The sequence below is a fragment of the Mycobacterium helveticum genome, assembly GCF_007714205.1.
Classification (GTDB): Bacteria; Actinomycetota; Actinomycetes; order Mycobacteriales; family Mycobacteriaceae; genus Mycobacterium; species Mycobacterium helveticum.
Map to the genome: position 1 here is coordinate 1 of NZ_VMQU01000038.1, position 43,759 is coordinate 43,759.

Annotated in this window: 45 protein-coding genes and 1 riboswitch; of the genes, 23 read left to right on the forward strand and 22 right to left on the reverse strand. The window is 68.7% G+C overall.

Translation table 11 applies throughout. From position 1 onward, the window contains the following. The 4 genes from FPZ47_RS11040 to FPZ47_RS11055 form a co-directional block, all read right to left on the reverse strand. Positions 1-448: transglycosylase family protein (locus FPZ47_RS11040; protein ID WP_145039421.1), on the reverse strand; the 448-nt coding region annotated here is incomplete at its 3' end. A gap of 11 nt (positions 449-459) precedes the next feature. Then, a riboswitch (cyclic di-AMP (ydaO/yuaA leader) is annotated at positions 460-669 on the reverse strand. Positions 670-882: 213 nt separating this feature from the next. Further along, positions 883-1,161 carry a MoaD/ThiS family protein gene (locus FPZ47_RS11045; RefSeq protein WP_144948198.1) on the reverse strand — a complete coding sequence of 93 codons (279 nt, stop codon included), beginning with the start codon at positions 1,159-1,161 and terminating at the stop codon, positions 883-885. A gap of 4 nt (positions 1,162-1,165) precedes the next feature. After that, positions 1,166-2,248: a GTP 3',8-cyclase MoaA gene (gene moaA, locus FPZ47_RS11050; protein ID WP_144948199.1), complete on the reverse strand. Its 1,083-nt coding sequence runs from the start codon at positions 2,246-2,248 to the stop codon at positions 1,166-1,168. Continuing rightward, complete coding sequence (locus FPZ47_RS11055; RefSeq protein ID WP_144948202.1) at positions 2,245-2,649, reverse strand: YccF domain-containing protein; 405 nt, start codon at positions 2,647-2,649, stop codon at positions 2,245-2,247. The genes moaA and FPZ47_RS11055 overlap by 4 nt, the downstream gene beginning before the upstream one ends. Before the next feature lie 161 nt (positions 2,650-2,810). On the opposite strand from FPZ47_RS11055, the gene FPZ47_RS11060 reads away from it, so the two are divergent. Both FPZ47_RS11060 and FPZ47_RS11065 read left to right on the forward strand, forming a co-directional pair. Then, positions 2,811-3,218: a cold-shock protein gene (locus FPZ47_RS11060; protein WP_144948204.1), complete on the forward strand. Its 408-nt coding sequence runs from the start codon at positions 2,811-2,813 to the stop codon at positions 3,216-3,218. A gap of 236 nt (positions 3,219-3,454) precedes the next feature. Further along, positions 3,455-4,468, forward strand: coding sequence for a glutathione S-transferase family protein (locus tag FPZ47_RS11065; protein ID WP_144948206.1), 1,014 nt, complete (start codon positions 3,455-3,457; stop codon positions 4,466-4,468). On the opposite strand, the gene FPZ47_RS11070 is transcribed toward FPZ47_RS11065, so the two are convergent. The 3 genes from FPZ47_RS11070 to FPZ47_RS11080 all read right to left on the reverse strand — a co-directional run bounded on the left by FPZ47_RS11070 (position 4,465) and on the right by FPZ47_RS11080 (position 7,686). After that, the gene (locus FPZ47_RS11070) at positions 4,465-5,367 is read right to left on the reverse strand and encodes a universal stress protein (RefSeq protein WP_144948209.1); all 903 of its coding nucleotides are present in this window, start codon (positions 5,365-5,367) and stop codon (positions 4,465-4,467) included. The two genes, FPZ47_RS11065 and FPZ47_RS11070, sit on opposite strands and share 4 nt — an antisense overlap. Before the next feature lie 130 nt (positions 5,368-5,497). Further along, a complete protein-coding gene (locus FPZ47_RS11075) occupies positions 5,498-5,947 on the reverse strand; it encodes a DUF2771 domain-containing protein (protein ID WP_246133271.1) in 450 nt (149 codons plus the stop codon). 47 nt (positions 5,948-5,994) lie between these two features. Beyond that, positions 5,995-7,686, reverse strand: a complete 1,692-nt coding sequence (locus FPZ47_RS11080) for an MFS transporter (protein ID WP_168209423.1) — start codon at positions 7,684-7,686, stop codon at positions 5,995-5,997. A gap of 130 nt (positions 7,687-7,816) precedes the next feature. Between FPZ47_RS11080 and FPZ47_RS11085 the strand changes: the two genes are divergently transcribed. Then, positions 7,817-8,722: a DUF3027 domain-containing protein gene (locus FPZ47_RS11085; protein WP_144948218.1), complete on the forward strand. Its 906-nt coding sequence runs from the start codon at positions 7,817-7,819 to the stop codon at positions 8,720-8,722. A gap of 123 nt (positions 8,723-8,845) precedes the next feature. Here FPZ47_RS11085 and FPZ47_RS11090 read toward each other — a convergent pair whose 3' ends face one another. Together FPZ47_RS11090 and FPZ47_RS11095 are read right to left on the reverse strand one after the other, a co-directional pair. Continuing rightward, the gene (locus tag FPZ47_RS11090) at positions 8,846-9,301 is read right to left on the reverse strand and encodes an SRPBCC family protein (RefSeq protein WP_144948221.1); all 456 of its coding nucleotides are present in this window, start codon (positions 9,299-9,301) and stop codon (positions 8,846-8,848) included. Positions 9,302-9,335: 34 nt separating this feature from the next. Beyond that, a complete protein-coding gene (locus tag FPZ47_RS11095) occupies positions 9,336-9,611 on the reverse strand; it encodes a DUF2530 domain-containing protein (RefSeq protein ID WP_144948224.1) in 276 nt (91 codons plus the stop codon). Positions 9,612-9,784: 173 nt separating this feature from the next. Here FPZ47_RS11095 and FPZ47_RS11100 point away from each other — a divergent pair, with 173 nt between their 5' ends. The 3 genes from FPZ47_RS11100 to FPZ47_RS11110 are packed head-to-tail and all read left to right on the forward strand — an operon-like array spanning position 9,785 to position 11,318. Beyond that, positions 9,785-10,216, forward strand: coding sequence for an Rv0880 family HTH-type transcriptional regulator (locus tag FPZ47_RS11100; protein ID WP_144948227.1), 432 nt, complete (start codon positions 9,785-9,787; stop codon positions 10,214-10,216). Then, the gene (locus FPZ47_RS11105; protein ID WP_144948230.1) at positions 10,213-11,046 is read left to right on the forward strand and encodes a TrmH family RNA methyltransferase; all 834 of its coding nucleotides are present in this window, start codon (positions 10,213-10,215) and stop codon (positions 11,044-11,046) included. The genes FPZ47_RS11100 and FPZ47_RS11105 overlap by 4 nt, the downstream gene beginning before the upstream one ends. Next, positions 11,043-11,318 carry a DUF2537 domain-containing protein gene (locus FPZ47_RS11110; RefSeq protein ID WP_144948233.1) on the forward strand — a complete coding sequence of 92 codons (276 nt, stop codon included), beginning with the start codon at positions 11,043-11,045 and terminating at the stop codon, positions 11,316-11,318. The genes FPZ47_RS11105 and FPZ47_RS11110 overlap by 4 nt, the downstream gene beginning before the upstream one ends. Here FPZ47_RS11110 and sepH read toward each other — a convergent pair. Both sepH and serC read right to left on the reverse strand, forming a co-directional pair. Then, positions 11,315-12,097, reverse strand: coding sequence for a septation protein SepH (gene sepH, locus FPZ47_RS11115; protein ID WP_144948235.1), 783 nt, complete (start codon positions 12,095-12,097; stop codon positions 11,315-11,317). The two genes, FPZ47_RS11110 and sepH, sit on opposite strands and share 4 nt — an antisense overlap. A gap of 121 nt (positions 12,098-12,218) precedes the next feature. After that, positions 12,219-13,337, reverse strand: coding sequence for a phosphoserine transaminase (gene serC / locus FPZ47_RS11120; protein ID WP_144948238.1), 1,119 nt, complete (start codon positions 13,335-13,337; stop codon positions 12,219-12,221). Between the two features lie 198 nt (positions 13,338-13,535). Between serC and FPZ47_RS11125 the strand changes: the two genes are divergently transcribed. Beyond that, the gene (locus FPZ47_RS11125; protein ID WP_144948241.1) at positions 13,536-14,561 is read left to right on the forward strand and encodes an AurF N-oxygenase family protein; all 1,026 of its coding nucleotides are present in this window, start codon (positions 13,536-13,538) and stop codon (positions 14,559-14,561) included. A 17-nt stretch (positions 14,562-14,578) separates the two neighbouring features. Further along, complete coding sequence (locus FPZ47_RS11130) at positions 14,579-16,273, forward strand: FAD-dependent oxidoreductase (protein ID WP_144948244.1); 1,695 nt, start codon at positions 14,579-14,581, stop codon at positions 16,271-16,273. 104 nt (positions 16,274-16,377) lie between these two features. On the opposite strand, the gene FPZ47_RS11135 is transcribed toward FPZ47_RS11130, so the two are convergent. Further along, positions 16,378-17,499: a citrate synthase 2 gene (locus tag FPZ47_RS11135; protein ID WP_144948246.1), complete on the reverse strand. Its 1,122-nt coding sequence runs from the start codon at positions 17,497-17,499 to the stop codon at positions 16,378-16,380. A gap of 80 nt (positions 17,500-17,579) precedes the next feature. Between FPZ47_RS11135 and pdxH the strand changes: the two genes are divergently transcribed. Both pdxH and FPZ47_RS11145 read left to right on the forward strand, forming a co-directional pair. After that, on the forward strand, positions 17,580-18,239 hold the full coding sequence (pdxH, locus tag FPZ47_RS11140; RefSeq protein ID WP_168209419.1) for a pyridoxamine 5'-phosphate oxidase: 660 nt from the start codon (positions 17,580-17,582) through the stop codon (positions 18,237-18,239). A 195-nt stretch (positions 18,240-18,434) separates the two neighbouring features. Then, the gene (locus FPZ47_RS11145; protein WP_144948249.1) at positions 18,435-19,730 is read left to right on the forward strand and encodes a citrate synthase; all 1,296 of its coding nucleotides are present in this window, start codon (positions 18,435-18,437) and stop codon (positions 19,728-19,730) included. A gap of 19 nt (positions 19,731-19,749) precedes the next feature. Here the strand turns inward: FPZ47_RS11145 and FPZ47_RS11150 are convergent, their stop codons facing one another. Both FPZ47_RS11150 and FPZ47_RS11155 read right to left on the reverse strand, forming a co-directional pair. Further along, positions 19,750-21,339: a phytoene desaturase family protein gene (locus FPZ47_RS11150; RefSeq protein WP_144948252.1), complete on the reverse strand. Its 1,590-nt coding sequence runs from the start codon at positions 21,337-21,339 to the stop codon at positions 19,750-19,752. After that, the gene (locus FPZ47_RS11155; protein ID WP_144948255.1) at positions 21,336-21,599 is read right to left on the reverse strand and encodes a DUF2630 family protein; all 264 of its coding nucleotides are present in this window, start codon (positions 21,597-21,599) and stop codon (positions 21,336-21,338) included. The genes FPZ47_RS11150 and FPZ47_RS11155 overlap by 4 nt, the downstream gene beginning before the upstream one ends. 170 nt (positions 21,600-21,769) lie before the next feature. Between FPZ47_RS11155 and arfA the strand changes: the two genes are divergently transcribed. From arfA to arfC, 3 genes are read left to right on the forward strand one after another with little or no spacing between them, the layout of a single operon-like run. Then, positions 21,770-22,750 carry a channel-forming protein ArfA/OmpATb gene (gene arfA / locus FPZ47_RS11160; RefSeq protein WP_144948314.1) on the forward strand — a complete coding sequence of 327 codons (981 nt, stop codon included), beginning with the start codon at positions 21,770-21,772 and terminating at the stop codon, positions 22,748-22,750. An 11-nt stretch (positions 22,751-22,761) separates the two neighbouring features. Beyond that, complete coding sequence (gene arfB / locus FPZ47_RS28350) at positions 22,762-22,914, forward strand: channel accessory protein ArfB (protein WP_168209420.1); 153 nt, start codon at positions 22,762-22,764, stop codon at positions 22,912-22,914. Further along, a complete protein-coding gene (gene arfC, locus FPZ47_RS30615; RefSeq protein ID WP_425461738.1) occupies positions 22,911-23,768 on the forward strand; it encodes a channel accessory protein ArfC, sunset domain variant in 858 nt (285 codons plus the stop codon). Before arfB ends, arfC begins: the two co-directional genes overlap by 4 nt. A gap of 82 nt (positions 23,769-23,850) precedes the next feature. Here the strand turns inward: arfC and FPZ47_RS11170 are convergent, their stop codons facing one another. The 3 genes from FPZ47_RS11170 to FPZ47_RS11180 all read right to left on the reverse strand — a co-directional run bounded on the left by FPZ47_RS11170 (position 23,851) and on the right by FPZ47_RS11180 (position 27,525). Beyond that, positions 23,851-25,191 carry a HAMP domain-containing sensor histidine kinase gene (locus FPZ47_RS11170; RefSeq protein ID WP_144948257.1) on the reverse strand — a complete coding sequence of 447 codons (1,341 nt, stop codon included), beginning with the start codon at positions 25,189-25,191 and terminating at the stop codon, positions 23,851-23,853. Between the two features lie 17 nt (positions 25,192-25,208). Further along, complete coding sequence (gene prrA, locus FPZ47_RS11175) at positions 25,209-25,919, reverse strand: two-component system response regulator PrrA (protein WP_144948258.1); 711 nt, start codon at positions 25,917-25,919, stop codon at positions 25,209-25,211. 61 nt (positions 25,920-25,980) lie between these two features. Further along, complete coding sequence (locus FPZ47_RS11180; protein ID WP_144948261.1) at positions 25,981-27,525, reverse strand: acetyl-coenzyme A carboxylase carboxyl transferase subunits beta/alpha; 1,545 nt, start codon at positions 27,523-27,525, stop codon at positions 25,981-25,983. A 27-nt stretch (positions 27,526-27,552) separates the two neighbouring features. Between FPZ47_RS11180 and FPZ47_RS11185 the strand changes: the two genes are divergently transcribed. Next, positions 27,553-28,284 (forward strand): enoyl-CoA hydratase, encoded by a 732-nt coding sequence (locus FPZ47_RS11185; protein ID WP_144948264.1) that lies wholly within the window; start codon positions 27,553-27,555, stop codon positions 28,282-28,284. A 5-nt stretch (positions 28,285-28,289) separates the two neighbouring features. Further along, on the forward strand, positions 28,290-29,408 hold the full coding sequence (locus tag FPZ47_RS11190; protein WP_144948266.1) for an MBL fold metallo-hydrolase: 1,119 nt from the start codon (positions 28,290-28,292) through the stop codon (positions 29,406-29,408). Between the two features lie 9 nt (positions 29,409-29,417). Here FPZ47_RS11190 and FPZ47_RS11195 read toward each other — a convergent pair whose 3' ends face one another. Then, entirely contained in the window at positions 29,418-30,518 is a 1,101-nt protein-coding gene (locus tag FPZ47_RS11195) for a glycosyltransferase family 4 protein (protein ID WP_144948268.1), read from the reverse strand. Positions 30,519-30,625: 107 nt separating this feature from the next. Here FPZ47_RS11195 and FPZ47_RS11200 point away from each other — a divergent pair, with 107 nt between their 5' ends. The 5 genes from FPZ47_RS11200 (at position 30,626) to FPZ47_RS11220 (ending at position 35,875) form a co-directional block, all read left to right on the forward strand. After that, on the forward strand, positions 30,626-32,218 hold the full coding sequence (locus FPZ47_RS11200) for a serine hydrolase (RefSeq protein ID WP_144948271.1): 1,593 nt from the start codon (positions 30,626-30,628) through the stop codon (positions 32,216-32,218). Further along, positions 32,215-34,608: a cation-translocating P-type ATPase gene (locus FPZ47_RS11205; RefSeq protein WP_144948274.1), complete on the forward strand. Its 2,394-nt coding sequence runs from the start codon at positions 32,215-32,217 to the stop codon at positions 34,606-34,608. Before FPZ47_RS11200 ends, FPZ47_RS11205 begins: the two co-directional genes overlap by 4 nt. Before the next feature lie 54 nt (positions 34,609-34,662). Further along, positions 34,663-34,845 carry an antitoxin gene (locus tag FPZ47_RS11210; protein ID WP_144948315.1) on the forward strand — a complete coding sequence of 61 codons (183 nt, stop codon included), beginning with the start codon at positions 34,663-34,665 and terminating at the stop codon, positions 34,843-34,845. A 9-nt stretch (positions 34,846-34,854) separates the two neighbouring features. Continuing rightward, the gene (locus FPZ47_RS11215; protein WP_144948276.1) at positions 34,855-35,340 is read left to right on the forward strand and encodes a type II toxin-antitoxin system Rv0910 family toxin; all 486 of its coding nucleotides are present in this window, start codon (positions 34,855-34,857) and stop codon (positions 35,338-35,340) included. A 100-nt stretch (positions 35,341-35,440) separates the two neighbouring features. Continuing rightward, positions 35,441-35,875 carry a hypothetical protein gene (locus FPZ47_RS11220; RefSeq protein WP_210419881.1) on the forward strand — a complete coding sequence of 145 codons (435 nt, stop codon included), beginning with the start codon at positions 35,441-35,443 and terminating at the stop codon, positions 35,873-35,875. 3 nt (positions 35,876-35,878) lie between these two features. Here the strand turns inward: FPZ47_RS11220 and FPZ47_RS11225 are convergent, their stop codons facing one another. Then, positions 35,879-36,361: a VOC family protein gene (locus tag FPZ47_RS11225; protein WP_144948279.1), complete on the reverse strand. Its 483-nt coding sequence runs from the start codon at positions 36,359-36,361 to the stop codon at positions 35,879-35,881. Between the two features lie 657 nt (positions 36,362-37,018). Here FPZ47_RS11225 and FPZ47_RS11230 point away from each other — a divergent pair. Next, positions 37,019-38,491 carry a DUF4185 domain-containing protein gene (locus FPZ47_RS11230; protein ID WP_144948282.1) on the forward strand — a complete coding sequence of 491 codons (1,473 nt, stop codon included), beginning with the start codon at positions 37,019-37,021 and terminating at the stop codon, positions 38,489-38,491. A 78-nt stretch (positions 38,492-38,569) separates the two neighbouring features. Here FPZ47_RS11230 and FPZ47_RS11235 read toward each other — a convergent pair whose 3' ends face one another. Together FPZ47_RS11235 and FPZ47_RS11240 are read right to left on the reverse strand one after the other, a co-directional pair. Further along, positions 38,570-38,923 (reverse strand): VOC family protein, encoded by a 354-nt coding sequence (locus tag FPZ47_RS11235; RefSeq protein WP_144948284.1) that lies wholly within the window; start codon positions 38,921-38,923, stop codon positions 38,570-38,572. Between the two features lie 412 nt (positions 38,924-39,335). Next, the gene (locus FPZ47_RS11240) at positions 39,336-40,253 is read right to left on the reverse strand and encodes a winged helix-turn-helix domain-containing protein (RefSeq protein ID WP_168209421.1); all 918 of its coding nucleotides are present in this window, start codon (positions 40,251-40,253) and stop codon (positions 39,336-39,338) included. 246 nt (positions 40,254-40,499) lie between these two features. Between FPZ47_RS11240 and FPZ47_RS11245 the strand changes: the two genes are divergently transcribed. Continuing rightward, complete coding sequence (locus tag FPZ47_RS11245; RefSeq protein WP_144948290.1) at positions 40,500-41,246, forward strand: DUF5131 family protein; 747 nt, start codon at positions 40,500-40,502, stop codon at positions 41,244-41,246. Here FPZ47_RS11245 and tcmP read toward each other — a convergent pair. Then, a complete protein-coding gene (tcmP, locus tag FPZ47_RS11250) occupies positions 41,243-42,331 on the reverse strand; it encodes a three-Cys-motif partner protein TcmP (RefSeq protein WP_168209422.1) in 1,089 nt (362 codons plus the stop codon). The two genes, FPZ47_RS11245 and tcmP, sit on opposite strands and share 4 nt — an antisense overlap. Before the next feature lie 241 nt (positions 42,332-42,572). Here tcmP and FPZ47_RS11255 point away from each other — a divergent pair, with 241 nt between their 5' ends. Continuing rightward, entirely contained in the window at positions 42,573-43,436 is an 864-nt protein-coding gene (locus tag FPZ47_RS11255; RefSeq protein WP_144948296.1) for a DUF4236 domain-containing protein, read from the forward strand. Positions 43,437-43,759: the final 323 nt, after the last annotated feature.

Consider the following 43,759-nt stretch of genomic DNA (forward strand, 5'->3'; position numbering starts at 1 on the left):
CGTCGGGCGCGGGACCGTCCGCGGGCGGCGGAGCATCCTCCGGCGGCGCGTCCATCCCCGCCGGTGCGGTCATGTCGCGCGGCGTCGGGTTCGACAGCCCGTGCCCGCACGCCGGCCAGGCACCCCGGCCCTGGGTCGCCAGGACCCGCTCGGCGACGGCGATCTGCTGTTCCCGGCTGGCCATCTGGGCCGCCGGAGCGTAGTCGCTGCCCCCGTGGGCGGCCCAGGTGCCCTGGCTGAACTGCAGGCCCCCCTGGTAGCCGTTGCCGGTGTTGATCGCCCAGTTGCCGCCGGACTCGCAGCGGGCTACCTGATCCCATTCGCCGTCGGTGGCGGCCGCCGCTTGGCCGGCGAGGGCGATACTGCCGCCACCAAGCACCGCCCCGGTAAAGGCGATCTTGGCGACATTGATGTTTGACGTGGTGGGCTTGCGGTGACGTCCACTCATACGCGCCGGGTAGTTCCTCTCGTCTAGCGCCTGCGAGGTCAGCTGTCGGGTTCGGGTTGGAGAGGCCACCCGGCCGCGTCGTGCTCGGCAGCGAGACGACGCCGGCTTCACCCCAAGGAGCCGCGGAGCGGCTCCGGGTCGGTCACGGCGGACCCGTTGGGTCCCCCGCCTCCATCCAGGTACGGTCTGCCCCCGCCTACTGGATGGAGCTCGGCGCGATAGGGAGGGCAGGAACGCCGTTCGGCTTGCTTGGCGAACCTCCGGGAGACGCTAGCGGTTTCCGTCGGCGGCGTCACGTTTGGCGAAACCCGGCGTTTCCGCTGCGGACACCTTCGAAAAGTCCAGTAGCGCTATCGATTTGCGCAGGTCATGGCACCGAGACCGCACCGTGTCCCGGTCGTTATCTTTCCGTTACGTGAGATATGTCACACGCCTCAGCCGCCGGCAAACGGCGGGAGGACATCGACGGTGTCACCCGGGCGCAACGCCGTCGCACCGTCTCGCACGGCGATCCCGCCGCGCAGGTAGGAGCATCGGCTCAACACCGTGGCCAGGCGGGTTCCGCGCACGGCCAGTCTGTCGACGAGCCCGGCCACCGTGGTGCCCGCCGGCACCACCACGGTTTCCGATTCGGCTCCGGCGGCTGCGCACGCGGCGGCGAAGTAGCGGACCGTCACCTGCATCCCGGCCGGCTCGGCGGGGGCATCACTCATCGCGCTAGCCGCCGATCGCGCTCATCGGCCGGTCGGGCTGGATGAAGCCGGGGTCGTTGATGCCGTGGCCGGCGGGCTTGCCCCACATCGCGTCGCGCCAGGCCCCCTCGATCGCGTCGTCGTCCGCGCCGCCGCGCAGCAGGCCCCGAAGGTCGGTCTCCTCGGTGGAGAACAGGCAGCTGCGGACCTGTCCGTCGGCCGTGAGCCGGGTGCGATCGCAGGACGCGCAGAAAGCGTGCGAGACCGACGCGATCACGCCCACCTTCCCGGCCGGCGTGTCGGGGCCGGTGTCGACCAGCCACAGCTCGGCCGGAGCCGACCCTCGCGGCGTCGGGTCGGGCCGCAGCCGAAAGTGTGCGCGCAGGGCGTCCAGCACGTCGTCGGCGCTCAGGGCCGCCCCGCGCCGCCACTGATGCCCGGCGTCCAGCGGCATCTGCTCGATAACCCGCAACTGGTAGCCGTGCTCGAGGCAGAACCGCAACAGGTCGACGACGTCCTCGCGGCCGGAGACGGGATCGAGCACGGCGTTCACCTTCACCGGCGCCAGGCCCGCCTGCCCGGCGGCGGTCAGTCCGTCCAGCACGTCGGCGAGCCGGTCCCGGCGGGTGATCTCCGTGAAGCGGGTCCGGTCCACGGTGTCCAACGACACGTTGACCCGGTCCAAACCGGCCCCGGCCAGAGCGGCGGCGCGGCGCGCCAGTCCCACACCGTTTGTGGTCAACGAGATCTCCGGACGTGGCCGCAGGCCGGCGGCCGCTTCGACCATCTCCTCGAGGTGACGGGACAGCAGCGGCTCGCCGCCGGTGAACCGCACGCTGGTGACGCCCAGCCGGGTCACGGCGATATGCATCAGCCTGGACAGCTCGTCGGGGCGCAGGAGTTGTTCCCCGGGCAGCCAGTCCAGCCCGTCGGCCGGCATGCAGTAACGACATCGCAGGTTGCAACGGTCGGTCAGCGACACCCGCAGATCGGTGGCGATCCTGCCGTAGGCGTCGGTCAAGGGGCCGTCGGTCCGGGCGTGCCCCGGTGCGGAACGACGGCCCGGGCGGCCGGGCACCGCCGGCACGCCCAGTGCGGTCAGCGTCATGCGGGCACCCGCGCGCGCCGGTCGGGTGAGTCGACGGAAACGATCTGCTTGCCCAGTGGCATCAGCGAGACCGGGATGAGCTTGAGGTTCGCCAGCGCCAGCGGCAGGCCGACGACCGTGAGTGCCATCGCCACGGCGCTGACCAGATGACCGATCGCCAGCCACGCCCCGAACAGCAGCACCCAGATGACGTTCCCCAGTAGCGCCCCGGTGCCGGCCGTCGGCTTGTCGACGATCGTCCGGCCGAACGGCCATAACGCATAGGAGGCGATGCGCAGCGACGCGAACCCGAACGGAATCGTGACGATCAGCAGGAAGCAGGCGAGCGCCGCCACCAGGTAACCGGCGGCCATCCAGAGGCCGCCGAACATCAGCCAGATAACGTTCAGGATCGGGCGCATCTCACCTCCGCGTCAGTGCCAGCCTAGCGAGTAACGAGTCAGAGGGGGTGCTCGCCGGACGACGATCCGAGTAGGATCATTTCTCGATATCGCGTCCTGCGCAGGCGGGACGCTTCTTGTGTTGTTCAACCAGTGACCCGTCAGACAAGCAGGTGAGACCAGTGCCGACCGGCAAGGTTAAGTGGTACGACCCCGAGAAGGGGTTTGGCTTCTTGTCGCAGGAGGACGGCGAGGACGTCTACGTCCGCGCGTCGGCACTGCCCGAGGGTGTCGAGGAGCTCAAATCCGGGCAGCGGGTGGAATTCGGCATCGCTTCCGGCCGGCGCGGACCGCAGGCGTTGAGCCTCAAGCTGATTGAGCCGCCACCCAGCCTCATCAAGGCCCGCCGCGAGGTGCCCGCCGAGCACAAGCACAGTCCCGACGAGTTGCATGGCATGGTCGAGGACATGATCACGTTGTTGGAGGGCGCCGTGCAGCCCGAACTGCGCAAGGGTCGCTACCCGGACCGCAAGACGGCCCGGCGGGTTTCCGAGGTGGTCAAGGCCGTGGCCCGCGAACTCGACGTCTGACGACCCGCGCGGCGGCGGGCCCCACCGCCGCGGCGCGCACACGCCACCGAAGCGCAGACCACAACCGCTACCGGGGAATTCGGTGAAAGTGGTTGGTACACAACATTATTTCTGGTCCACCATGGTCGGTCAACGGCCCCGGTCCCGTTGGCCTGGCCCGGCGATTGCTGCGTACGCAATGTCGTGAGACGCGCACCGGGCATCGGCCCCCTTGTCTCCGGGGCAGAATTGCGGACATGGCTTCCTATGTGGCACCGGCGGGCGAATTCACCCGCGACACCAACTACATCACCACGCGGATCACCGCCGACGGACGCGACGGCTACCCGGTCGAGGCCGGCCGGTATCGGCTCATCGTCGCCCGGGCCTGCCCGTGGGCCAACCGCGCCATCATCGTACGGCGGTTGCTGGGCTTGGAAGACGCTCTCTCCATTGGCTTTTGCGGCCCCACCCACGACCAGCGCAGCTGGACGTTCGATCTCGACCCGGGCGGCGTCGACCCCGTGCTCAAGATCCCGCGACTGCGGGACGCCTACTTCAAGCGATTCCCCGACTACGCCAAAGGCATCACCGTTCCCGCGCTCGTCGACATCCCCACCGGGGCGGTGGTCACCAATGACTTCGCGCAGATGACGCTGGATTTCTCGACGCAGTGGACCGCACATCATCGCGACCGGGCGCCCGAGCTGTACCCGGAGCCGCTGCGGGCCGACATCGACGAGGTCGGCAGGAGGGTTTACACCGAGATCAACAACGGCGTGTACCGCTGTGGCTTCGCCGGCTCACAGCAGGCGTACGACGCGGCGTACGACCGGCTGCTGGCCGCCCTGGACTGGGTGAGCGATCGCCTGGCCGGCCGGCGGTATCTGGTGGGCGACACCATCACCGAGGCCGACGTGCGGCTGTTTACCACCCTGGTGCGCTTCGACCCGGTCTACCACGGGCACTTCAAGTGCAATCGCTGCAAGCTCAGCGAGATGCCCGTGCTGTGGGCCTACGCGCGCGACCTGTTCCAGACGCCGGGCTTCGGCGACACCGTGGACTTCGACCAGATCAAGCGGCACTATTACATCGTTCATGCCGACATCAACCCGACCGGTATCGTGCCCAAGGGGCCCGGGCTGGACAATTGGCTGACCCCGCACGGCCGGGAAGCGTTGGGCGGCAATCCGTTCGGGAAGGGAACGCCACCCGGACCGCCCCTCGAAGGCGAGCGCGTCGCCCGGCGCTCGGCGGCGCCGGGTAGCTAACCCTGCCGGGCGACGATCACCGGCGCGCGTACCGCCTGCACGACCGCCGTGCCGACCGATCCGAGCAGCATTCCCGCGAAGCCACCGCGTCCGTGGCTGCCGACGACCACCAGTTGCGCGGACGCCGAGCGCTCGACGAGATGCTGCGCGGGCCGGTTGGTGACGACCACGCGCTGGACGGTGACATCGGGGTAGCGTTCCCGCCAGCCGACCAGGCGTTCCGCCAGCGTCGCCTCTGCCGCCGACTGCAGCCTCGTCCAGGACGTCCTGGTGGTTCCGGCCCACTCCCGGCTCGGGAGGTCGGGCACCTCGGCGTCGGTCCATGCGTGCAGGGCCACCAAATCCGCACCGCGCCAAGAGGCCTCGTCGAAGGCGATCGCGGTGGCCAGTTCCGACGCCGGTGACCCGTCGATGCCGACCAGGACGCAGCCCTGCGCCGGCGGCGAATAGCCGCTGCGGATCACCGCCACCGGGCAGTGGGCGTGATGGACCATTCCGGTGCTGACAGATCCCAGCAGCGCGCGTTCCAGCGCGCCGTGGCCGCTTTTCCCCACGACCACCAGGTCCGCTTTCGTGGACAAGTCGACAAGTGCGGCGACGGGTCCCGCAGCGGACAGCTCGCTGTTGATCGTCAGGCGGTGATCCCGGCTCATGTCGTCGACGAGCTTGGCCGCGTCGGCGAGGACCTGTCGCGCGTTGGCGTCCAGCTGCCGGACGACCTCCGCCGGGAGCGGCTCGCCCGACCACTCGAGCACCGGCGAGCCGGCCGGCAACCGCGCCGCGGCGTGCACCAGGGTCAGCGGCACGTTGCGCATCGTCGCCTCGTGGACCGCCCACTGCATGGCCGCGGTCGCGTCGGGGGATCCGTCCACTCCGACGACGATTCCCGGATTCGCCATACTCTGCCCCTTCCCTGGAAAAATCGGTTCGGCGCTCTCGACCCTAAGTGCGCGCCATCGCGCAGTCAGGAGCCGTTCGTCCCAAGCATTGGTGACTTGAGGCCCCACCACCCGACGCTCCGGTGGTCGCTCAGAAGGTAAGCCGCACCGACCATTCCGCGTGCGGGACATCGCGCAACCCGCCGGAGGAGTCCAACGCCAGCGTCAGCAACTGCACGACTATCCCGGTGAGCCGACCGCGCCGGCGGTCGACGGAGGGGATGGTGACCGCCATGCGGGTGTGCGGCCGGAACAGGGTGGCGATGGTGTTGGCCGGGTCCTCGTACACCTGCAGGAGTCGCCACGGCGCCCGGGAGATGGCCTCGGGCACCGAGAGTTGCACCGGATAGCGTTCGCTGACCGGCAATTCGCCCTGGATCTGCGGGTTTTGACAGTCGTTGAGGTCGAGCACGTTGCAGTACATGTACGGCCCGACCCGGGTCAGGTGTCCGTGCGAGTACGCGCTGATCTCCGGGCGCTGCGGGGCGGGTTGACGCACCAACAGCCATGTTGCGACCCCGCCGCCGACGGACAGCAACATCGCCAGGGCCACGACCAGCAGCGTCACACCCCGCGTGCGCCGGGTCCTCACTCCGGCACCGCCGCCGGCCTGCCGGCGCCCCGCCGCCTGCCTTCCTGCTCGACCATGACCGGGCGGTTGCCCCCGAGTCCGGGAATCAGCGAGTCGCCGCGGAAGCTCACCAGTGTCTGCGCCAGCCCGAGGATGAGCACGGCGGTGACCGCGGTGAAGCCGATCCACCATTCGGTGTAGACCAAAACCCCGAGCGCCCCGCCCAGCACCCAGGCCAGCTGCAGCGTCGACTCCGAGCGCCCGAACCCCGACGCCCGCGATTCCTCCGGCAGATCGTTTTGCAGCGAGGCGTCCAGCGAGGCCTTCGCGATCGCGCTGGATCCGGACGTGACCAGCGTGGCGATCACCGCCACCAGCAGGTTGCCGGCCACCGCCGCGGCCAGCGCGACGGTGCACACCGCCACCGCGCAGCGCACCACCAGCACCGCGGGCCTGCCCAGTTGCAGGCGGGCGCTGGTGAAGTTGCCGGCGAAGTTGCCGATGCCCGCCGCGGCCCCGATCATGCCCAGCATGCCCAGCTGCGCCCAGCCGTTGGCTTGATGCGCCTTGGCTACGAACGCCGGGTACAAGAACAGAAAGCCCACCATCACCTTCACGGTGCAATTGCCCCACAGCGATGTAATAATGTTGCGGCCCAATGGTTGTCGCAGTGTTCCGCTGACCTTTTTGACCCCTTCGGGCCAGTCCCCCACACGTGGGAGGTGCCCCCAGCGGCGCGGCGGGCCGCTGTCTCGGCGATAGCTCAGCGTCGCCGGTACCTCACCGGCGGTCACCTCGACCCAGCGTGGAATTCGCATCGAGAGCATGGCGCCCACGATCGTGACGGCGACGACGACGAACAGCGCGCCCGGCAGCTTGAACAGGTGGGTGCAGACGAACTCCACGCCCGCCGCGATCGCGCCGCCCGCGATGGTGCCGCCCAGCAGGCCGAACACGGTCAGCCGGGAATTGACCCGCACGAGGTCGATCGTCGGTGGCATCACCCTGGGCGTCACGGCGCTGCGCAACACGCTGAACGACTTCGACAGCACCATCATGGCCAGCGCGCACGGATAGAGCACCCACGACGGGTAGCTGCCGGTCGGGCCGTCGTAGTTCATGATCAGCAGCGCGGCCAGCCCGGTGCGCAGCGCGAACGAGGTCGCCAGTGCCACGCGGCGGCCGTGCTGCAACCGGTCCAGCGCCGGACCGATCAGCGGCGCGATCACCGCGAACGGCGCGATGGTGATCAACAGATACAGTGCGACCCGGCCCTTGCTCTCACCGGTGGCCGCGGCGAAGAACAGCGTGTTGGCCAGGGCGACGGCCATCGCGGCGTCCACCGCGAAATTCGCCACCACCGGCCACGTCAGCGCCGTCAGCCCGGACTTGTCCGCGCCGTCGGCGGTGGCCGCGCGTTGCACCATCGAGTACATCCGGGAACCCATTTCACGGCTGCGCTGTGCCGCGGCCCGGGTGACGGTGATGCGTTCGTCCGAAGCGGGACCACGCGGTGGCGCACTGCTGTCGCGGTCCGATTCGGATCGCTCACCCAGGGGCGGCAGGTAGCGGTTGGCGCTCGGCATCGGCGGGGGCCGGCGCGCGCGCCGGTGACCGGAGCCGTCGGCCGGGTAATTGGCCATGCCCGGATGCTGGTTGGCCGACCCCCTGAGGTCCGAGCGGGTCCGGCGGCCCGGGTCGGAGGCCACGCGGCCCGGATCGTCACGCCGCCGTCCAGACACGACGCAATTCTCCCCCATAGCCGCTTCCTGCGTCCGTAGGTCACCGGGTGTGGCAAGCACCCCTAGTATTGGAGGCGCGATGCAAAGAGAGGTAAGCGTGACCGGACCCATCGAGGAGACCGCCGTAGCCACCGTGGCCGACTGGCACGAAGGGCTGGCGGAGGTGCTCACGGGTGCGGCCGACCAGGCGAGGGCGGCCGTGGAGGAGTTCAGTGGGCCGGACGCGGTCGGTGACTACCTGGGCGTGGACTACGAGGATCCCACCGCCGCGACCCACCGGTTCCTGGCGCACCTGCCGGGTTACCAGGGCTGGCAGTGGGCCGTCGTCGTCGCCGCCTACCCGGGGGCCGGGCACGCCACCATCAGTGAGCTCGTGCTGATCCCCGGTCCGACCGCGTTGCTGGCGCCCGAGTGGGTGCCGTGGGAACGGCGGGTGCGGCCCGGGGACCTGAGCCCCGGAGACCTGCTGGCACCGGCCGCCGACGACCCGCGGCTGGTTCCGGGCTACACCGCCAGCGGTGATCCCCAGGTCGACGAGACCGCCGCCGAGGTAGGGCTGGGACGGCGCTGGGTGCTGGGCGTCCTGGGCCGGTTCGAGGCCGCCGAGCGGTGGCACACCGGGGATTACGGCCCCGAAGCTCCGATGGCGCGGTCCACCAAACGCGTCTGTCGCGACTGCGGTTTTTTCCTGCCGTTGGCGGGTTCGTTGGGCGCGATGTTCGGGGTGTGCGGCAACGAACTGTCCGCCGACGGACACGTCGTGGACAAGCAATACGGCTGCGGGGCCCATTCGGACACGCCTACTCCGGCGGGCAGCGGCTCACCGAGGTACGAGGCGTACGACGACGGCTTGCTCGACGTCATGCAGGCGCCGCGGGCCGCGGAGCCCGAAACCGAAGCTTCTGAGCCCGAAACCGGGCCCGCGGAGCCCCACCCCGAGGTCGGGCCGGGGTTGCCCGATACCCCGGAGTCGGCTCCCGAGCCGCTGGAGCCGCCGGACTAGCGTGGCGAGTCGTTGTTTCACCGACACCAGAAGACGGCTGACTCGGCCGCCTTCACGCACCGAGGGTGTCGGCCGTGCACCGATTTCAAGGAATTTCGGTGCACACCACGCGCCGCCGCCGGGCTAAGCCCGCTCGGCGGCGGCTTTGATCTTCACCAGCGAGGCGTTGATGCCGTCGAGAAGGTCGCCCTCGAACTTGGCCGTCCCCCCGAAAAACGCGTTCGTCATGAGATTCGAGAAGGCGGCCACACCGTTTTCGGCGTGACGGCTCTCGACCAGCCGGGTGCCGCGGTCATGGGGCTCGAGTTCGTAGCTCCAGATGGTGCGGTTGGCGTCGACCTTGAACGCGAGCTTCTTCTCGGGGATGACCTCGACGACGGTGCACGTGGTGAACCAGAACAACCGGCCGCGACGGTTGAGGTTGAGGGTGCGAACGCCGGCCCGCAGCGGGCCCAACGACTTCATCCACCGACATTGCGGGCTCCACTCGCGCATGCGCCGCAAATCGGAGACCAACTCCCAGACTTTCGAAGCCGGCGCCTCGATCTCGATCTCGGCTTGCAGCAGCTCGGCTGTCATTGATACCCCCGCGTCTGAAGTGTCCTGGGCGACTTTATCTCCGGTGGAGATACGTCTCGAGCCCGGCCTGCGCGCCGCGGCTGCCGCGACGGGCCGCGGCAAGCTGCCAGACGAAGATGGCCGTTCCCAGCAACCCGACGGCCAGCCCGGCCAAGGACACCGGGCGCCAACCGTGCAGGGAGGGAACGAGAAAGGCGGCCGCCCCGGCGACCAGCCAGGCCAGGGCGCCGACCGCGATGACCGGCCATACCTCGAGCAGCGCGGGCGGCAACGGCGGTGGTTTGCGACCCTCGCCCGGCTCGACGGACATAGCCCCCAACATAGCTTTGCCGCGGCGCGGAATCCGCTCCGGCCCGAGACAGGCGACCTGCGCGGGGCCGCCGGCGAACGGCCGGGCCGGCCGCAGCCCGGGTGACAGTGGTTCGGGGCGGTCGGCAGCCGGTCGGCGGCTCGCGTTTCCGCGGTGGCGTGTAACCTCGCGCCATGCCTGACAGCGATGCGCGGCTGGCCAACGACTTGTCACTGGCCGTCATGCGGCTCGCCCGCCAGCTGCGGTTTCGCAACCTCTCGTCGCCGGTGTCGTTGTCCCAGCTGTCGGCGTTGGCGACGCTCGTCAACGAGGGCGCGATGACCCCGGGCACGCTGGCGCTGCGCGAGGGGGTGCGGCCACCGTCGATGACCCGGGTGATCGCCTCGCTGGCCGACATGGGTCTGGTCGACCGCGTCCCGCACCCCGTCGACGGCCGGCAGGTGCTGATCTCGGTGTCCGAGGCCGGCGCCGAGTTGGTCAAGGCGACTCGGCGTGCCCGCCAGGAGTGGCTGGTCACGCGGCTCACGACTCTCGACAGCCACCAACGCGAGACCCTGCGCAGCGCCACGGGTTTGATGCTGGCCCTCGTCGACGAAGGCCCGTGAGCCGCGGCACCGACGGCCCGGACGTTCACGACGTCGACGACCCCGACGACCCCCGCCTCGACGATTTCCGCGATCTGAACAGCGTCGATCGCCGTCCCGACCTGCCCGGCGGCAAAGGGCTGGTGATCGCCGAGGGCGTCCTGGTCGTCCAGCGCATGCTCGCATCCCGGTTCACCCCGCACGCCCTGCTGGGCACCGACCGGAGGCTGGCCGAACTCGAGGGCGACCTGGCCGGTGTGGCGGTGCCGTTTTACCGGACCTCCGCCGATGTCATGGCGCGGGTGGTGGGTTTCCATCTCAACCGGGGCGTGCTTGCGGCCGCGAGGAGGGCGCCGGAATACGGGGTGGCGCAGGTGGCCGAGGGCGCCCACACTCTTGCGGTGCTCGAGGGCGTCAACGACCACGAGAACGTGGGCTCGATGTTCCGCAACGCCGCGGGGCTGGGCGTGGACGCGGTGGTCTTCGGGAGCGGCTGCGCGGACCCGCTGTACCGTCGTGCGGTCCGGGTGTCCATGGGCCATGCCCTGCTGGTGCCCTACGCGCGGGCCGCCAACTGGCCCGGCGACCTGGTGACGTTGCGAGAACACGGTTTTCGGCTGCTGGCGATGACCCCGCGCAGCGATGCCCGTGCGCTGCCGGAGGCGATGGCGGCGGTGCGCGACGAACGGATCGGGGTCGTCATGGGCGCGGAGGGCCCGGGTCTGACGGTGGCCACGCTGCGGTTGAGCGACATGCGGGTGCGCATCCCCATGTCGCGGGGCACCGATTCGCTCAACGTGGCGACTGCGGCCGCCGTGGCCTTCTACGAACGATCTAGGCTGCGCTCGTGAACGAGTCGGTGCCGTGGGCCACGGGATTGGCGGTGGCGGGGTTCGTCGCCGCGGTGACCGGCGCCGCGATCGTGGTGCTCAGCCTCGGGTTGATCCGGGTGCATCCGCTGTTGGCCGTCGGCCTCAACGCGGTGGCGGCGGGCGGGCTCGCGCCCACGTTGTGGGGGTGGCGGCGGACGCCGGTGCTGCGCTGGCTGGTGCTGGGCGCAGGAACGGGTGTTCTCGGCGGGTGGCTCGTGCTGCTGGCCCTGACGGTGTCGGGGACCCGCTAGCGCTGCCCGCTCGAGCGCACCCCGAGCAGCACATCTTCCCAGGCCGGAATGGCCGGCTTGCCCGCCTTGCCCCGCCGGGCATGCGTGGGCGGTTCGGCGGCCGCGGGCGCAGCAGCCACCGGTGCGGCCTCCGGCTCTGGGCTGTCCTCGAAGTCGAGATGGGCCACCCGCGCGAGCGGCCGCAGCGGGCGCTCGAAGGTCGGGTCGATCAACTCGCTGGCCGCGTCGTCGGCCGCGGTGACCGTTCCGCCGTGGGCGCCGGGCATGAAGCAGAAGTGTGCGACGTTGTCGGAGCGGCCCACCTTCCATGCCAGCTGCACCGTCCAACGGTTGTCTTCGTTGCGCCAGGCGTCCCAGGCGACCTTGTCCGGGGCCAGGCCGCGCGTCACCAGGGCGGTGCTCACGGTTTCCAGCAGCGTCAGCACCGCCGGGCCGTCGGCGAGCACCGGATGTGCGGCCGTCGCCAGCTCCGCCGCGCGGGAACGTTCCAGCAGCACCGGGTGGGCGAACCGGCGGACCCGAGCGATGTCGGAGCCCGATGCCGCGGCCACCTGCTCGACGGACGCGCCGGCGCGGATTTTCGACTGAATTTCTCTGGGGCTCAGCATGTTCGTGATCTCGATGTCGAGCTGCGGTTGCTCCGAGGCTGCGGGGTCATCCCGCAGGGCGGCCCGCAACCGGTCGTCGACCGCCAGCTTGAACCGGTCTGCGGGGTCGCCGCCTTCGCAGATGAGGTATGTGCCGTCGGCATCGAGCCCAACCATCTTGAGTTCCCGCATGGCTTCTCCTCGCAGGGTCCAGGTGCGTCGGCAACGGACCCATCACGTGCGCACTCTAGTCCAGCTGATGCCCGGAACCGGGCCGGACACGCTGGCCGGTTGCGAGCTGATGACGCCGGGGTTAAAGCCGCTCGACGACCCAGTCCACGCACTGGGTGAGGGCGCTGACGTCATCGGGATCGACCGCAGGGAACATCGCGATGCGCAGCTGGTTGCGGCCGAGTTTGCGGTACGGCTCGGTGTCGACGATGCCGTTGGCCCGCAGAATCTTCGCGACGGCCGCGGCGTCGACGTCGTCGGCGAAGTCGATCGTGCCCACCACCTGCGAACGCAGGGCGGGGTCGGCGACGAACGGCGTGGTGTAGGGCCGTTCCTCGGCCCACGAGTACAGCCGCCGCGACGAGTCCGCCGTGCGCTTGACCGCCCAGTCCAGCCCGCCGTGGCCCAGCATCCAGTCGAGTTGCTCGGCCATCAGCACCAGCGTGCCGATCGCCGGCGTGTTGTAGGTCTGGTTCTTCAGGCTGTTGTCGATCGCCGTCGGCAACGACAAGAAGTCGGGCACCCAGCGACCCGAGCCCGCGATGGATTCGACGCGGGCCAGCGCGGCCGGACTCATGACGGCCAGCCACAGGCCTCCGTCACTGGCGAAGTTCTTCTGCGGGGAGAAGTAGTACGCGTCGGTGTCGGTGATGTCGACCGGCAGGCCCCCGGCCCCCGAGGTGGCGTCGATGACGACCAACGCCGCACCGGAACCGGCCGGGCGGCGGATCGGCACGGCGACGCCCGTCGACGTCTCGTTGTGGGCCCAGGCGATCACGTCGACGGACGGGTCGGACTGCGGCTCGGGGGCGCTGCCGGGATCCGCCTTGATGACGACGGGATCGCCGACGAACGGGTTCTTGGTGACGGCGGAGGCGAACTTCGCGCTGAACTCGCCGTAGGTCAGGTGCAGCGAACGCTTGTCGATCAACCCGAAGGCCGCGGCGTCCCAGAACGCCGTCGCGCCGCCGTTGCCCAGGATGACCTCGTAGCCGTCCGGCAGCGAGAACAGCTCGGCCACTCGCGACCGCACCCGGCCCACCAGGTTCTTCACGGGCGCCTGTCGGTGCGACGTGCCGAACAGGCCGGCCGCGGTGGTGCTCAGCGCGGTCAACTGTTCGGGTCGGACCTTGGACGGACCGCACCCGAAGCGGCCGTCGCGTGGTTTGAGGTCAGCGGGAATCTCGAGCTGGTCAGCCATGCCCATCAGCGTAGTGACGCGTTCCGGCGCCCGGCACCGGTGGTCCGGCCGCGGCCTCGACTGTGACCCGGGTCGCACCACTGGCGTGACCACTGGTCAGGCCACAGTGTTTCGGGAAGGCCTGGAACATATCCGGTACCTGCGGTACTGTCTAGACATTGCACGTCCAAATGTAAACCTCGTTTGGGGAGGCTCGGGATGGACAGGACGCGGGTGGTCCGGCGTTGGCGCCGCAACATGGAGGTGCGTGACGACGTCGAGTACGTCGACATGCTCGCCACCTTGTCCGAGGGGTCCGTGCGGCGAAACTTCAACCCCTACACCGACATCGACTGGGACTCGCCGGAGTTCGCGGTCGCCGACGACGATCCCCGGTGGATCCTGCCGGCAACCGACCCGCTGGGCCGCCACCCCTGGTATCAGGCGCAGTCCGACGAGCGCAAGATCAAGATCGGCATGTGGCGGCAGGCCAACGTGGCCAAGGTGGGACTGCACTTCGAGTCCATCCTGATCCGCGGCCTGATGAACTACACGTTCTGGCTGCCCAACGGATCCCCGGAATACCGGTACTGCCTGCACGAATCCGTCGAAGAGTGCAACCACACCATGATGTTCCAGGAGATGGTCAACCGGGTCGGTGCCGACGTCCCCGGGATGCCGCGGATGCTGCGCTGGCTCTCGCCGCTCGTGCCGTTGGCGGCCGGGCCGCTGCCCGCGGCGTTCTTCATCGGAGTGCTCGCCGGTGAGGAGCCCATCGACCACACACAGAAGAACGTGCTCCGCGAGGGCAAGTCGCTACATCCGATCATGGAACGGGTGATGGCCATCCACGTGGCCGAAGAGGCGCGGCACATCTCCTTCGCCCACGAGTTCCTGCGCAAGCGGTTGCCGGAGCTGACCCGCAGGCAGCGGTTCTGGATGTCGCTGTTCTACCCGCTGACGATGCGCGTGCTCTGCCAGGCCATCGTGGTGCCGCCCAAGGCGTTCTGGGAAGAGTTCGACATCCCCCGCGAGGTCAAAAAGGAGCTCTTCTTCAAGTCGCCGGAGTCGCGAAAGTGGTTGAGCGACATGTTCGCCGACGTGCGCATGCTGGCTTGTGACACCGGGCTGATGAAAACGCGTCTCGCGCGGCTGATGTGGCGGCTCTGCAAGATCGACGGCAAGCCGTCGCGCTACCGCAGTGAGCCGCAACGCCAGCACCTTGCCGTGGCCCCGGCCGCCTAGCACGTTCCGGTCGTTTCATGCCGCACGTGATCACCCAGTCGTGCTGCAACGACGGGTCCTGCGTTTACGCGTGTCCGGTGAACTGCATCCACCCGACACCGGACGAGCCGGGTTTTGCCACCTCGGAGATGTTGTACATCGACCCGGTGGCCTGCGTGGACTGCGGCGCCTGCGTGAATGCCTGCCCGGTTGGCGCCATCGCGCCCGACACCCGGCTGGAAGCCAGGCAGCTGCCGTTCGTCGAGGTCAACGCGTCGTTCTATCCGAAGCGGCCGGCGGGGGTCAAGCTGCCGCCCACCTCGAAGCTGGCCGCGGTGATCCCCGCGGCCGAGGTGCGCGCCCGTCGCCGGCCGCTGACCGTGGCGATCGTGGGGTCCGGTCCGGCGGCGATGTATGCCGCCGATGAACTGCTCACCCAGCGCGGTGTGCGGGTCAACGTGTTCGACAAGCTGCCCACGCCCTACGGGCTGGTGCGGGCCGGGGTGGCGCCCGATCACCAGAGCACCAAACGGGTCACCCGGTTCTTCGACCGCATCGCCGGTCACCGCGACTTCCGCTTCTACCTCAACGTCGAGGTCGGCAAGCACCTGAGCCACGCCGACCTGTTGGCGCATCATCACGCCGTGCTCTACGCCGTCGGTGCGCCCGACGACCGTCGGCTCGACATCGACGGCATGGGCCTTGCGGGCACCGGAACCGCCACCCAGGTGGTCGCGTGGATCAACGGACATCCCGACTTCGCCGAGCTGCCAGTCGATCTCAGCCACGAGCGCGTGGTGATCGTCGGCAACGGCAACGTCGCGCTCGATGTGGCCCGGGTGCTCACCGCGGACCCGGACGACCTCGCTCGCACCGACATCTCCGACCGCGCGCTCGATGCGTTCCGTGCCTCCGCGGTGCGCGAAGTGGTGATCGCCGCGCGGCGCGGTCCCGCCCACTCGGCGTTCACGTTGCCCGAGCTGATCGGGCTCACGGGCTCCTCCGAGGTCGTGCTGGATTGCGGTGACCACGACTTGGTCGCACGGGATCTCGCGACGGCGGCGGACACGTTGACCAGGACCAAGCTGGAGATCCTGAGCAAACTCGGCGACGCTTCGGCGCCGCCCCCGGGTGCCGGGTGCCCGCGAATCCGGTTGGCGTATCAGCTCACACCCGAACGCGTGCTCGGCGAGCACCGTGCCACCGGCGTGGAGTTCTCGGTCACCGGAACCCGGGAGCTGCGCCGGCTCGAGGCGGGCCTGGTGCTGACGTCGATTGGGTACCGCGGCAAGATGATTCGCGATCTGCCGTTTGACGACTCGGCCGGTGCGGTGCCGCACGGGAATGGCCGGGTGCTCGACCCCGGCTCCGGCCGGCCGATTCCCGGCGCGTATGTCGCCGGCTGGATCAAGCGCGGGCCCACGGGTTTCATCGGCACCAACAAGTCCTGCTCCTTCCAGACCGTGCAGGCCCTGGTCGCCGATTTCAACGCCGGCGCGTTGTCCGAGCCGGAGGCCCCGCCCGAGGCGTTCGACGAGCTGGTGCGGGCCCGTCAGCCCGACACGGTCGGCTCCGCCGGGTGGCGCGCGATCGACGCCGCGGAGATCGCCCGCGGCCGGCGCGGCGGGCGGCCGCGCAACAAGTTCACCGCGGTCGCCGAGATGCTCGCCGCCGCGGCAACTGCGCCGCCGCCGCGGCGGCGGCTGCTGGACCGCCTGCTCGACCGGGGTTAGCGGCCGCGCGGTCCGGCTTCCGATCCCCGCGAGCGTGCGTGTCGGTACGACGACACACCGCGGGAGCCGTCAGTTTGCGCACGTTCGCGCGGGGCCGGGCCTGCTCAGGCGCTGGTGCGCACCCGATCCCAGCCCTCGACCGCCTCCGGGCTGCGCGGGCCCGGTCCGACGTAGATGGCCGACGGACGGACCAGCTTGCCCAGGTGCTTCTGCTCGAGGATGTGGGCGCACCATCCCGCGGTGCGTCCGCAGGTGAACATCGCCGGCATCATGTTGGCCGGCACCTGCGCGAAGTCCAGAATCACCGCGGCCCAGAACTCCACGTTGGTTTCGATGGCGCGGTCCGGGCGGCGTTCGCGCAGCTCGGCCAGCGCGGCCTGCTCGAGGGCGACGGCGACCTCGTGGCGAGGGGCGCCCAGCCGCTCGGCGGCGGCACGCAGCACCCGCGCCCGCGGGTCCTCGGCCCGGTAGACCCGGTGCCCGAATCCCATCAGCTTCTCGCCGCGGTCCAGGATCCCCTTGACCAGGCCGCGGGCGTCACCGGTGCGCTCGACCTCCTCGATCATCGGCAGCACCCGGGCCGGGGCCCCGCCGTGCAGCGGCCCGCTCATCGCGCCGATGGCCCCGGACAACGCCGCGGCCACGTCGGCGCCCGTCGAGGCGATCACCCGCGCGGTGAAGGTCGAGGCGTTCATGCCGTGCTCGGCGGCCGACACCCAGTAGGCGTCGATGGCCTCGACGTGCCTGGGGTCCGGCTCGCCCTGCCAACGCGTCATGAAACGCGCTGTGACGGTGGGGCATTCGTCGATGACCCGCTGGGGCACCGCCGGCTGGTAGATGCCGCGCGCGGACTGCGCGACGTAGGACAGCGCCATCACCGACGCCCGGGCCAGTTGCTCGCGGGCGGTGGCGTCGTCGGTGTCGAGCAGCGGCTTGTACCCCCAGATGGGGGCCAGCATCGCCAGGCCGGCCTGCACGTCGACGCGCACGTCGCCGGTGTGGATCGGCAGCGGGAAGGGCTCGGCGGGCGGCAGCCCGTGGCCGAACCTGCCGTCGACCAGCAGCGCCCACGCGTCGCCGAACGTGACCTTCTGGCTCACCAGATCCTCGATGTCGACGCCGCGGTAGCGCAGCGCGCCGCCGTTTTTGTCCGGCTCGGCGATCTCGGTGGTGAAGGCCACCACGCCTTCGAGGCCGGGCACGAAGTCTTCCGGGACCACAGTCATGGGAAAAATTCTCGCACCCCGTTCCCGGGGCTCTGCTACCGGCCGGTAGCTGCCGCGTCACGACCGGTAGCGTGGGGTCGATGGCAGGGCCGGACGAACGGCATCTCGCGGAGATGCGGGTGGAATACGGGTCGGTGGAAAAGGACGGCAGTCCCGACCTGGATACCGACTGGTTGGCCGACGGCTGGCTTGCGTTGTTCCGCAGGTGGATTGACGACGCCGAGCGGGCCGGGCTGGCCGAGCCCAACGCCATGGTGCTGGCCACGGTCGCGGATGGCAGGCCGGTCAGCCGGACGGTGTTGTGCAAGAGCGCCGACGAGACCGGAATCACATTTTTCACCAACTACGACTCGGCCAAGGGCGGCGAGCTGGCCGCGACGCCGTTCGCGTCGGCCACGTTTCCCTGGTTTCGGCTGGGCCGCCAGGTCCATATCCGCGGGCCGGTCAGCCGGGTCGATTCGCAGGTCACCGAGGACTACTGGGCCAAGCGGCCGCGCGGCTCACAGCTGGGGGCTTGGGCGTCGCACCAGTCGCACCCGATCGTGTCGCGGGACGCGCTGCTCGGCCAGCTGGCGGAGGTGACCGCGCGGTTCGCGGATTCCGAACGCGTGCCGGTGCCGCCGAACTGGGGCGGGTACCTCATCGCGCCCGAGGTGGTGGAGTTCTGGCAGGGGCGGGAAAATCGGCTGCACAACCGGATTCGGGTCAGCGGCGGCCACGTCGAGCGCCTGCAACCCTGACGGTGCGCCTCGCCGACTGCGGCCGCCGCCGCGATCGCAGGGGTCTTGCCCGGCAGGGGGCGCACGATCAGCGAACCCGACCCCGGGCAGGCGCGCCGTCGCGATAACGACTACCTTCAGCAGTACGCACCTAGTGCGGGCCAGCCGTATCAGATCAGCACATAATCACATCAGCCAGAGTGCAAAGGGGTTCTCGTGGCCGACACCGACGACAGCGCGACCCTCCGGTATCCGGGGGGCGAGATCGACCTGGAGATCGTTCGCGCCACCGAGGGAAACGACGGTATTGCGCTCGGATCCCTCTTGGCCAAGACGGGGTACACCACCTTCGACAACGGCTTCGTCAACACCGCGTCCACCAAGAGCTCCATCACCTACATCGACGGCGACGCCGGCATCCTGCGCTACCGCGGCATCCCGATCGAGCAGCTGGCGGAGAAGTCGACGTTCATCGAGGTCAGCTACCTGCTCATCTACGGCGAGTTGCCGACAGCCGACCAGCTGGCAGCTTTCACCCGCCAGATCCAGTTGCACACCATGCTGCACGAAGACCTGAAGCGGTTCTTCGACGGCTTCCCGCGCAATGCCCACCCGATGCCGGTGCTGTCGAGCGCGGTCAACGCACTGTCGGCGTACTACCCGGATTCGCTGGAGCCGCACGCCCACGAGCAGGTCGAGCTGTCCACGATCCGGCTGCTGGCCAAGCTGCCCACCATCGCCGCGTATGCCTACAAGAAGTCGGTGGGTCAGCCGTTCCTCTACCCGGACAACAAGCTGACCTTGGTGGAGAACTTCCTGCGGATGACGTTCGGCCTGCCTGCCGAGCCCTACGACGTCGATCCCGAGATCGTCCGGGCGCTGGACATGCTGCTCATCCTGCACGCCGACCACGAGCAGAACTGTTCGACGTCGACGGTGCGACTCGTCGGGTCGTCCCAGGCAAACTTGTTCACCTCGATCTCCGGGGGCATCAACGCGCTGTGGGGTCCGCTGCACGGCGGCGCCAACCAGGCGGTGCTCGAGATGCTGGAGGGCATCCGCGAGAGCGACGACGACGTCAGCGCATTCGTCCGCAAGGTGAAGGATCGCGAAGAGGGCGTCAAGCTCATGGGCTTCGGCCACCGCGTCTACAAGAACTACGACCCGCGCGCCCGGATCGTCAAAGAGCAGGCCGACAAGATCCTGGCCAAACTCGGCGGCGACGACGACCTGCTGGGCATCGCGAAGGAACTCGAAGAAGCGGCGCTGACCGACGACTACTTCATCGAGCGCAAGCTCTACCCGAACGTCGACTTCTACACGGGCCTGATCTACCGGGCCCTGGGATTCCCGACCCGGATGTTCACCGTGCTGTTCGCGCTGGGCCGGCTGCCCGGCTGGATCGCGCACTGGCGTGAGATGCACGACGAGGGCGACAGCAAGATCGGCCGCCCGCGCCAGATCTACACCGGCTACACCGAACGCGACTACGTGAGCGTCGACGCGCGGTAGGCCCCGACCGCCACGCCGCCTACCGTCCCAGGGACGACAGGACCGCCATCGCGGCGTTGTGGCCCCCGATGCCGGACACCGCACCGCCGCGGCGGGCGCCCGAGCCGCACAGCATGATCCGGTCGTGGCACGTCGCCACTCCCCAGCGCCGCGCCGGGGTGTCCAGCGGGTCGTCGTCGGCGGCGAACGGCCACGACAACCCGCCGTGGAAAATGTTGCCGTCGGTCATCGCCAGGGTGCGCTGCAGATCCAGGGTGGTTGTGGTCTCGACGCACGGCCGGCCGTGCGCGTCGGGCATCAACACGTCCTGGATCGGCTCGGCCAGCACGGAATTCAGCGACGCCAGCACCGACTCGGTCAACCGGTCCCGCAGGATGTCCGGGTCGGCGCCGCCGCACAGGGCGTGCGGGGTGTGCAGCCCGAACACCGTCATCGTGTGGGCGCCCGACTCACGCAGTCCGGGCGACAGGATGCTCGCGTCGGTCAATGAGTGGCAGTAGGCCTCGCACGGCAACGGATCCGGCAGCCGGCCGGCCGCCGCGTTCGAGTACCCCGCGTCCAACTGGGTCCACGCCTCGTTGGCGTGGAACGTGCCCGCGAACGCCTGTTCGGGCGTGACGCGGTCGTCGCGCAACCGGGGCAGCCGCCGCAGCACCATGTTCACCTTGACCTGTGCGCCCTGACTCCGTGCCGTGGGTGTTTCGCCGAGCAGGCCATCCAGGACTGACGGGGTGACGCCGGCCAGCACGAACCGCCCCCGGACCAGATGGTCGTCGCCACCCGCGCGGTAGCGCGCCCGCCCGTCCGGATCGACGGCGTAAACGTCGGCGCCGGTGACGATCTCGGCGCCATGGCCGACGGCCGCCGCGGCCAGGGCGGTGCTCACCGCGCCCATGCCGCCGACCGGGACGTCCCAGTCGCCGGCGCCGCCGCCGAGCAGGTGATAGAGCAAACAGATGTTCTGGGCCAGCGACGGGTCGTCGAGGCGGGCGAAGGTTCCGATCAGCGCGTCGGTTGCGATGACGCCGCGGACCAGGTCGTTGCCCACCGCTGCGGCGATGGCGGGCCCGATCGGCTCGTCCGTCATCGCCCGCCACGCGGCCGCCGCATCCCGATCACCGGAGGCCAGCACGTGCCGGCGGGCTTCGGCGCGGGTGCGCAGCGGTTCGAGCAGGGTGGGCCAGAGCCGGTGTGTCACCGTCCGGCAGCTCCGGTAGAACGCGGCGAAACCTTCTTCGTCGGAGGCGGCGCCGATCGCGGCGAAGCCGGCGGGGGCGTGTCCGCCCCGCGGCCCGATCAGCAGGCCCGAACGCCCGGCCGTGACCGGGTCCGGGGTGTAGGACGAGAACCGCCGTCTCGACAGCCGCACCGCGACGCCCAGTTCGTCGACGATGCGAGGCGGCAGCAAGCTGACCAGGTAGGAGTAGCGCGACACACGGACGTCGACGCCGTCGAAGACCTGTGACGACACGGCGGCGCCGCCGACGTGTCGCAGCCGCTCCAACACCCGCACGCGCAGGCCCGCCCGGGCCAGGTAACCGGCGGCAACCAGCCCGTTGTGGCCGCCGCCGACCACGACGACATCGACATCCGCCGGGCGCTGCGTCAGCTCAGGTAGCCCTCTACCTCGTCAGGCGGACGCACCTGGGCCTCGCGCGGGTCGCCGCCGCTGTCGCGCAGCGCGCGGCGTTGGCGCAGCAGGTCCCAGCATTGGTCGAGCTCGACTTCCAGCCGGCGCAGGCGTTCGTGTTCCTCGGACGCGGTGACGTCGCCGCGCTGCACCTGCGCCCGCAGGGCCTTCTCCTCGGCCACCAGCTCGCGGATGTGCCCCAGGGTTTCGCTGTCGGTCGGTTTGCTGCCGTTGCCCATCGCTCCAGTGTGCCCGACGTAAAGTCGCAGCGCTGCGGACTAGGTAGGCTGCATATCGCCCGAAGAACTGGCGGGCACGGGGATGGAAATTGAGCTAGGGGGCGGAAGTGAGTTTAGGGACGGGTTTGAGCCGACCGCCCGAAACAAACGGCTCGCGGCGCAGTCCGGAAATGTTCCGGCGGTCGCTGGGTCGTCCCTGGCTGATCGCCCTCTTGGTCATTCCGTTGTCTTTTCGGCGATCGCTCGGACTGCCCTGGCTGATTGCCCTCGTCGTTATTCCTCTGCTGATAGCGGTGATCGGCTACGGGGCCCCGGACCGCCCCGCCGCCACCGGGGGGCCGACCGGGGTGGTCCCGACCTTGACACCGTCGAACAGGTCAAGCGCCCCGAAGTTGTCCTTGGCGCCGCTTTCTGTCGTCCGTAACGGCAACGACATCGCCCTGAGCGGCAATTTCCCCGATGATTCCGCCAAAACGGCGTTGATCGCCGCGATCGAGAACGCGCTGGGTCCGGGAATCAACATCATCGATCACACCATTGTCGACCCCAAAGTCGACTCACTCGACTTTGCAAACGCCGGAGTGTTTTTCAAAGACAGCGCGTCGATTCTCGATTTCAATCTCACGGTCAATGGCAACACCATCATCTTGGCGGGTACCGCCGGATCGCAGGACGAGAAGATGGCGGTGGAACGCGACGCGGCGACCACGTGGTCGGGTGTGAACGTGGTCGACAGCCTGGTGGTCACGGGACCGGCGTCGCCTGGCTCGCCTCCGCCGCCCCCCGCGGCGTGCCCAGATCTGCCCTCGGCCATCAACGCGGCGACGGGCGGGGAAATCCGATTCGGCGAAGACGGGTTCAGCTTGACCCCGGCCGACGAGCAAAGCCTCGGTGAGGTGGCGGACCAGCTCAGGGCATGTCCCACGGCGCGCGTGACGATCAACGGTTACAGCGATGACAACGGCACCGAGGCCATTAACATTGCGCTGAGCAGCCAGCGAGCCCAAAAAGTCGCTGACTTCCTGGCTGGCCGTGGCGTCCCGAGCGGCCAGTTGGTGGTCAAGGGCCTGGGTTCGGTCAACCCGGTGGCTCCCAACGACACGGCCGAGGACCGCGCCAGGAATCGCCGCGTCGAAATAGTGGTCAGCTGAGGAGAAGCAGCATGGATTTCATCGTCCAGTGGTTGTGGTATCTGCTGGCTTTCGTGGCGGGCTCGGCCGTCGCGTGGGTGATCACGACGAGAGTGATCAAACGCATCGCCGCCGGGAGGGTCCTCGCCGGTCTGAACGGCCAGGACACCGGGGTGCGGCCATGAGTCACGTGCACTGGTGGCTCGTCGGCCTGTCTTTCGTGATGGGCGTGGTGTTGACGTCCGCGCTGGTACTGCGCCCCGCCAAAGCCTCGTCGCCGTTGGAGGCGCCGGTGGGGGCCGCCATGGCGGGTGTTGCGGAGCCGCCGGGCCCACTGCCGACCACTCTCCAGTGGCCCACCGCGCAGGTAGCTGATGCTGTCGAGTTGTTCTCATCGACGGTTCAGGTTGCCGAGGAGTCGCCGTCGACGGAACCGGCGGTTGTTGCTGAGCCTATGCCCCGGAGAGTCTCCGGTATCGAGGACTTGTTGGTGGCGAAAGCCCCGGTTGCCGAAGAGCCGGAGGCCCCGGTCGTCGAGGCCCCGGTTGCCGAGGAGCCGGTCGTCGAGGAGCCGGTGACCGCGGAGTTCCCGGTGACCCGGGAGTCGCCATGGACGATGCGTCCGGTCACGCCGGTCCCGCCGAGAGAGGTTCCGCCCGCCGCGGCGGCGCCGGCGCCGGCGCCGTCGCCGTCGCGCAAGCCTCCGTCGGCGAAGAACGCTTCGCCCGTCAAGGCTCCGGCGAAGAAGGCTCCGCCCGCCAAAGCCCCGCCCGGGAAAAGGCCGCGGCCTGCCAAAGGCGCGCCGGCGAAGCGGCCGAAGCTGCCCTATGCGCCCTACGGTCCCGGCTCCGCGCGCGCCACTCCCGAGGGCGGCGGACCGTCGGGCTGGTTGGTGAAGGGCCGCTCGGATACCAGGCTCTTCTACACTCCCGACGACCCTGCCTACTACCTGACCGTCGCTCAGGTCTGGTTCAAGGACGAGCAGGCGGCCGTGCGGGCCGCGTTTACGCCGTGGCGCAACTCCTCCCGGAGGAAGTGACCCGCGAAGTCGGCGGACAACAGCCCCACCGCCGCCCGAACCCGTGACTGGCAGGATTCGCCGGCTCGGCGGCGGGCCTGCGTCAGCAGGGCCCGGGCAGGCGCAGTACCAGCCGGGCGCCGCCCAGCGGGCTGTCCTCCAGCGATGCCGTGCCGCGGTGCAGCTTGGCCTGCTGGGCCACCAACGCCAGCCCCAGTCCCGACCCGGAATGCGAGGCCGTCGACCCGCGGGAGAACCGCTCGAACACCACGCGGCGCTCGCCTTCGGGCACCCCGCTCCCGTTGTCATCGACGGTGATCTCCACCCCGGCCCGCGAGCTGACGGCCGACAACCGCACCCGGGTGGCGCCCCCGTGATTGACGGCGTTGGCGATCGCGTTGTCCACGGCAATGCGCAATCCCGCCGGCAGCCCCACGATGATGCAGGTGGGCGATGGCACCAGCGAGACATCGAGGTCGGGGTAGACGCGGGTGGCGTCATGCGCGGCCCGGTCGAGCAGCTCGGTGATGTCGACGGGCACGTGGTCATCGGAGGTCGACAGTTCGCCCTGGGCCAACCGCTCCAGCGCGCTCAGGGTGGCCTCGATCCGCGACTGGGTGCGTACGACGTCGCCCAGCACCTCCTTGCGTTGGTCCTCGGCCAGGTCCAGGGTCGACAACACCTCGAGATTGGTGCGCATCGCGGTCAGCGGAGTGCGCAGCTCGTGCGAGGACACGGCCGCGAAATCGCGGGCCGACGCGAGCGCCTCCTTGGTGCGGTTCTGCTCCCTCCAGATCCGCTGGAGCATGCCCCGCATCGCTTCGGCGATTTCCACCGCCTCGCTGGCGCCGTGCACCTCCACCCGGGGTGCCTCGTCGCCCGCGTCGATCGAGCGGGTCTGCTGGGCGAGCTGTTTGAACGGCCGCACCGCGAAGGCCGCCAGCAGCCAGGCGAACACCGCCGCCGCTCCGATGGCGAAACCGCAGATCAGCAGCACCCGGCGGTGCAGGTTGTTGGTCTCGGCGATGGTGGTGTCATACGTCGCGCCCACGGCCAGCGACGTGGGCTGCGGGCCCGGGATCTCCACCGTGCGCACCCGGTAGCGCACGCCGTGCACATAGGTGTCGGCGTAGTCGACGTGCAGTTTCGGCAATGTGACGCTCGAATTGGATTTGACCAGGCCGCCGCGCCGGACCGTGATGATGGCGTCCTGGTCGTTGGGCGTCCGCGGTATCTCGTCCAGGCCGCGCGGCACGAACGGGATCGCAAAACCCGCGGCCTCGTCGAGTCGGCGGTCCAGCCGCTCCTTGCGGTCGTTGGTGATCCCGACCCAGACGACGGTGCCGACGATGAGCACCGGAATCGCGGCGCCGATGACCGTCGCGACGACGACCCGCGTTCGCAGCGAGGGCGTACGGGCGAAGATCCGCGACAAAATACGCATGACCTGCTTCGATTCGGTCACTGCATGCGCAGCACGAACCCGACCCCGCGAACGGTGTGCAGCAGGCGGGGGCCGCCGTTGGCCTCCAGCTTGCGGCGCAGGTACCCGATGAACACGTCGACGACGTTGGTGTCGGCGGCGAAGTCGTAACCCCACACCAGCTCCAGCAGCTGAGCGCGGGACAGCACCGCGGTCTTGTGCTCGGCCAGCACCGCCAACAGGTCGAACTCCCGCTTGGTCAGGTCGACGTCGAGGCCGTTGACGCGGGCCCGTCGGCCCGGGATGTCGACTTCCAGCGGGCCCACGGTGATGGTTTCCGACGAGGACGTCGCGGTCGCGCCGCGACGGCGCAGCAGCGCCTTGACCCGCGCCACCAGCTCGGCCAGCACGAACGGCTTGACCAGGTAGTCGTCGGCGCCGGCTTCCAGCCCCGCCACCCGGTCGTCGACCGAGCTGCGGGCGGACAGCACGCAGACCGGCACGTCGTTGTCCATGGCGCGCAGTGCGGTGACCACGCTGACCCCGTCCAGGACGGGCATGTTGATGTCGAGCACGATCGCGTCCGGGCGCGTCTCGGTCGCGCTGCGCAAGGCCTCGGCGCCGTCGACCGCCGTCGAGACCTCGAAGCCGGACAGGCGCAGACCGCGTTCCAACGAGGCAAGCACGTCGGAGTCGTCGTCGACGACCAAAACCCGAGGTGAGGTCGCACCAGTGTCCATGCCGACCATCTTGCCGGATTTCCGTCGTCGACCGTGGGAGGCGGCGGGAAAGTCGCGCTGGCAGGTCCGATCAGGCCTCTGCCCGCGAGCCGTTACCCTGCAAGCCGATGCCCTGCAAGCCGACGCGCCGATAGCGTCGCAGCCGCGTGGCCAGCCGCTGGCCGTCCGGCACGCGCCGCAACGCGTGCAGCTCGGCGGCGATGGCGCGCGACATTCGCTCGCTGAACGCGGCCGGCTCGTCGGCGGCGTCGGGCTCCTCCGGCACCACGACGTCGACGATCCCGGCGGCCAGCAACTCGACCGAGCGGATCCCCTGCGTCGCGGCGAGCTCGGCGGCGTGCTCGGTGTCCCGGAAGACGATCGCGCTGGCACCCTCCGGTGGTAGCGGCGCCAGCCAGCCGTGCAGGGCGGCCAGCACCCGGTCGGCGGGCACCATCGCCAGCGCCGGCCCGCCGCTGCCCTGTCCCAGCAGCACCGACACGGTCGGGGTGTCCAGCGTCACGAGCTCGGCGAGGCACTGGGCGATCTGGGTGGCCAGCCCGCCCTGCTCGGCCTCGGCCGACAGCGCGGGCCCGGCCGTGTCGATCACCAGCACCAGGGGCAGGCGCAGCTCGGCGGCCAGCGCCATGCCGCGCCGGGCCTCCCGCAGCGCGGCCGGCCCGATCCCGCCCTTCTCCAACCCGCCGGCACCTCGCTGCTGGCCGAGGACCACCGCGGGCTGCCCGGCGAATCGCGCCAGCGCCAGCAGGGTGGTCGCCACGCCCCCGCGAGCGGGAGGTGCCCCCACGCCCTCGGTGCCGGACAACAGCACGAGGTCGCTCGCGCCGTGCTGCAACAGGTACCGCACACCCGGCCGGTCCGGCCGCCGGGACGCCACCACCGAATCCCACGCCGGCACATCGGCCATCGGTTCGGCCGGCGCCGGGTCCGGCAGCGGGTCCGCGGGGTCGGCGATGACCCGCAGCGCACGACCCAGCATCTGCCGCAGCTCGTCGAGGGCGACGACCCCGTCGAGCACTCCGTGCCGTTGCAGGTTTTCCGCGGTCTGCACACCTTCCGGGAAGGGTTCGCCGTAAAGCAGCTCGTACACGCGCGGGCCCAGGAAACCGATCAGGGCTCCCGGCTCGGCGACGGTGACATGACCCAGCGACCCCCACGACGCGAACACCCCGCCGGTCGTCGGGTGGCGCAGGTACACCAGGTAGGGCAGGTGCGCCTGTTTGTGCAGCCGGACCGCGGCCGCGATCTTGACCATCTGCAGGAACGCGACCGTGCCCTCCTGCATGCGGGTGCCGCCGGAACTCGGCGAGGCCAGCAGCGGCAGTCGCTCGGCGGTGGCCCGCTCGACCGCGGCGGTGATGCGTTCGGCCGCGGCCACCCCGATCGAGCCGCCCAGGAAGCCGAACTCGCAGACCACCACCGCCACCCGGCGCCCGAGGATGCGGCCCTCGCCGGTGAGCACCGATTCGTCCAGCCCGGTGGCGGCCCGGGCGTCGGCCAGTTCCCGCGCATAGGACTCGCCGAACGGCAGCGGCGGCGGCGCGCTGTCCCAGCTGAGAAAGGACCCCTCGTCGAGCACCGCGTCCCGGAGTTGACCGGCCGTGATACGACTCACGACACGAGGGTATATAGGGTGGCCACCATGATCGGTGTCACCCAGGTCGAAGCCGTTTTGACCATTGAGCTGCAACGACCCGAGCGCCGCAACGCCCTGAACTCCCAGCTCGTCGAGGACCTGCGGGAGGTCTTCCAGAAGGCGGGCGACGGGACGGTCCGGGCGATCGTGCTCACCGGGCAGGGCACCGCGTTCTGCGCCGGCGCCGACCTGAGCGGTGACGCGTTCGCGGCCGACTACCCCGACAGGCTCATCGAACTGCACAGGTTGATGGACGCCACCCTGATCCCGGTGATCGGCGCCGTCAACGGCCCCGCCGTCGGCGCGGGCCTGCAGCTGGCCATGCGCTGCGACCTGCGGGTCGTCGCACCCGAAGCGTTCTTCCAGTTCCCGACTTCGAAGTACGGTCTGGCCCTGGATAATTGGAGCATCCGCCGACTGGCCTCGCTGGTCGGTCACGGGCGGGCCAGCGCGATGCTGCTGACCGCGGAGAAGCTGACCGCCGAGACGGCGATGCAGACCGGGATGGCCAACCGCATCGGGACGCTCGCCGACGCCCAGGCGTGGGCCGCCGAGATCGCCGGCCTGGCCCCGCTGGCCATCCAGCACGCCAAGCGGGTGCTCAACGACGACGGTGCCATGGATGACCAGCTGCCGGTGCACAAGGAGCTCTTCGACAAGGCGTGGGCGAGCCAGGACGTCATCGAGGCCCAGGTCGCCCGTGTCGAGAAGCGGCCACCCAACTTCACGGGAGCCTGACGGTCATGGTGCGGGGGGCGCTGCGGCTGGCCGCGGGCACGGCCTCGCTGGCCGCCGGCGGCTGGGTCGTGCGCGCGCTGCACGGCGCACCGATCGCGCTGGGTGCCGACCCCGCCGCGATCCGGGCGGTGGCGGAGCGCTCGCCGCACTACCGCGACGGGGTCTTCGTCAACCTCGACCCGGTCTCGATGTTCACCATGGACCGCGAGCAGCTGAGGCTGGTCGCGTGGGAACTGGTGGCCGGACGCGCCAAAAGCCGTCCCCAGGCCGCGATCCCGTTGGGTGCGCCCGGAATCTTCGACAACGACTCCGGCCGGCTGGCCGTGAGCTGGTTCGGTCATTCCACGGCGCTGCTGGAGATCGACGGCTACCGGGTGCTGACCGATCCGGTGTGGAGCCGACGGTGCTCGCCGTCGGACGTGGTCGGCCCGGAGCGGCTGCATCCGCCACCGGTGCAGCTGGAGGCGCTGCCCGCCCTCGACGCGGTGGTCATCAGCCACGACCACTACGACCACCTCGACATCGACACCGTCACCAAGCTCGCGCGGACGCAGCGGGCCCCGTTCTTCGTGCCGCTTGGGGTGGGCGCACACCTGCGCGCGTGGGGCATACCCGAACACCGCGTCGTCGAGCTCGACTGGAACCAGAGCGCCCGGGTCGACGAACTCACCTTGACCTGCGCTCCGGCGCGGCACTTCTCGGGACGTTTCCTGGACCGCAACACCACACTGTGGGCGTCGTGGGCGATGGTCGGACCGCGTCATCGCGCCTATTTCGGCGGCGACACCGGCTACACGGAGAGCTTCGCCCGCATCGGCGCCGATCACGGGCCCTTCGACCTGACCCTGCTGCCCATCGGCGCCTACAACCCGGCCTGGCCGGACGTCCACATGAACCCCGAGGAGGCGGTGCGCGCCCACCTCGACCTGACGACCGCCGGGTCGGGCCTGCTGGTGCCCGTCCACTGGGGCACGTTCCGCCTCGCGCCGCATCCCTGGGCGGAGCCGGTCGAGCGCCTGCTCGAGGCCGCGGAAGCCGCGGGCGTCGAGGTGGCGGTCCCGGTGCCCGGGCAACGCATCGACCCGTCCGGGTGGACGAGCACCGACCCCTGGTGGCGGCTTTGAGCGCGGATTTCAGACCGGCATGGTGAGCCAGGTGTCCCACTGCTCGGCCCGCCGCGTCCAGTTGTTCTCGGCGACGGCGTAGTCGACCTGCGCCCGCAGGCGCGCCTCGGTGCCGGCAGGATCGGCCTCGCGCGCGGCCAGTGACCGGATGACGCGGTCGGCGAACGCCGCGGCATGCGCGTGGGGATCGGCCGGCGGCGGCATCAGCTCGACGAAACCGGCGCCCGTCTCGGGCAGCGCGCCAAGATCGCTGGTGACGACGGTGCAGCCCGCCGCCATCGCCTCCATCACGGCGATGCAGGACGTCTCGGCGAAGGTGTTGGGGTAGGCCAGCATGGTGGCCCCGCGCAGCGCCTGGGCCAGCGCAGGCTGGGCGACCGAACCGTGATAGGCGACGCCGGGCGCGGTGCGTGCGGCGTCGTAGAGCGGCCGGAACGGGTCCAGCAGGGCGTTGTAGACGGCCATGCTGCTGTAGACCGCGAGGCGGGCGTCCGGCACCGCGGCCCGGATGAGGGTGAACGCGGCCAGCAGCCGGTCCAGCCCCCGGTAGGGCGTGCTGGTGTAGCACAGGGTCGGCGGGCCCGATTTGGCCGGCAGGATCGGACCGTCGCCGAACAGGTCGGCGAAGGGCGGGCCGACGGCGTTGCGCAGGATGCCGATGCGGGCGGGGTCGAGCCCGAACGCCTGGTGGAAACAGTCGGCCTGCCACTCGCTGACCATCGCGAAACCGTGGAACAGCGCCCGGACCCCGGGCTGGGCCAGGGGCGCGACGAAGGGCTGGTCATGGGCCAGCCCGGTCCACAGGATGTGGCGGGCTCCGGGCCGGCACAGCGCCGTGAATTCCGCGAGCCTGGCATGCACGCCGCCCAGGTGCACGACGCAGTCGGCGTTGCGGAGCGCGTCGTCCTGCGTGCCCGGGATCGGTTGGCAGCGGACTCCGCGCACCACTTTGACCTCGGCGTCGCGGCTGACCAGCGTGACTCGGTGACCCCGCTTCACCAGTTCGGGCGTCAGGTAGCAGGCCGCTGACTGCGACCCGCCCAGCGGTCGCTGCAACGGCGTGTCCGGATCGTAGGCCGAGGCGGCGGCGTCGACGAACACGATGTCCATGCGCCCGCACTTTAGGGGGTTGCGCGGCCGGGTCGCCAACTGCCGTACCCGCCGGCCGGGGCGCGCGACGACGGCGGAGCCGCCCCACAGCGCGCTAAGGTTCCGCCATGACGAAACGCACGGCAACGGCCGCCGTCGTGATGGTGTCGCTCGCGTTCACCGGATGCGGCACCGCGCAACACCTGTCGGGCCCGCCGTCGGCGGTGTCGGAGGCCCCGCCCAACGAGGTGTCGGGAGTTGACATCCCGCCCGGCCGCATCGGCGACGCCGTAGCCAAGGTCGACGGCCTGGTCGCCGACCTGATGAAGACCAGCGGCATCCCGGGCCTGGCCGTCGCCATCGTCCATGGCGGGAAAACGCTGTACGCCAAAGGGTTCGGCGTCAGGGACGCAAGCAGGGGCGACCGCCAGGACAACAAGGTCGACGCGGACACCGTCTTCCAGCTGGCATCGCTGTCCAAGTCGGTGGGTGCCACGGTGGTGGCGCACGAGGTGACTGACAAGGTGATCACCTGGGACACGCCCGTGGTGTCCGTGCTGCCGTGGTTCTCGCTGTCCGACCCCTACGTCACCAGCCACGTGACCGTCGCCGACTTCTACTCGCACCGCTCCGGGCTGCCCGACCACGCCGGCGACAAACTCGAGGACCTGGGCTATGACCGCCGGCAGGCGCTGGAGCGGCTGAAGTACCTGCCGCTGGCGCCATTTCGAAACAGCTACGGCTACACCAACTTCGGGGTGACCGCTGCGGCCGAGACGGTGGCCGCGGCGGCGGGCACACCGTGGGAGGAGCTCTCCGGCGAGGTGCTCTACCGGCCGCTGGGCATGGCGTCGACGAGTTCGCGCCACGCCGACTTCCTGGCCCGGCCCGACCACGCGGTCGGGCACGTCAAGGTCGGGGACAAGTGGGAGCCGCGCTTCCAGCGGGATGCCGATCCCCAATCGGCCGCCGGCGGCGTGAGCTCCTCGGTCAACGACATGGCGCGCTGGCTGACGATGCTGTTGGCCAACGGCGCCTACGACGGCGGGCGCATCACCTCGCCCGAAGCCCTGCTGCCCGCCATCACCCCGCAGGTCGTCTCGGTCCCGGCCGCAAACCCCAAGGCGCGCGCGGGTTTCTACGGTCACGGGTTCAACGTCACGGTGAGCTCGTCGGGGCGCACGGAGCTGAGCCATTCCGGTGCCTTCACCCTGGGCGCCGCCACCAACTTCGTGGTGTTGCCGTCCGAGGACCTCGCCATCGTCGCGCTGACGAACGCCGCGCCCGTCGGCGTGCCGGAGACCCTGACCGCAGAATTCCTGGATCTGGTGCAGTACGGCCGGATCCGCGAGGACTGGGCCGGCCTGTACCGGAAGGCGACGGGCTGGATGAACAATCCCGAGGGCGCGCTGGTCGGCAAGCGGCCCCCCGCCGATCCCGCGCCGTCCCGGCCGCTCGGCGAGTATCTCGGCGTGTACACCAGCGACTACTGGGGTCCGGCGACCGTGACCGAACGCGACGGTGCGCTGCAGCTGGAGATGGGACCCAAGAACCGGACATTTCCCCTGACGCACTGGGACGGCGACACTTTCACCTTTCCGGTGACCGACGAAAACGCGCCGCCCGGAACGATTTCCAAGGCGGTGTTCGCCGGATCCCCCTCCGCCACACTGAACTTGGAGTACTTCGACTCCGACAAGCTGGGGACCTTCACCCGATGACGCCGTCCGGCGCCGTCGGCCTGACCGACGCCGAGGTGGCTCAGCGGGTCGCCGACGGCCAGGGCAACGCCGCCCCGAAACGCGCCACCCGCAGCGTCGCCGACATCGTCCGCGCCAACGTCTTCACCCGGATCAACGCGATCCTGGGGGTGCTGCTGCTGATCGTGCTGGCGACCGGATCGGCGATCAACGGGCTTTTCGGCCTGCTGATCGTCGCCAACAGCGTCATCGGCATGGTCCAGGAAATACGCGCCAAGCAGACGCTGGACAGGCTGGCGATCCTCGGGCAGGCGAAACCGTTGGTGCGCAGGGCCTCCGGCGCGCGCTCCCTGCCACCCGAGGAGGTGGTGCGGGACGACGTCATCGAGCTGGGCCCCGGGGACCAGGTCGTCGTCGACGGCGTGATCGTCGAGGAGCACAACCTGGAGATCGACGAATCCCTGCTCACCGGCGAGGCGGACCCGATCGCCAAGGACACCGGCGACGCGGTGATGTCGGGCAGCTTCGTCGTCGCCGGCGCCGGGGCCTACCGGGCGACGAACGTCGGATCGGAATCCTGTGCCGCCAGGCTCGCCGAGGAGGCCAGCAAGTTCACTCTGGTGAATTCCGAGCTCCGCAACGGCATCAACCGGATCCTGCAGTTCGTCACCTACCTGCTGGTACCGGCCGGCCTGCTGACCATCTACACGCAGTTGTTCACCACCCACGCCGGGTGGCGGCGGTCGGTGCTGCGCACGGTCGGTGCGCTGGTGCCGATGGTGCCCGAAGGGCTGGTGCTGATGACGTCGATCGCGTTCGCCGTCGGCGTCGTCAGGCTCGGCCAACGCCGTTGCCTGGTAAAGGAATTGCCGGCGATCGAGGGCCTGGCCCGCGTCGACGTGGTCTGCACCGACAAGACGGGCACGCTGACCGAGAGCGGGATGCGGGTTCGCGACGTCGAGGAACTGGCCGCGCCCTCCGAAACGGTCGCCGAGATTCTGGCCGCGCTGGCCGCCGCCGACGCGCGACCGAACGCCAGCATGCAGGCGATCGCCGAAACCTATGACCGCCCACCGGACTGGATCGCCACGGCGAGTGCGCCGTTCACGTCGTCGACCAAGTGGAGCGGCGTGTCCTACCGCGGCCACGGCAACTGGGTGATCGGGGCGCCCGACGTGCTGCTCGACCCCGCCTCGGCGGCCGCGCAGCGGGCCGAGCGGATCGGGTCGCAGGGGCTGCGGGTGCTGCTGCTGGGTGCCGCCGAGGATGCCGTGGACCATCCGGGCGCTCCGGGGCGCGTCCGCGCGGTCGCCCTGGTGGTGCTCGAGCAGAAGGTGCGCCCTGACGCCCGCGCGACACTGGAGTACTTTGCCGCCCAAGGTGTTTCCGTCAAGGTGCTGTCCGGTGACAACGCGGTGTCGGTGGGAGCCGTCGCCGGCGAACTCGGGCTGCGTGGGGAGACGATGGACGCGCGCCGGTTGCCGGCCGACGACAGGGCCCTGGCCGACGCCCTGGAGTCCCACACCACCTTCGGCAGGGTGCGCCCCGACCAGAAGCGCGCCATCGTGCATGCGCTGCAAGCGCGCGGCCACAGTGTGGCGATGACCGGTGACGGCGTCAACGACGTGCTGGCCCTCAAGGACGCGGACATCGGTGTCGCGATGGGCGCGGGCAGCCCCGCATCGCGGGCCGTTGCGCAGATCGTGTTGCTGGACAACAAGTTCGCCACGCTTCCTTATGTCGTCGGCGAGGGCAGGCGGGTGATCGGGAACATCGAGCGGGTCGCCAACCTGTTCTTGACCAAGACGGTGTATGCGGTGTTGCTGGCGTTGCTGGTCGGCACCGAATGCCTGTTTTCCGGGAGGCTCGGCGTCGACCCGCTGCTGTATCCGTTCCAGCCGATCCACGTCACCGTCGCGGCGTGGTTCACGATCGGTATTCCCTCGTTCATCCTGTCGCTGGCACCCAACAACGAGCGCGCCCGTCCCCGTTTCGTGCGACGGGTGCTGACGTCGGCGCTGCCGTCGGGGCTGATCGTGGGCGTCGCGACCTTCGTCTCCTACCTGGCGGCCTACCACGGCCGGCACGCCACGTTCCGGCAACAGGATCAGGCGTCGACGGCGGCGTTCATCACGCTGCTGGTCACCGCGCTGTGGGTGCTGGCCGTAGTGGCACGACCGTACCAGTGGTGGCGGGTGGGGCTCGTCGTCGGCTCGGGGCTGGCCTACGTGGTGATCTTCAGCATCCCGCTGGCCCGGCAGAAGTTCCTGCTGGATCCCTCCAATGTGACCGCCACCGCGGTCGCGCTGGGGATCGGCGTGCTGGGCGCCGCGGCGATCGAGGCGTCGTGGTGGATCCGGGCCAGGATGCTCGGCGAGCGGCCGCGGCTGTGGCGCCGGGCCGGGGAATAGACAAGTTAAGGTACTCAGCGGTTGAGTGAGGTTTCCCGGGGGAAGGACAGCTGCATGGGATTCCTGGACAAGGCGAAGGACCTGTTGTCGCAGAACGCCGAAAAAGTGGAGACGGTCGTCGACAAGGCCGGCGCGTTCGTCGACGACAAGACGCAGGGCAAGTACTCCGACACCATCCACAAGGTGGCCGAAGAGGCCAAGAAGGCGGCCGGCTCCGCGGTCGCGGACGACCGGTAGGGCTGACCCATGGCGAAACTCTCGGGATCCATCGACGTGCCGCTGCCCCCGGAAGCGGCCTGGCAGCACGCCTCCGACCTGTCCCGGTACCGGGAATGGCTGACCATCCACCGGGTGTGGCGCAGCTCCCTGCCCGACGAGATCGACAAGGGCACCGTCATCGAGTCGATCGTCGAGGTCAAGGGAATGTACAACCGGGTCAAATGGACAGTCGTGCGCTACAAGCCGCCGGAGGGCATGACCCTCGACGGCGACGGCGTCGGCGGTGTCAAGGTCAAGCTGATGGCCAAGGTGGCGCCCAGGGACGACGGCTCCGTCGTCAGCTTCGACGTCCACCTCGGCGGCCCGGCCCTGTTCGGGCCGATCGGCATGATCGTCGCCGCGGCGTTGCGACGCGACATCAACGAGTCGCTGCAGAACTTCCTCACGGTCTTCACCGGAACGGGCCCCTCCTCGCGGCCGAAACCGAACCGGGACGACCGCTCCCGGCGCTGACCGCACGTGATCAGCTGACGGGCCGGCACCCGGCGCCGCGTGTCGAGCCGGACCCCCGTCCGAAATCCCTACCGAGCCGTTCGGACTAAGGTAGAAACTCGTGACGCGGCGGCTGGGCCCTGGTTGGCTGGTGGCGCTCTGCGCGCTGATCATCTCGGCCAGCGCCTGGATGCCGTGGCTGACGACGGCGGTCAACGGCGGAGGCTGGGCCAACGCCATCGGGGGTACGCACGGCAGCCTGCGGCTCCCGCCCGGGTTCAGCGCCGGGCAGCTCATCGTATTGCTGTCCTCGGCGCTGCTGGTCGCCGGGGCGATGGTGGGCCGCGGCCTGTCGGCGAAAATCGCTTCCGTTGCCGCGCTGATCATTTCGTTGCTTGTCGTGGCCCTGACGGCGTGGTACCACAAGCTCAACGTCAATCCGCCGGTGTCGGCCGGGTACGGGCTCTACGTCGGCGCGATCGCCGCGCTGTGCGCGGCGGCGTTCTCGGTGGTGGCCGTGATCGCGTCGGTGGCGTCGGGCGGGTCCGCGCGGTGAGCTTCAGGGCGACGGGAACTCGTGCCGGCCCGAGTCGGCCCTCCCGTCGGGCTCGTTGACGCCGTACACGAACGGTGCGAACACGACTTCGCGGCCGTCGGGGTCCCGATAGGTGACCGCCCCGTACGCCTCCCAGTAGGGGTGCTGTGCCACGGGTTCTGCCGCCGCGGCCCGCAGCCGTGCGGTCGCCGCCTGCAGTGCGTGCGGGTCCGGAAAGTACAGGCACAGCTGCTCGTGGTGGTCCACCGCCGCGGGCTCGACCGCCTCGACGATTTCGAGCGTCAGGTTCCAGCTGGGCAGCCCGAAGATCGCACCGTTGCTGCCGTAGCTGGCCTCGAACGTCTCGAAGAGCGGCAGGCCCACCAAATCGCGGTAGAACCGCACCGTTTCGCGGAAGTTCGATGAGCGCCGCGCGAAGCGGATCGCACCGATGGGCGCCAACCGTGGGGGCCAGTGCGTTGCGCGGTGAGGCTTCTGGTCGTCCATGGGTGCTCCGATCTGCCGAGCTGCACGGCCGCGCGTCGTCGCGCGCGAACCCACCAACCAGTGTGCACCCCGGCTTCGGTCGGCTCAGGCCGTGGCAACGCTGCGCAATGAGCCCCCCGGGTTGCCCGGATAAAGGTTGCCCGGATAACGGGCGGCCCCGCCGGCTCTCGGGCTGAACCGACGGGACCTGGGCGAGCACGCAGGCCGGCCGACGCGCTCACCTCTTCTGAACCATTGCGCCCGGTGCCGGACGACAAACATCCGAATTCAACCTCGGTGAGGACCCCCGCCGGTCCCTCGGCGTGCGCTGGCTGTGGTTGGCCCAGTTCAAGGTGGTGCGGGCCGGTTCTGGCTTGTGCCACCAGGGCCTCTGGAACCGGTTGTGCGGCAGCCTATTCGGCCTTTTGCGCAGTGCTCGTCGCGTTGCTCACGCGCCATGGTACGGCCGTAAGCCGTGCGTTTGACGGCCAACGTCGCGCCGGCGGCGCGCTGACGACGACGCGCTCGCGGCCGGCGACCGCGGATCGCTCAGTTTCGACACGGTCACGGATATATACCTATCGGCAAATCACTGGTCACAACCGCCCCGTGGATCACTATCGTCACATTTGCCCACTGCGGCGTCAATGCGAGGTCCTGCCCGCGGAAAGGTGTTACATGTCGGCGATTCTTCGAAGCATGGCGCTTTCGATGGCGTCGGCGGCTGCTATCGGACTCACCGTCGCGATAGGTACCGCCCCGTCGGCGTCCGCCACGCCTTGCAGTGCGCCGGAAGCCAACATTCCGCCGCCCAACGCGCAGCCGGCCATGCCGGCTCCCGGGCCCGTCGTGCAACCACCGACGGGCCGCCGGCCCGCGCACACCAACGACAGCGCACCGTTGCCGAAGCTGGGTCCGCTGATCTCCTCGCTGCTCAAGCCCGTTGTTCCGAACACGCGATACGCCGCGCCGTTGCAGCCGCAGGCGGGGGTCGCTCCACCCGCGCCCAACCCCCCGGCCCCGCAGCCGCCGAAGGCGAACCAGCTGGCGCCCAACGCCGCACCGCCGAAGCCCCCGGCGCCGGCGCCGGAGGCCGAGGTTCCCTCGATCGCGGGGGCCCCGACGTCTCTCGTCGAATTCGTGACCGGAACCAACAGCCCCAACAATACCCTCCAACGGTTCGGCATCTCCGGAACCGACCTCGGAATCGCCTGGGACAACGGGGATCCCGTCAACCATCAGGTTCTCATGGCCTTCGGTGACACGTTCGGTTACTGCAGCGTGCACGGCCAGCAATGGCGCTACAACACGCTCTTCCGCAGCTCGGACCACGATTTGTCCCAGGGAATCCACGTGGCCGACGGCGTGCCCAACAACAGGTACTCCGGTTCCCCGGTGTGGGCGTCGGGCCTGTCCAAACAGGTGGTCAACAGCATCCACAAGGCCCCGCACGAGACGGGGATCATTCCCACCGCGGCCATTTCCATCGGCCGGACCCAGTTCATGAACTACATGTCCATCCGGCGGTGGGGACGTGACGGCGAATGGTCGACCAACTATTCGGCGATCGCGAGATCGCTCGACAATGGCCAAACATGGGGGGTGTACCCCGGCACGATCCGCACCGCCTCACCGGATGCGATCCCGGGCACCAACTTCGTCCCGGGGAACGAGAATTTTCAGATGGGGGCGTTCATGAAGGGCAACGACGGGTACATGTACTCGTTCGGAACCCCCTCCGGGCGGGGCGGCAACGCCTATCTGGCCCGGGTCCAGCCGGGCTTCCTGCCCGACCTGAGCAAATACCAGTACTGGAACGGCGACTCCAACGCCTGGGTCCCGGCAAATCCGGGGGCCGCGACACCGGTCATCCCGGGTCCGGTGGGGGAGATGTCGGCCCAGTACAACGACTACCTCAAGCAGTATCTGGTGCTCTACACCAACGGCGGCAACAACGACGTCGTGGCGAGGACGGCGCCGGCCCCGCAAGGGCCGTGGAGCCCCGAGCAGCCGCTCGTGTCGTCGTTCCAGATGCCCGGCGGCATCTATGCGCCGATGATCCACCCCTGGTCGTCGGGCAAAGACCTGTACTTCAACCTGTCGCTGTGGTCGGCCTACGACGTGATGCTGATGCACACGGAGCTGCCGTAGCGGCGGCGCGCTACAGACACCACCAGCCCGCGTCTGCGCCTGTTCGCTAGGCGGAAAGGCGTTGCGGCACGCCGTCTTTCACCGGGCCAGCGACTTGTAGAAAACCAGGCCGTTGCCCTTGTTGTCATAGACCACGGCACGGCGTTCGTGTGCGTCGTCGTAAGGGCCTTTCACGATGCCGCCGCCGCTGTCCTCCACCGCCTTCGCCGCGGCGTCGACATCGGCGGTCTTGATGCCCACGACGACCTGTCCGGGGATGGGGTGGTCCACCGCGGTCGCCAGCGCGAGGGTCACCGGCCCGCCGTCGAGGGCCGCGAAATGGGTTCCGTCGCGAAACTTCAGCGGCATGCCCAGCGTCTCGCTGTAGAACCGGATCGACTCTTCCAGGTCGTCGGTCGACAAGATGATCATCTTTACTTCGTGCTCGCTCAACGGTGCCTCCTTTGGCTGAAACCGCCTTACAGAGTAAGCGCGGCGTCAAGGTGCGCAACCCTTGTCAAGGGTTGCCGGTGGCTAAGACCAACGGGAGCGACAGGTCTTCGGAGATCACGCTCGACAACGTTTCCGCCAGCGGCGAGTCGCTGTCGTGGACCACGCAGACGTCGAAGCCCCAAACCGGCCGGTGCCCGACGTGGGTCAGATACTTGAGCAGGTTGGTGACGGCCGGTTCGGCCGAAAGATCGATGCGGCCGTAAAACCGTCCCGGGTCGTCCCAAACAAAGGCCCGCCTCGACCAGGCGCGCGAAAAGTTGCCGGGCTCGCGTGCACGCCGCCGTCGCCTCCACCCGGTCGGGCGTGGTGATCTCGAGCTCGAAATAGATGGGAAACGTCGGTGCCGGCAGGTTCAGGCTGCCGTCGACGAGCGCTGGGTCGGTGCCGTCGGTGTCGATCTTGACCAGCGCCACGTCCCCGGCCTCGCCGACCAGTCGCCCGATGGGGACGACGCTGCCGTGTTCGGAGTAGGGCCCGTCGATCGGGTGGCCGTGCCGCCCCAGTGGAACAACGCCCGGGCGGGTTCGTCCTCGTGCGCGGTGACGTAGCAGTCCGCGACCGTGGCCCGATCCGCGAAGTGGCGAGCGACGTTGTCGCGCAGGTACGCCAGGAAGTAGTCCGACGGCTCCACGCACAGCACGTCCAGCGTGCTGTAGCGGGCGATGAGCGCCAGGGTGTCGTCGACGTCGGCGCCGATGTCCACCGCGACACCGCGGCGAACGAGCGACTCCCGACCGCCGTACCCCATCGCTTGAAGCAGCTTCAATGACAGTGATTCCAGGAATGCGGGCGGCTGGGCCAAGATTCTGTCGAGCAATTCGGCTGCGAGCGTGTCGTACGAGTCCTCCACGAGCGCATTTACGGCTTCGCTCGGCGACACGTCGTCAGAGACGACGCTCACCGACTTCTCTACCTGTTTCTCGCTCTTGCGAGATCGGAAGTCTTGGTACTCAGGAAACTGTTGTAGGACATGCAAATCCACCCGGTGGAGATGTTCCTGAAGAACCTTCTTGCCGCGTTCGGACAGCAGGTAGCGTCCACGCTCTGGCCGTGTGAGAAGTCCGGCTTGAGCCATATGCGTTATCGCCCACGCGACCCTGTTGGTGAAGAGCTTCTGCTTACCGCTGGGCAACATCACCAGCCGATCCTCGTCGGAAATATTCAGCGCGGCCGCTATTTCGTCTCGAATCTGTGCAGTCGAGCGCGGTTGATCTCCGTCAAGTGCCACCAGGACGGGGCGCATCATCGTCTGGAAGTCGGGTATCGCCATGAGGTTGACAGTAACCATTGACTGCCAGCGGCTGGGCGATGACCTCGCCAGGGGGTCTATTAGTCGTGGCCGGGATGGCTGTTGGACTGGAATAGGCTGCTAGAGGCAGATTTCAGCGACATGCGGACAGTCCTTCGGCCATGCTGTCAGTGCGGCCAACTAGCATGATGTGGGAGGCGAGTTACACGATTGGAATTTCATTCTGCCAGACTGGAAGGGCGGACATTACGGAGGGACTCGATAAGGATGGCGGACCGGTCGGCAATCGAGTGGACGGAGGCTACTTGGAACCCCGTCACGGGGTGTGACCGGGTGTCGGCGGGCTGCGATCATTGCTACGCAATGACATTGTCGAAGCGCCTGAAGGCGATGGGATCGCATAAGTACCAAAATGACGGCGATCCAAGAACTTCCGGTCCAGGCTTCGCGGTCACTATGCATCCGCAGACGCTTGATGAGCCGTTCCGGTGGCGCAATCCTCGCGTTGTCTTCGTAAATTCGATGGCAGACCTGTTCCACGCAAAAGTGACGTTGCCATTCATCCGCGAGATTTTTGAGGTGATGCGGGCGACTCCGCAGCACACTTACCAGATACTCACGAAGCGAAGCCTGCGACTATTGCGTTGCGCCGACAAACTCGATTGGCCATCAAACGTCTGGATGGGCGTGTCCGTGGAAGATTCATCGGCCCTGTACCGTATCGATCATCTGCGCCAGGTGCCTGCTGCTGTCCGGTTCCTCTCGTGCGAACCGTTGCTCGGCGCGTTAGATGGGCTGGTGCTAGATGGCATCCATTGGGTCATCGCGGGAGGCGAGTCGGGACCGAATTACCGCCCAGTGGAGATTGATTGGGTCCGTGGGGTTCGCGACATGTGCGATGAGTCGGGCGTCCCATTCTTCTTCAAACAGTGGGGTGGTCGAACGCCGAAAATGCTTGGGCGCGAATTGGACGGAAGACGCTGGGACGACATGCCCACGCGGGTCGTCAGCTAGTCGCTATCGCCGGGTGAGAAGACCTGGACGACCGAATCGCTGGGCCACGGGGACTTAGCTTCTTCGACGGGTTGCACGCGCATCACGATGCCTTCGGCGCTCAACTGTCCCAGCGCGTTGCGCAGGTGAGTTTCTTTATAGCCCTGCGCAATGGCCCACCGATGCAGATCGGTGAATGTGACTGTCGAGCCTTGCAAGCTTTCAATGTAGGTGAGCAACCGATCAATGTCCGGCCCAAAGCTGAATGAGATCTGGGCGCTAGACCCTTTTCCTGCCGTTTCATCGAGCGACCAGCAGGCGTCATTCCAGCACTCTAAGCCGCTCTTGTGGTGCGTTCCGAAAATCAAGGCGTAGCGGCCGGTTTGACCACGGGCTTGCACGTCGAAAGCGCCCGTAAAACAGTTAAGAGACTCAAGCCGTTGGCGGTAGAGTCGCTTTACCGCTTCCTTGCTTTCAGCAACCGGCGCTTGCGGGTCAAGGGTCTGCCAGGATGTGCCACCGAAAAGTTGCGTTAGGACATCTACCATGGCGGGATTTCCCAGGTATCGATGAATCTCGTCGAGCATCAAACTGATGATGACCTCGTTCTTTTTGCGGGCCGCGCAGGCGCTGACATCGGGCCACGGGATATCCTTCAACCCCCACGGGTCGATGATCCACAGAGTTGCCTTGCCTTGCGGCGCATGCTGTTCCAGCACAAGTGGCAGTCGCTCACCGAATGGCCCCGGTTCTTGAGGCGCGTGAATAACTTTCGCGTCCTCGGGCAAGCCGGCCATGCGCTGCGTCAAGACAGCGACGCGCCGAACATCCTTATCGATGGTGACCAGATCCAGCTTGTTAAAGCGGTCATGGAAGCGGTGTTGGCGGTAAGCCTTCGCAATCATGACCGGGCTTCCGTCGAGGCCGTCGGAGTACCGACCCGAACCAGCGAATGCCTCGACGACAGTGGCATCGCCGCTCCATCGCCCTTGCAATATGCGCGGCATCCAGCAGTTGATGTATCGCCGATAGAACTGGTGCTTTACGCGGGTGTGCGGATCCGAGGGGTAGTCCACCTCTTTCCGGATCTTCTCGCGCCTACTCAAGGTGTGGGTCCTACCACGCCGCGCCCCTTCTTGCCGTTGCTTACCCAGCGTAGAAGTCTGGTCCGGCAAGATTGCTTAGACACGCGCAAGGGCTTGCGACCCAGCAGGGCGAGGTGGCGGAACATCGGCCCGGTCAGCGGTGCGGCGCTTTCGCCCTCCGGTCACGTCGGGCAGCATGGACGCATGACCAGACGATCCGAGGGCCACTTACGTCCGTCTGGCGCATGCGAACGGAGTAGTGATGTCCTGGCAGTACCGCAAGTCGAAGAAAGTCGGGCCGTTCCGCTTCACCGCCAGTAAGCGGGGAGTCTCAAGCAGCGTCGGTTTCGGGGGATACAGGGTGACCCGCCGCGCCGACGGTAGCTACCAGCGCACCGTCCGCATCCCCGGCACCGGCGTCTACAACACCCGCCGGATCGGCTCGCCGCGCCGACCACAGTCCGCACTGTCGAGTGGTGTCGGGTTCGGCGTCGGATTCATGCTCACCCGACTCCTGTTCTGGCCGCTCCTGATAATTGGCGTCCTTCTTTTGGTTTTCGCGTGGAAAGCCCTGTTGGTTTGGGGTCTCATCATCACCGCCATCGTCTTGACGCGGCGCTATTTGCGGCAACGGCAACGGGCGGATGGGTTCGCCGACCTCAACGTCTCTGGCCCACTCGCCCAGACTGTCTGCCAGATACTTGACGCCAGTGTGGAGGCCAATGGCACGCTCAACATCAAAGATGCGCTCAACACGGTGTTAGATGCCAACCCGAGCCTCCCGGTAGTTGAGGCAGGGTCTTATATCGGCGGGATCATAGGCACCTACCGCCCGCAGTACAGGCCGCTGGTACCGGCCAACGTGGGCACCATTGCAGAAGACGCATACCGGGAACGGGTGTTCTTGCGAACACTCGCGAAGAACGGTGTCAACATTCGCCAGCCAATCGACCAGGCGCATACCGTCTGCCAAGTGCTGGATACCGGCGTGACGTTCGAACAGATGTCGTGGCGGGTGGCCAAACTCAATGACATTTCACCACTCGATGCGGCGCGCTTCGTAGGCACAGCCATAGCCGCCTACTGCCCTCAGCACAATTCATTGATGGAAGAGCCGCCCAAGTAGAGATCGAAAGCCCTGGTCGTGCCATGCGCCCGTTGCTCGACATGACGGCACGATATGAGGCGAAGGGCCGGGAGCGCGAGGGACAAGAGCATGCGTCCCACCACGCGACTATCGGGGCTGGAGGAACATCAACTATCGAAGCCATACGGCGGGTTGGCAACTGTTGTCAGACACACTGAGCGGGCATACGTCCTGCCACGCCAATTCATCGCCAGCCTGATCGCCCACCCGCACCGAATGGACGTTTGAGGTGTGTTTGAGTTAATGAGCCATTCGCGGTTAGAAATACCCAGCCAGAACCGGGGTGTGCTCATTGATCATCT

Bases quoted from the DNA above. Each gene is read 5' to 3' on its own strand.
- FPZ47_RS11045 (WP_144948198.1), bottom strand. From the start codon at position 1,161: ATGAGTGATGCCCCCGCCGAGCCGGCCGGGATGCAGGTGACGGTCCGC.
- moaA (WP_144948199.1), bottom strand. From the start codon at position 2,248: ATGACGCTGACCGCACTGGGCGTGCCGGCGGTGCCCGGCCGCCCGGGC.
- FPZ47_RS11055 (WP_144948202.1), bottom strand. From the start codon at position 2,649: ATGCGCCCGATCCTGAACGTTATCTGGCTGATGTTCGGCGGCCTCTGG.
- FPZ47_RS11065 (WP_144948206.1), top strand. From the start codon at position 3,455: ATGGCTTCCTATGTGGCACCGGCGGGCGAATTCACCCGCGACACCAAC.
- FPZ47_RS11070 (WP_144948209.1), bottom strand. From the start codon at position 5,367: ATGGCGAATCCGGGAATCGTCGTCGGAGTGGACGGATCCCCCGACGCG.
- FPZ47_RS11075 (WP_246133271.1), bottom strand. From the start codon at position 5,947: ATGTTGCTGTCCGTCGGCGGCGGGGTCGCAACATGGCTGTTGGTGCGT.
- FPZ47_RS11090 (WP_144948221.1), bottom strand. From the start codon at position 9,301: ATGACAGCCGAGCTGCTGCAAGCCGAGATCGAGATCGAGGCGCCGGCT.
- FPZ47_RS11095 (WP_144948224.1), bottom strand. From the start codon at position 9,611: ATGTCCGTCGAGCCGGGCGAGGGTCGCAAACCACCGCCGTTGCCGCCC.
- FPZ47_RS11100 (WP_144948227.1), top strand. From the start codon at position 9,785: ATGCCTGACAGCGATGCGCGGCTGGCCAACGACTTGTCACTGGCCGTC.
- sepH (WP_144948235.1), bottom strand. From the start codon at position 12,097: ATGCGGGAACTCAAGATGGTTGGGCTCGATGCCGACGGCACATACCTC.
- serC (WP_144948238.1), bottom strand. From the start codon at position 13,337: ATGGCTGACCAGCTCGAGATTCCCGCTGACCTCAAACCACGCGACGGC.
- FPZ47_RS11125 (WP_144948241.1), top strand. From the start codon at position 13,536: ATGGACAGGACGCGGGTGGTCCGGCGTTGGCGCCGCAACATGGAGGTG.
- FPZ47_RS11130 (WP_144948244.1), top strand. From the start codon at position 14,579: ATGCCGCACGTGATCACCCAGTCGTGCTGCAACGACGGGTCCTGCGTT.
- FPZ47_RS11135 (WP_144948246.1), bottom strand. From the start codon at position 17,499: ATGACTGTGGTCCCGGAAGACTTCGTGCCCGGCCTCGAAGGCGTGGTG.
- pdxH (WP_168209419.1), top strand. From the start codon at position 17,580: ATGGCAGGGCCGGACGAACGGCATCTCGCGGAGATGCGGGTGGAATAC.
- FPZ47_RS11155 (WP_144948255.1), bottom strand. From the start codon at position 21,599: ATGGGCAACGGCAGCAAACCGACCGACAGCGAAACCCTGGGGCACATC.
- arfA (WP_144948314.1), top strand. From the start codon at position 21,770: ATGTTCCGGCGGTCGCTGGGTCGTCCCTGGCTGATCGCCCTCTTGGTC.
- arfB (WP_168209420.1), top strand. From the start codon at position 22,762: ATGGATTTCATCGTCCAGTGGTTGTGGTATCTGCTGGCTTTCGTGGCG.
- arfC (WP_425461738.1), top strand. From the start codon at position 22,911: ATGAGTCACGTGCACTGGTGGCTCGTCGGCCTGTCTTTCGTGATGGGC.
- FPZ47_RS11170 (WP_144948257.1), bottom strand. From the start codon at position 25,191: ATGCGTATTTTGTCGCGGATCTTCGCCCGTACGCCCTCGCTGCGAACG.
- prrA (WP_144948258.1), bottom strand. From the start codon at position 25,919: ATGGTCGGCATGGACACTGGTGCGACCTCACCTCGGGTTTTGGTCGTC.
- FPZ47_RS11185 (WP_144948264.1), top strand. From the start codon at position 27,553: ATGATCGGTGTCACCCAGGTCGAAGCCGTTTTGACCATTGAGCTGCAA.
- FPZ47_RS11190 (WP_144948266.1), top strand. From the start codon at position 28,290: ATGGTGCGGGGGGCGCTGCGGCTGGCCGCGGGCACGGCCTCGCTGGCC.
- FPZ47_RS11195 (WP_144948268.1), bottom strand. From the start codon at position 30,518: ATGGACATCGTGTTCGTCGACGCCGCCGCCTCGGCCTACGATCCGGAC.
- FPZ47_RS11200 (WP_144948271.1), top strand. From the start codon at position 30,626: ATGACGAAACGCACGGCAACGGCCGCCGTCGTGATGGTGTCGCTCGCG.
- FPZ47_RS11205 (WP_144948274.1), top strand. From the start codon at position 32,215: ATGACGCCGTCCGGCGCCGTCGGCCTGACCGACGCCGAGGTGGCTCAG.
- FPZ47_RS11210 (WP_144948315.1), top strand. From the start codon at position 34,663: ATGGGATTCCTGGACAAGGCGAAGGACCTGTTGTCGCAGAACGCCGAA.
- FPZ47_RS11215 (WP_144948276.1), top strand. From the start codon at position 34,855: ATGGCGAAACTCTCGGGATCCATCGACGTGCCGCTGCCCCCGGAAGCG.
- FPZ47_RS11225 (WP_144948279.1), bottom strand. From the start codon at position 36,361: ATGGACGACCAGAAGCCTCACCGCGCAACGCACTGGCCCCCACGGTTG.
- FPZ47_RS11230 (WP_144948282.1), top strand. From the start codon at position 37,019: ATGTCGGCGATTCTTCGAAGCATGGCGCTTTCGATGGCGTCGGCGGCT.
- FPZ47_RS11240 (WP_168209421.1), bottom strand. From the start codon at position 40,253: ATGGCGATACCCGACTTCCAGACGATGATGCGCCCCGTCCTGGTGGCA.
- FPZ47_RS11245 (WP_144948290.1), top strand. From the start codon at position 40,500: ATGGCGGACCGGTCGGCAATCGAGTGGACGGAGGCTACTTGGAACCCC.
- FPZ47_RS11255 (WP_144948296.1), top strand. From the start codon at position 42,573: ATGTCCTGGCAGTACCGCAAGTCGAAGAAAGTCGGGCCGTTCCGCTTC.